Raw genomic sequence first — 56,302 nt, forward strand, 5'->3', positions numbered from 1 at the left:
ACTCGTCGGCGATCTGGTCGATTAGGGTGATCGGATCGCCGTCATTCTCGAACACGGTCTCGTGGATCGAGGTCGGCGGCTTGTTGGCTTCCTGAGCAAACACTATTTCTTCCGGTGTTACACCAAGTGCCTCCGCAACCTCGCCGATGGTCGGCAGGCGGTCCAGCGTTTTGGACATTTCGTCCTTCATCTTGCGCACCTTGTTGGCCATCTCCTTGAGCGAGCGGCTGACCTTGAGGGTCCCGTCATCGCGCAGGAAACGCTGGATCTCGCCGATGATCATCGGCACAGCATAGGTGGAGAATTTGACCTCATAGCTGAGGTCGAATTTATCAACGGACTTGAGCAGTCCGATACAACCGATTTGGAACAAATCATCAGGCTCATACCCGCGGTTCATAAACCGCTGCACCACCGACCAGACAAGGCGGATGTTGCAGCTTACGAGCGTGTCGCGGGCCAGATTATCTCCGGCCTGACTGAGCGCAATAAGACGTTTGACCTCCGCATCGTCCAAATAGGTCGGCGGAGCTTTTTTTGATTCTGCTTCCATGGCTCCAACCCCTAATTGTATAAAGCTTTTTTCGAAACGATCGTTTTCTTCATAGAAATGGAGGTACCGCGCCCCGGTTCACTGGTCACTTCGAATTCATCCATGAAATTCTCCATAATCGTAAAACCCATGCCCGACCGCTCCAGCTCCGGCTTGGACGTGTACAGAGGCTGCTGTGCCAGCTCCAGATCCTCAATGCCGTTCCCCTGATCCTCTATGGTCAGGTGCACGGTCTCATTGTCGATCGACGCCGAGATGCTGACAATCCCTTCTGGATTACTGTCATATCCGTGGATGATACAGTTGGTGACCGCCTCCGAGACAACAGTCTTTAGATCATTCAGTTCTTCCATGGTAGGATCGAGCCGGGAGACGAAGGCCGCTACCACCACACGCGCGAACGATTCGTTCTCCGAGAGGGCGGCAAACTGGACACTCATGAAGTTACCAGCTTCACTCTTTGTCATAACGCAACCTCCAAATCCGAGAGCGCAGAACTCTCGTCGTCATATAGGGACATGATTTTGAACAGGCCCGACATTTCCAGCAGCCGCTTCACTGGGGCGGTGGCATCGCAGACAGCCATTTTCCCGCCTTTACTGCGAATCAGCTTGTACCTTCCAAGAATGACGCCAAGGCCTGAGCTATCCATGAACTGCAGCTCTTTCAGGCTGAGAATCAGATGCTCCACCTGGCCCCGCATAATCGCTTCATCCATCTCCATACGAACATAATCGGCTGCGTGATGATCCAGCTCTCCCGATAAACGGACAACCAGCACACCCCGGTGATGCTCCATCTCCACATGAGAATTCATACTTGCCACTCTCCTCTTCGTTGCTTTCAAAACCGCCCTGTAACTTGGTGCATTCCCCTACAAGGACAAGGTTTTCTACATGGCAATTGAGGATTCCTGCTCCCCGACAAAACTAGAAGAAAACCCCTAAGAATCTACAGAGGACACAAGGGGAATCTACAAAATGCAAGAAATTAATCAACCGTGAACAGCGATCCCGTCGTGCGCTTGAACAGCTTCCACCAGCCTGCCTTCGGCACAGCTTCGCCCGCCTTGAGCTCATATTCTTTAATTACACTCGTGCCCTGGTAGACTACCAGCTTGCCAATGGTCTGATCTGCGGTGATTGGCGCTTTTACACTGTCCGGCAGTACCAGCTCGTTGCGGATACCTTCCTGGGTAATTCCCTTTTTGAGCAGGACGCTGTAGGTTTCCTTGGCGGTAATCGGCAGTACCTTTTTCACACCTTTTTCGATGTTCAGCGTACCGATGGTGTCACCAGCTTTATAGATCGTGTGCATTTTATATTGTGAAAAGAGATAATCGAACATGCCCGACACTTCACTGTTGCGCGTCTTCGTGTTCGGTTCACCCAGCACTACTGCAACGGCGCGGAGTCCGTCTCTGGCAGCAGTTGCCGAGAGGCAGAACTTGGCTTCCGATGTATAGCCGGTCTTCAGACCATCGGCTCCCGTATAAAAGCGCACCAGCTTGTTCGTGTTGACCAGCCAGAACGGTTTGGCCGAATCCTTGCGCAGATAGTCCTGATAGGAACCGGTATATTTAATAATCCGTTCATGCTTGAGCAGCTCCCTGCTGATGACGGCAATGTCATGGGCCGAGGAATAATGATTCGCAGCCGGCAGGCCGTTACAGTTGGCAAAATGCGTATCCTTCAGGCCAAGCGCCTCCGCTTTACTGTTCATCATATCGACAAAAGCACTCTCTGAGCCGGCGATTTTCTCCGCCATTGCAACAGAGGCATCATTACCGGAAGCCATAGCGATGCCTTTCAGCATCTCGTCCACCGTCATTTCTTCACCGGGCTCCAAAAAAATCTGCGAACCGCCCATCGATGCCGCATATTCGCTCGTCCGCACCTTGTCGGTCAATTGCAGTCTGCCTTCATCCAGCGCTTCAACGGTCAGCAGCATCGTCATAATTTTGGTAATACTGGCCGGCGGCAGCTTGTCATGGCTGTTCTTCTCATAAATAATGGTGCCGGTGCCCGCATCCATTAGAATGGCGGAACGCGCTCCCGGCGCGAGATCAACAGCAGCAGCGGTATTACCGGTACTTTTAGCCTTTTCCTCCGCAAATGCGCCTGGTGCCGCTCCCAGAACCGAAACAGCCATACATAGCACAAGCGTCATATAACGAATTTTTCTCAAAGTGGTTCCCCTCCTGAACATTAACCTTCATTTCACAGGTACTGTATTCCAGTTTGGTCAGAAAGGCAGGAAATTATTCCAATTCACGCAGAAAAAAAGAGCCTTCCCCTGCATCCTTAAGGATGCTACAGAGAAAGCCCCAGGCAACAACGGCAAATGATCCGTTATCTTGAGTTTCCACAATTATTTGATAGTTTGGCTAATTCACCAGTAGAGTCGTCACTCCTAAACTTAGAGCAATTCTCCCGCAAGCATAATTAACTTATCGTCGATATACACGTCAGGCTTCATTACCACTGCATCGATATGTACTCCTGCGGCTACTATACCTCCAAAGGTATTATTGCTGCCAAATGCCACATGGATAGTTCCGTATACCTTCTCGTCCTCCAGAACCACACCTGTAATTCTCGCCTTGTTGTTCGTTCCGATGCCAAATTCGCCAAGGAAGCGCCCGTCGCCTGCTCCAAGCATCTGCAGCAGCTTGTCCCCGCCTTCGCCTTCGGCTGCAGTTAGACGGCCCTGCTCCACGGTAAGCACCAGCGGACTTTTCAGCGCACCAATTCCTGCGATGGAGCCGTCCACCTTAATCTGTCCTGCCGCAGTACCTTCCATCGGTGCAATATACGCTTCGCCGGAAGGCAGGTTACCCGATTCTCCCGGATTGAGATATAAACCTGTGCTCAGCACACCGTCTCTGCTGTCAATCGAGAAGCTCAGACTCAGCCCGTCCTTCTCCACGCGTACTTCGCTACCTGCGGACAGCAGGGCGGCAACCTGTTCAGTCAGCTCTTTGACCTGCGCATAATCGGCAGTTATTGCTCCATTGCTGAACATATCATCCGTCATGCACGGCATGGTGGCGACACGGGTTCCCGCTGCTGCTGCCTGCTTGCGGGCAGCCGTATGTGTCATGGAATGTGTAGTAATACAGACGGCCACATCCGCTTTAGCCATAGCTTCGGCAACCGGAGCCGGCGGCTCCTCGCCCGATTTGCTCCGCGGCTGCATGATCAGCAGCATCGATTCAGCCTCTAGTCTCTTGCCTGCTTCATAGATAGATTCGGCAAGCTCACGCTTGTCATCATCAGCCACAACAGCCAGCAGTTCACCGCGGCTAAGCCCCAGACAATCCTTCAGTACATTCATGCTGATTAGTATCCTTGATTCACTCATGTTAACTTCCTCCCGATTACACCATTTCCGCTATCTATTCACCGGTTTAGGCGGTATGACAGCACGGCAGGCACTCCAGCAGAGGCCGCCCATTCTCTATGCTGCTCCACTTCACTCTTACAGTCAAGTATTATCACATCCTCTTTGCCGCGAGCTCTTATTCCATTAAAAGGGAAACGCTGCCCGCTGCCGAATATCTGAATAGACAAAAGTCACTACAAGAATGAGGGAGAATATATGAGGATTGAACAACTTCACCAAACGATTGCCAACACAGCCCAAAGCTCAGGGTTTTCAGGAACAGTGCTGGTATCCGGCCGCGAACACGAATTGATTCTGGAAGCCTACGGCCATGCGAACCTGGCGGATAACCGGCTGAATAAGCCCGACACACGTTTCGGCATCGCTTCAGGCTGCAAGCTGTTCACAGCTATTGCCATCTGCCAGCTGGTCGAACAGGGTAAGCTTTCTTTTGAGAGTAGAGCTCTGGAAGTGTTACAAGAAGGGGGACTTGCGTTCCCGCTGTTCAGTCCGGATATAACCGTGCATCAGCTGCTGACGCACAGCTCGGGCATCGGAGATTATTTTGACGAAGAGACAATGGATGATTTCGCAGAGTTGTGGAAGGCCATACCGATGTATACACTCAGGCGTCTTGAGGATTTCCTGCCGATGTTCCAGAACCTGCCGATGAAATTCAACCCCGGTGACAGATTTCACTATAACAACGCGGGTTATATCATGCTCGGTCTGCTCGTTGAGGCAGCAAGCGGGATGGCTTTCTCGGATTATGTGGAGCAGCATATTTTCCTGCCTTGCGGCATGCAGCATTCCGGTTATTTTGCGCTGGATAATCTACCGGCCAATACGGCCATGGGATATATAGAAGAGGAAGATGGAAGCTTGATCACCAATATCTACTCCATACCGGTAAAAGGGGGCGCAGACGGCGGAGCGTTCATAACTGCAACAGACATGCAGCTATTGTGGAACGGCCTGTTCAACCATCGGCTGCTGAACGAGGAAACGACTGCTCTGCTGCTAACGCCGCATATTCATCAAAATCAGGATAACTACTATGGCTATGGCGTGTGGATTACCAAGCTGAATGGAGAAGTGTACAAATATCATGTGATGGGCTCCGACCCCGGCGTCTCCTTTCGCTCGGCGTTCTATCCTGCAAGCGGTGTTACCTTCGCCGCCCTCTGCAACCGGAGCAAGGGCGCTTACCAGATCATGCGGACGGTGGAGAGCTGTTTGGCAGGTAGGGAAACTCCTGGGGATTAACGGATAGCAAGCAATTAGTGAACGTGCAAAAAAGCCGTACAGAACAGATTGTTCTATACGGCTTATAATTTAAGTGGAAAAGTTGGCTGTAATTCCCGCCATTTCCGGAATCACTGAGCGAATAGCGGGAATACCTCCACTTAATTGCCGGAAAAAGCACCTCTTTATCCAAAAGGTGGTTCATTAAATGGAGTATTTCCCGCTAATTCTTCCAAAAGCCTCGGTGGAGTCAAATTAGCAGGAGGATTTCCATTTAATCGATGACGCCTTCTTCTTAGCCCCCAAAAGAGTCCCGGAAGAAAGTACAATATTTTAGCGTCTTAGCCACTTGGTAACACAAATAAGTTCTTAGAGTTACTTAGCAGTTCTTAGTGTAACTAGCAGTACTAGCACAATCCCCGTTACCCGGCTTCACTTGGTGTGTTACTTAGTACCGTGTTACGCCATCCTTCGTTACAAGCGCGAATACCAGCGGCTGCGGCGGAACCGGCTGAGCGGAAATGCGGTAAGCTTCCAGCACCTTGGCTTCCGCTTCCTGCACTTTGCTCTCACTGGCATCGTTCACATGCAGGACGGCAAGCGTATCGCCTGCGGCAACGGCATCGCCGACCTTCAGCGACAGCTGAATACCGACACCCAGATCAATCAGCGACTCCTTGGTCTCACGGCCTGCACCCAGCAGCATGGCGGCCACGCCGATTTCCTCGGCCTGGATGCTCTCCACATATCCTGCGGACGCTGCCTTCACTTCGATGAAGCGGCTTGCTGACGGCAGGGTATCCGGTGCCTCGACCTGTGTAACATCGCCGCCCTGTGCAGCTACCATCTGTTTGAACTTATCAAAGGCGCTGCCGTCCTCAATATGGGACATCAGGATTGTCCGCGCTTCGGCTTCATCCTTCGCTTTGCCGCCGAGAACCAGCATCTGGCTGCCCAGAATGAGGCAGACCTCCTGCAGATCCTTTGGCCCGTGGCCCTTCAAGGTCTCGATGCCTTCCTTGACCTCCAGCGCATTGCCGATGCCGAAGCCCAGCGGCTGGTCCATATCACTGATGACCGCAACCGTGTTGCGGCCCAGATGTGTACCGATATCGACCATGGCCTGGGCCAGGGCGATCGAATCGTCGAGCGTCTTCATGAACGCGCCGCTGCCGGTTTTGACATCAAGTACGATGGCGTCTGCGCCGGCGGCGATTTTCTTGCTCATAACGGAGCTGGCAATCAGCGGAATGGATTCCACGGTTGCGGTCACGTCACGCAGCGCATACAGCTTCTTGTCGGCAGGGGTAATGTTGCCGGATTGCCCGATAACGGCAGCGCCGATCTCTCCGACCTGGGCGAAGAACTGCTCACGGCCCATCTCCACTGAGAAGCCGCTGATCGACTCCAGCTTATCAAGTGTGCCGCCAGTGTGTCCCAGCCCGCGGCCGGACATTTTGGCAACCGGAACTCCGGCGGAAGCCACCAGCGGTGCAAGTACCACCGTCGTTTTATCACCTACGCCGCCAGTGGAATGCTTGTCCACCTTAATTCCGGCGATAGGACTTAAATCTACCTGGTCGCCGGACATCGCCATTTCCAGTGTCAGATCGCCGGTTTCCCGCGCGTTCATTCCCCGGAAGTAGACGGCCATTGCCCAGGCTGAAATCTGGTAATCCGGAATTTCGCCTTTGCTGTAACCCTGGATCAGGTAGGCGATTTCCTCACGGCTTAGCTCGCCGCCGTCTCTTTTTTTCTGAATCAGATCAACCGCACGCATTATACCTGTACCTCACGCACAAATGCACGGACAAGTCCGATGAATTTCGGCTTGGTCAGGTTAGCTACTTTCACTACCTGCTCATGTGTCAGCGGCTCCAGCTCATCGCCAATCGCCATGTCGGTGATACAAGTGATGCCGAGCACGCGCAGCTTGCTGTGGCTGGCAACAATCACTTCCGGTACGGTGGACATGCCGACCGCGTCTCCGCCGAGGTAAGCGAGCATTTTCAGCTCAGCCGGTGTCTCATAAGTCGGGCCGCTGATGCCGGCATAAACGCCTTCCTGCAGCACAAGCGCTTCACCGTCAACACCTTTGACGTCAACCGCCAGCTTTTTGGCCAGCTCAATATATTCAGGGTCATAGGCACGGGACATATCCGGGAAACGTACACCCAGCTCCGGATCATTCGGTCCGATCAGCGGGTTGTCACCGGTCATATTGAGGTGGTCAGTGATCAGCATCAGGTCACCGGCTTTGAACGCCCGGTTCATGCCGCCCCCGGCATTGGTAATAACCAGCGTTCCTACGCCCAGCTTAGCCATTACATACACAGGCAGCACAACTTTGCGCATTTCATAGCCTTCATAATAGTGGAAACGGCCCTGCATGATGATTACATCCTTGCCTTCCAGCTTACCGATTACGAACCGGCCGGCATGACCTTCCACCGTGGAACGCGGGAAATGAGGAATTTCTTCGTAAGGCAGATAGACTGCGTCTTCAATCTGGTCGCCCAGATCACCAAGCCCCGAACCAAGAATCAGTCCGATGCTTGGGCTGTACTGTCCGAATTTGGACTTAATATATGCTGCCGCTTCTTTTACTTGGGTACCGTAAGCGATAGTTGTCTGTGTCATGAGATGAACCTCCCGGAATGAATAGTTTTGCGTACAATATAATTTTTCAACAGATGCCGCTCATAACAGCGCAGCCTACATCTTCGGAATAAACGCCAGAACCAGCTTCAAAAAGTGCTCGCGCACACGTTCAGCTGTCTCCATCACCTCAGCATGGTTCAGCGGCTGTTCCAGAATTCCGGCGGCCATATTAGTAATGCAGGAGATTCCCAGTACTTCAATGCCGGCATGGCGGGCCACGATTGTCTCAGATACGGTGGACATTCCTACGGCATCTGCACCCTGGCGGCGCAGCATGACGATTTCAGCCGGTGTTTCATAGTTCGGACCAAGCAGACCGGCATAAACGCCTTCCTTGAATTCAAAATTTTGCGCTGCCGCAGCTTCCTTCGCTACTGCAATCAGACGCGGGCTGTAGGCGGTCGACATATCCGGGAAACGTACGCCAAGCGCATTATCATTCGGTCCTGTCAGCGGATTGCGGCCGGTCAGATTCAAATGATCAGTGATCAGCATCAGGTCGCCCGGAGTGAAGTCTGTGTTCACACCGCCTGCGGCATTGGTAACGAGCAGGCTGTTTACGCCCAGCTCTTTCATGACACGCACCGGAAATGCAGTTGTCTCAGGGCCATAGCCTTCGTACATATGGAATCGGCCTTTCATCATGACAACCCGGCGGCCTTCGATCATGCCGATCAGCAGCTCGCCTTCATGCCCTTCTACAGTGGAGACAGGGAAATGCGGGATAGCATTGTAGGGAATTACGACTTCATCTGTAATCAGATCGGCCAGAATGCCCAGACCGGAGCCGAGAATCAAGCCGATTTCCGGAGCTACCGTACATTGATCTTTAATATAAGCTACTGCTTCTTGAATATGGTCTTGAGTCACTGCCATGGTTGTTGCCTCCTTGAGGTTATGCCTGTATCATGCAGGCTTCTTTATTATTTGAGTTCTGCCAAAAAGCTTGTCCCGTACTGCGGCGCTTTTGCCCCGAAATTATCTGCAATCGTTGCCGCAACATCAGAGAAGGTCTGGCGGATGCCGAGGCTGCCCGGCGTCTTGAATCTTGGGCTGTAAATGAGCAGCGGCACATACTCGCGCGTATGATCCGTTCCGCTATGGATCGGGTCATTCCCATGGTCGGCCGAAATAATCAGCAGATCATCTTCGCTTAGTGTTGATAGCAGTTCCGGCAGGGCTTCGTCAAAAACCTCCAGTGCACGTCCGTAGCCTTCCGGATCACGGCGGTGGCCGTACAGGGAATCAAAGTCTACCAGATTGGTGAACAGGAAGCCGTCAAACGGCTTGCGAAGCTCGTCAATCGTGATCTGAATGCCATGCTCATTGCTCTTGGTCGGGTAAGAGGCTGTAACCCCTTCACCGGTAAAGATGTCGTTGATCTTACCAACAGCAATAACATCTTTGCCGATGTCTTCCAAAGCGTTCATAACCGTCGGTTCCGGAGGCTTCACGGCATAATCATGACGGTTAGGGGTACGTTTGAAGTCTCCCGGTTCGCCGACATATGGACGGGCAATGACGCGGCCTACTGAGAATTCAGGTGCCATCGTCAGCTCGCGGGCGATTTTGCAGGCACTGTACAGCTCTTCCAGCGGAATAATCTCCTCATGTGCTGCAAGCTGGAACACGCTGTCCGCCGAAGTGTAGACAATCCAGGCTCCGGTCTTCATCTGCTCTTCACCGTACTCCACCAGAATCTCTGTGCCTGAAGCCGGTTTGTTCCCGATGACTTTACGTCCCGTTGCTGCTTCGAACTTCTCGATCAGTTCAGCGGGGAAGCCGTCCGGATACACATTGAACGGTACTTCAATCTTCAGCCCCATCAGTTCCCAATGGCCGGTCATCGTATCTTTACCTACAGATACCTCCTGCATTTTGCCGTAATATCCGGTTGGCGCATCTACAGGTTCAAGCGGCGGCAGCGGCGCAATATTCGCCAGGCCTAATCTTTGCAGGTTCGGCAGCTTGAGGCCCGGCACCCGCTCCAGAATATGTCCCAGTGTATGGGAACCTTTATCTCCGAAACTTTCGGCATCCGGCGCTTCACCGATACCCACACTATCCAGCACAATAAATCCGATCCGTTTAAATGAGGACATTCATTCATTCACTCCTTCGAAGTTTGCATTTCCTGAGGTCTTGATCCAAACAAGAAGAAACGGCTCTACCTTCTTCCGCAGGGGGCACTCCCCTGGAAAGCCCGCGGGCAATAGCCCGCATGTTAGGTACCCGTTTTCTTGCGAAAGAACCTTCCGGCTGTACCGACGATCCGGCCATTCTTTCAGTATGATTCCATCATAACTATCTTACTCACAAAAAGCATCTTTTTAGCACGTTAATGTACCGGGCAAAGACTGGCCAGCCTCTGAAGACTGTTTACTTGGCCCGCGGATGATGGCTCTCGTAGACTTCCTTCATATTTTTGCGGGCGATTCCACTGTACACCTGTGTAGTAGAGATGTCGGCATGTCCGAGCATCTGCTGAACCGAGCGGAGATCCGCACCGCCTTCCAGTAAATGGGCGGCAAAGGAATGCCTCAAGGTATGCGGTGTAATATCCTGTTCAATATGGGCTTCACGCGCGTATTTTTTAATGATTTTCCAGAATCCCTGACGGGTCAGCCGTCCGCCGAGACTATTCAGAAACAAAGCAGGCTCCTCCTGATTCCCCCGCAGCAGCTTGTCCCGCATCCCGGCCGTATAGGCAGCAACGCTGTCTGCAGCAATGGTACCGATCGGCACCACCCGCTCTTTGCCGGATGCCGCACTGCAGCGGGCAAATTTCAGCTCCGTCTGCACGTCCTCTATATTCAGCGAGATCAGTTCAGAGACGCGGATGCCGGTTGCGTACAGCAGCTCCAGCATTGCCTTATCCCGCATGCCCTGCGGACTGGTCTCATCAGGTGCAGCCAGCAGCCGCTCAATTTCAACAATACTCAGTATCATCGGCGGCTTCTTGCTGGGTTTGATCATTTCCATATCAAGGGTAGGGTCCTGCTCAACCAGCCGTGTCTTAAGCAAATAGTGAAAAAACGCGCGCAGCGATACCGTGTTCCGGTTAACCGTGGCCGTTGCCCGCCCGGCACCGCGGAGTCCGGCGAGATACTGAATGAGATGCGATCTTCTGATCTCCCCCGGCGATACGATCCCCCGCTCCCCGGCGAATTCCAAAAACTGCGAGATATCGCGTCCATAAGATTCCAGCGTACTCGAAGACAGACCTTTATCAACGGACAGATATTGCATAAAAGGCTGCAAATGTGACTTCATTCTACTCACTCTCCCGTCTGCTCAGGCTGCTCTTCGCGGCTATGCAGCATTTAGGCATATGAGTCTGACAGCCGGCCTGTAACAGCAAACCGGGCAAACTCACCTTAGCTACATTCGACAGACTTCTAGCTTTTTCCTGCTTTTGGCCGCAGCTTCACTCGCCGTACCAGTAGTACAGCCGCAGGCGCTGCCCGGCATTCAGCTCTTCCTCGGGGTGCGGGGAATCCTGAAACGCCCGGACAGCCGAGCCTTCCGGGATTTCATAATGATCTACCGGACTGATCCAGGCGCCGATCCAGTTCAGCGCATAATAAAAAAGGCAGCTCAGGGCAACCAGCATAGTCATAAAATACAACCGGCGCACCGTTTTGGGCACAGAGATAATCATTTAAGATACCTCCTAAAAGTTTAGTAACGATGAAACGCTTTGTACATAACAGTCTACGGAAATATAGTTACCACTCGCGTTAACTCGTCCTACACTGTATGCGCCGGATATTGATAGTATGTATTTCTTCTGGAAAAATCATTTAAAAAGCCCCCTCCGGCAGATACCGGGGAGAGCTTGTGCGGTAATTCCTCATCTATAAGCTTATTCGGGAGCGTTGCCGTCCGCAGCATTCTTCTCATTACAACGGTGGCAAATCCCGTGAAAATCAAGTCTATGATCAAGCACCGTAAAATTATAATCTTTCTCAAGCCGCTCTTCCAGCGGTCCCAGCCAGTCCTCGCGAATCTCGTCCATCGAGCCGCATTGCACACAGATCAAATGATGATGATGATGTTTAGCTGTATCCGTCCGCAGATCATAGCGGGCAACACCGTCTCCGAAATTAATCTTCTCCACGACATGAAGTTCGCTGAGCAGTTCCAGGGTACGATATACGGTGGCGAGACCGATCTCGGGAGCCTTCTCTTTTACAAGCATAAACACATCTTCAGCGCTTAGATGATCTTCTTCATTCTCCAGCAGCACTCTTAAGGTCGCTTCCCGTTGGGGCGTAAGCTTATATCCTTGGGATTGTAGCTGTTGTTTTATCTTGTCTATCCGGGCTTCCACCTATCTCCCTCCCCCTTGGAAAATTACCGCACCGGGCACAAAACCACTTCTTACATTATAGGGGGAGTCGCTTTGAGAAGTCAAACGCTTTTAGAACAGGTTCAAGGGCAGGACGCGCGGCATGTATCCACAAAAAAAGGGACCCCGCCGGCGTCCGGCAGGGCCAAGTTCTATTATAAGGGGGTCATGTGACTACTATAAGCCCGGAAGCTTAAAATAGAATGAATGAAAGATAAAGGTTTGATGAAACGGTGCGTTAAAATGCTTGAATCCGGCAGAAACCTGCAAGATAATGGAAGTATGTTGGGATTAGCGATTGTACTTGGAGTAAAGTGGTGATTTTTATCAGAACGCAGGTAATCAAAAAATCCGTTAAGGCTATACTTATGTTCTTAGCCATCCTTAAAATGCTGCACTACATCCTCAAAGAAGTTATATTCGGAAACGCCGCCTCGATAGGAGTAGCCGCTAGCTTTTCTGAAAGGACAGGCCTCTGGGTTATCATTCTGTTGAGCTTGATTTTGACGGTATGAGTGCTTAATGAGCGAAATTGACTTAAATCATGAGATCTGTAATAGACTAAATGGAATGAATCCACTTACATTATAGATTGCAGAGACAATAATGAATTTTAAGGGAAAATGTCCATCTAATTTATCCTCTTTTAAGCAAATGTCTACTTTTCGCTCAATGTAAGTGGATTCATTCCACTTACATGTTGACTACAGGGAAAACCTGCTGAATTAGTAGGTGTTTTTCCACTTAGTATCCTGCTAATGTGCTATATTGTGCTTTTTACATTTTGCTGTCAGGATGCTTCATATTCGATGACATGCTTGCCGGGAATGGCTGTTTCATTAATGCATGCAAGTCTGTCCGGCGGTCTGGAAGAACTGGATTTACAGCCTTAACAAGACTAAACAAACAATAAAATAAATAACCTGTCAGGCTATGGCCCGGCAGGTTATTTTTATGCACATAGAAGTGGCTTCACACACTCTGACCTATCAGCATCGGTGTCACCCATCTCATCATCTCCGGTGTCACCCAGGCTTCGAACCCGGAAATCCCCAGCACGAGCACGGCCATCCCGAGGGAGAGCAGCGTATACATGGCAAAAGGTCTGGTCACCGGCGTACGCCGCTGGCCAAGCACGCGGCTGCGGATCATCAGCAGGGAAAAGGCGATAGCCGCCGCACTGCTGACAAGCAGTACCGGAATCAGCACCAGATTGTGCGGAGCCACAGAGACAAGCGCGAACAGCATCCCGTGCCAAGAATACTCGCTGACCAGGCAGCCGACCGTAAAGCCGATCAGCACCCCTTTGAGAAAATCAAGGATCAGAATCCCCGGCAGTCCGATCACCGACAAGCCCAGAATCCAGATCAGGCCGACCCACTTCAGATTCAGCGCGGCAATGCTCCAGTAGGAATCAGGAGCGGCGGGCAGTCCCTGCTGATCCACCGTGACAAAGAAATTACCCAGGTAATCACCCAGCTCCTGCTGCTGATCAAGTGTCAGCGCACTTACAATAAGTGCCCCAAAAACGACCCCAACCAGAAATAATACCGCAACAAAAATATAAAGAGGCGTCTGTTCCTTGATCATCAGCCGCATACTGCGCATAGGGACGTTCTCCTTTCAGGTCACATGTTACACCATATGAGGAAACGTCCCGCTGTATGACTTGTCCTTTGGATATATGAGCCGTTCCGGAGCAAGAGCCCGCTATCTCTCGGTGCTCTTCACTTTACCGTAAGTCCCGCCGCCTCCGGAGGTCAGCTCAAGCCGGCCCGTACGCGCCAGAACGATCTGTGCCGCTAATTGGGATCCCGCTATTTGAGCAAGCTCCGCCTCGCCGGCACGGTGCAGGATATTCATCTCCGTGCCAAAAGCCGCCAGCAGCGCGTTCATTTTGGCCTTGCCCAGGCCCGGGATAAACTCGAGCGGAACCTGGTAGTGATAAGGCGGACGATGTGCCGGAACATGCGGCTGCTCACGGTCAGCGATATGCAATATCCGGTCAAACACCCCTTGCACCAGCTTAAGGCTGCCGCAATAAGGGCAGCGTTCCGAGGTGGCATACGCCTCGTCGATAATGCTGCCACATCCGGCGCAGTAGCTCCGGTGATATTTGCCAAGCCGCGGATTCAGGCCGAAATTGGCACTGACCCTCCGGCCCCCACGACGCTCAAGCGCAAGGCGCAGCTCGCTGAACGAAGGCTTCGTAAGTTCTATTACATTGTACTCGCGGCCGATTTTGCCGAGAGAATGCGCGTCGGAATTGGTCAGGAAGGTATAGCTGTCCAGCTCGGAAATATATCCCGCCATTTCCGAATCCGCGCTGAGGCCAAGCTCAACCGCCGCAATCCGTTCCAGATCAAACAGCTCCGCCATCCGCTCCGCCGCACAGCCATACAGCCCTTTATGCGGCGTGAAAATGTGCGCGGGAATCAGTATTCCTCCCCGTCCGCAGATTTCATCCTGCAGGTCTCTGGAGGAGGCATACAGCCGCTGCGAGCTGAGGTTGATGTTGCGCATATACCGGCTCATCCAGCCGCTGAAATCCTCCATGGCAGCAAGGTCCGGCAGGAAAGCCAGTACATGACATTCCTTACGGCCGGGCTCACGGATTTCGATTTCGCTCCCCAGAAGGAGTGTCGTTCCCCGGTAAGCAATTCCCCCGCCTTCTGCCGCGGTCATCTCACCAGACTCAAGAGAATCACGGATATCCTGCAGCACGCCCGGCGAATGGCTGTCAATGATGCCGATCAGCTCTATCCCCTTGCGTTCCGCCGCTTCTATGGCGATGTTTGCAAAGGTGAGATTCCGGCTTCCGCTGATTTTGACTGCCTGTCCGGCGGAGGTCCGGCCGATATGAACATGGAGATCGCAGTAAAAGCTGCGCAGTTCCGGTTCTAGTGCCATTGACCTGTCAGCGTGTAGAGATGCCATGCGTACACTGCCATCATGGTTTTGGCATCGGCAATCCGCCCGTCCGCAATGTACTGATACGCTTCCTCCAGTGTCAGCTCAGAGACCTCTAAGAATTCATCCTCGTCCAGCGCCATATCCCCCGGCTGGGCATTGTCCGTCACATACAGATGGATGATTTCATCCGCAAAGCCGGGTGAGGTATAGAAGGATTTCAGCAACTTCAGCTCCCCGCTGTGAAAGCCGGTTTCCTCCTGCAGCTCACGTCCTGCGGCTGCCAGCGGGTCCTCGCCTTTATCCAGCTTGCCTGCAGGAATCTCTACCTCCGTGCGGTGCATCGGCTGGCGGTACTGCTCTACCACAAGCATTTTATTGTTGTTCAATGCCAGCACCGCGACAGCACCAGGATGCTTCACCACCTCACGGGTAGCGGTATTGCCGTCCGGCAGCTTCACGGTATCTACCTGAAGGGTAATGATTTTGCCTTCAAAAATCGGCTGCGTGGACAATGTCTCTTCGTCTAAGGCCGGGTTGCGGTTCAATTCTTCTTTTTTCATAGTTTCATGGTCTCCTTTAACTGGGCTCTGCATAAGGTGTATTATAGCAAACTTAAGGGGAAAGAAGGAATGCAGGCATGAAGGACATTCTTATCCGTACAAGCACATCAGCAGTTACAATCGCAGGCAAGCCTGAGCAGATTAAAGCGGTCATTGCAGGCTGGGCGGAAAAGTACGGACGTGATATGCCCCTGGCCTACGTTCTGCGGCTGCAGGCAGAGTCCCGGATTCATCCGCCAAAAGCCGGCTGAATATTACATTTGCCACCTTCACCCGCCGGCTAAACATAAGGAGCTGTTCCCGGTTTTTCCCGGAAACAGCTCCTTCATTTCATTTATTCTCCTTGCAGGCAGCTCATTCTATTAGGCTTTAGCACTTTCTTTTACGATGGCTACAACCAGTTCAGCAGTTTTGACGATATCCTCAGCTTTGATCCGTTCCTTGGTCGTATGAATATGCTCATAGCCAATTGCCAGATTCACCGTCGGAACCTTCAGTCCGTTGAATACGTTAGCGTCGCTTCCGCCGCCCGAAGGGAACAGGCGGGTCTTCAACCCCAGTGAATTAATAGCCCGGTCGGCAAGCTGAACTACAGGATCATGTTCATTGAAGCTGAACGCGGGATAGATAATCTCACTGCGGAACTCGCACTCTGCACCATATTCCCGCACTGTAGTTTCCAGCGCTTCACGCATGGAAGCGATCTGCAGCTCGACCTTCTCCTGTACAATACTGCGCGCTTCTGCGTCCAGCTGTACATGGTCGCAGACGACATTCGTCGGACCGCCGCCTGCGAACTTACCGATGTTAGCGGTTGTTTCTTTATCGATGCGTCCCAGCTTCATCGCTGAAATAGCCTTGCTGGCAACCTGGATGGCGCTGATACCGTCCTCTGGATTAACACCTGCATGCGCTGATTTCCCGAAAATCTGCATCGTAATTCTCGCCTGTGCCGGCGCGGCTACAGCAATCCCGCCAACCTCACCGTTGGAATCAAGGGCGAAGCCCATATCCGCATCCAGATGGCTCGGGTCCATCGCCCGTGCGCCAAGCAGTCCGGATTCTTCACCCGCTGTAATCACGAACTGTATCTGCCCGTGCGGAATCTTCTGCTCTTGAATGACGCGGATCGCTTCGAACAGGGCAGCAAGTCCCGCTTTGTCATCGGAGCCGAGGATTGTAGTGCCGTCGCTGGTAATCCAGCCGTTTTCCCCGAGGATCGGTTTGATATTTTGTCCCGGAACCACGGTATCCATATGACAGGTGAACAGCAGCTTAGGTGCTGCCGCACCGCTGACGGCTGCCCAGGTTACGAACAGATTGCCCGCTCCATGTCCGGTACGCTCCTGGGAGTTATCCTCGATGGCTGTTAGACCCAGAGCACTGAATTTTCCTTTTAGCACATCGGCTATCTGCCGTTCATTTCCGGTTTCGCTGTCCACACGGACAAGCTCCATGAACTCCTGAATCAATCGGTCTTGTACTATCACTTAGGCTTCCCTCTCTTTCACAGATACGTTACAATAGTGGTAATGCTTATTTTCATGTACGCTTTTAACTTAAACTAATCCCAAAGGAGTCACACATGAATCGTCAAAAATGGTTTCGTGTCGTCATTTATGTCATGCTGATCGCCATGGTCGCCTCAACCGTGCTGCTGGTAATCGAGCCCTTTATGGCCGGTTAACGGACAAGCCTTGACACATTAATAACAGCGTCCGGTTTCCGGGCGCTGTTTGGCCTGCCGCAGCTGCCGCTTAATCTGCCGGAACCGGGCTTTCCGCTCGAACCGCTTCATAAGGAAAATGGCGCAGAAAATAAGGAATCAATGCCTCCGCCACCTGTTCCAGTTCAAAAGAACGGCCGCTGCATTCCTCCAGTGACGTGATTCCATAACTCGAAATGCCGCAAGGAATAATCCCCTGAAATCCGCGCCGTCCGATTCCCTCCGAGATATTGAAGGCAAACCCGTGGCTGGTGATAAAGCCTCTGCGTGATCTGCTTTTGTTGAACTTGACACCAATCGCACAGATTTTCTCATCCCCGACCCATACACCGGTATATTCCGGCTTGCGTGTCCCCTCTATTCCCTGGGCTGCCAAATAATCAATAATAACAGACTCCAGGCGGCGCAGATAACCGCGTAAATCCACCTTGCCCTCTTCCCCGAGCTTTAGCAGCGGATAGCCGACAAGCTGGCCCGGCCCATGATATGTAATGTCTCCTCCGCGGTCGATTTCAAACAAGGCAATACCTTGCTCCTCCAGCTGTTCCTTGCTTAAGAGCAGATGCTCCGGATGATTCTGTGAACCGATGGTGTAGGTAGGCGGATGCTGCAAAAGAATCAGCTGTTCATTAGCCTCTCCGGCATCGATCGCCAGTACGGATTTCTTTTGCAGCTCCCAGGCCGTTCCATACTCCATCAGGGGGTGATATGAAAGCTCCAGCTTACCAGGTTCCGGTTGATTCATCACTTCAGCTCCCCGCTTGGATTTCAGTCTTCCGAATTAGGATTCATATATAAACTAATACAATTTGGTGTCGGGCGTATAGCTTTCCAGATTATCTTTTACACGTTGCAGGAAACGGCCGCAAATGACGCCGTCCAGAATCCGGTGATCCAGGGACAGACAGATATTGGCCATGGAGCGCACGGCAATCATGTCATTGATAACAACAGGCCTTTTGACAATGGATTCGAATGTCAGAATCGCCGCCTGCGGGTAGTTGATGATCGGATAGGACAGAATAGAACCGAAGGAACCGGTGTTGTTGACGGTAAAGGTACCGCCCTGCATATCATCCAGGCGCAGCTTACCCTCGCGGGTTTTCTGGGCCAGTTCATCGATCTCGCGGGCCAGTCCGGCTATATTCTTCTGGTCGGCCTTTTTGATAACCGGCGTCATGACGGAATCCTCTGTACCGACAGCAAGCGCGATATTGATATCACGTTTGACGATGATTTTATCAACGGCCCAAACCGAGTTCATAATCGGGTAATCCTTGATCGCACTGACCACAGCCTTCATCATAAAGGCGAGATAAGTCAGATTGATCCCTTCCTTGCGTTTGAACTCATCCTTTATTTTGTTGCGCAGCACGACCAGATTGGTTACATCCACTTCAATCATCGTCCAGGCATGCGGAATTTCCGATACACTCTGGCGCATTCTTGTCGCGATTGTGTTGCGGATCGGTGTAACGTCGATCAGATACTCCGAGCTGCTGCCAAGTCCGCCTTCCACCTCAATCGTTGGAATACGCGGGGACTCGCTCAGGTGAAGACCGGAATGACGGACCGGCTCCAGCTTCTCCTGTACCTCCGCCTGAATGGCCTGCAGCGCAGGCTGCTGGGAGGCTTCAGGTACAGTCCGGGCTTCAGGCGCTGCGCCCGGCTGCGGGGTCGCAGCTTGAGCGGCAGCAGCGCCGCCGTTCTCCAGGAACATCAGCACATCCTTGCGTGTGATGCGTCCGCCGAGTCCGGTGCCCGGCACGGCGCCTAGGTCTATGCGGTGCTCAGCGGCAAGCGTCTGCACCGCCGGCGAGTAGCGGGAGCGCATCGGCGCGTCCGCTGCTGAAGGAGCCAGCGCAGCCGGTCTGCCCGGTGCGGCAGGCGTGCTCGGGGCAGATGCTGCTGAAGCCGCCGGTGCGGAGCTTCCGGCAGGCGCAGCAACGGCGATGCGGGCGATGATCTCGCCCACGCTGACCGTCTGGCCTTCCTCGGCCAGCAGCTCTACCAGCGTACCTTCCACGGTGGAAGGGAGCTCGGCATTCACTTTATCGGTAATGAGGTCACAGAGCGGTTCATATTGCTCTACCAGATCCCCCGGCTTCTTCAGCCACTTGCCAATCGTAGCTGACACCAGCGATTCCGCAAGCTGCGGCATAATCACATCAGTCAGCTTTGTATTGTCAGACATGTTGTCACTCCTTAAAAGTTTTGTAAGCAGATGCTTCCTGGGATTACTTCGTACAAAACTCACTTCGAAAGCATACGCTTAAAGTTTTGTAAGCAGATGCTTCCTGGATTAACTTCGTACAAAACCCGCTTCGGAAGCATGTTAATTAGTACTGTGCCAGCCGGAGCATTTCCGCCTTCACTTTATCCTTGCTCAGCATGAAGAACTTCTCCATCGGCGGGCTAATCGGCATCGCCGGCACATCAGGGCCGCACAGCCGGAAGATCGGCGCGTCCAGCTCGAACAGGCAGTGTTCAGCGATAATCGCTGCCACCTCTCCGCCGATGCCCCCGGTTTTGTTGTCCTCGTGGACAATCAGCACCTTGCCGGTCTGGCGGGCCGCCGCAATAATCGCGTCACGGTCAAGCGGCTGCAGGGTGCGCAGATCAAGAATATGCGCGGTAATCCCTTCCTCGCGCTCCAGTTCCTCTGCTGCCTGCATCGCAAAATGCAGCGGCAGACTGTACCCGATAACCGTGATATCACTGCCTTCACGCAGCAGGTTCGCTTCGCCGATCGGCACGGTGTAATCACCTTCAGGCACATCTTCCTTAATCAGCTTGTAGCATTTCTTATTCTCAAAGAACAGCACCGGATCAGGGTCCCGTACTGCTGATTTCAGCAGTCCCTTGGCATCGGCTGCCGAATAAGGCGCTACAATCTTCAGTCCGGGCGTACCGAAGAAGATTGATTCCGGGCACTGGGAATGGTACAGTCCGCCGAAGATCCCTCCGCCGATCGGCGCACGGATCACAATCGGACAGCTCCAGTCGTTATTGGAACGGTAGCGGATTTTGGCCGCTTCACTGATAATCTGGTTGGTGGCCGGGAGCATAAAGTCAGAGTACTGCATTTCCGCAATCGGCTTCATGCCGTACATTGCTGCCCCGATGGCAACACCTGCAATCGCCGATTCGGCCAGCGGTGTATCCATTACACGCTCTTCCCCGAATTGCTCCTGCAATCCCTTAGTGGTGGTGAACACACCGCCCTTAAGGCCAACATCCTCGCCGAGCACAAATACCGAATCATCGCGTTCCATTTCTTCCTTCATCGCCAAACGGATGGCATCGATATATTCCATCATCGCCATGAGTTATGCTCCTCCTTTGAGGCCGGAATCATCGTACACATGCAGCAGCGTGTCTTCCGGTTTCGGAAACGGTGCATTTTCCGCGTATGCGATAGCCTCTTTAAGTTCCAAATTATATTCAGCGGCAAGATCACGCTCCTGCTCGTCACTCCACAGTCCTAGTCCGGTCAGATAGGTGCGGAACGCGGCAATGCCGTCTTTTTTCCAGTTCTCGTCGACCTCTTCCTTGGTCCGGTAAGCCAGATCATTATCAGAGGTGGAATGCGGCGACAAACGGTACATCATCGCTTCAATCAGTGTCGGCCCTTCCCCGGCAATCGCGCGCTCCCGCGCCTCCTTAACCACGCGGTACACTTCAAGCGGATCATTACCGTCAACGCGCACGCCCGGGAAGCCGTAGCCCAGCGCACGGTCACTGATTTTGCCGCCAAGCTGCTTGTGGACCGGAACAGAAATGGCATACTGGTTGTTCTGGCAAAAAATAATGACCGGCAGCTTATTCACACCCGCAAAATTGCAGGCTTCATGGAAATCCCCCTGGTTGCTGGAGCCTTCTCCGAAGGTGACAAAGGACACGAATTTCTTCTTCTTCATCTTAGCTGCCAGAGCGAAGCCAACCGCATGCGGAACCTGGGTTGTCACAGGACTTGAGCCCGTCACGATGCGCAGGCGCTTGCTGCCGAAATGGCCCGGCATCTGCCGGCCGCCGCTGTTGGGGTCCTCCGCCTTAGCGAATACGGACAGCATCAGCTCACGCGTAGTCATGCCCACCGACAATACAAAGGCGTAATCACGGTAATACGGTAAAAAATAATCATTCTGCCGGTCCAGCGCAAACGCTGCTGCAACCTGCGCCGCCTCCTGGCCGATACCGGAGACATGAAAGTTAATCTTGCCGGCACGCTGCAGCAGCAAACTGCGCTCATCGTATTTGCGCCCGAGCTGCATATATCTGTACATATCAATGACCTGGCCGTCTGTGAGTCCAAGCTGTGAATGTCTGTTAACCGTTCCTACAGTAGTACCTTGGGATTCCATACAGAGGTACCTCCTAAATATTTTGATAGCTATACTGCCTGCTGCTTCGTACAACTCCATCTATTATGCCCTGATCTTATAACCAGGTACTAAACCTAACTCAAGATCATTATAAGCCCTTTACAGTCAAAAAGAAAAGAGAGGAAAAGCCGGAATAGCGCTATTTTACGGTCATCTGACGTAATTAGCTCTCTTTCGGCTTCCTTTTATTACCCGCATCGTTTCCTAGAATCCTATTGCTCTGCCATCCACAGCCAGCATTGCTTCTCCAATAATCTCGGACAAGGTCGGATGGGCATGGATCGCTTCCCCGATCTCCCAAGGTGTGGCATCCAGCAGCTGCGCCAGCGCAGCTTCCCCGATCAGGTCGGTCACATGAGGACCGATCATCTGCACCCCAAGAATATCCCCGCTGGTGCGGTCAGCTACAACCTTGACGAAGCCATCCTTCATCCCATACACAATCGCCTTACCGATGGCCGAGAACGGGAATTTCCCGGTGACCACATCATGACCCAGGCTCTGGGCTTCCTTCTCTGTATAACCGACACTGGCTACTTCCGGCCTAGTATAGACACAGCGAGGGACAAGGTGGGCATGATACGGATGAAGCTTCTCCCCGGCCAGATGATTGACGGCACGAATACCTTCATGGCTCGCGGCATGGGCCAGCTGCAATCCCCCGATACAGTCGCCGATCGCATAGATATGGGGCTCGCCTGTCTGCATGTTGTCATTGACCTCGATAACCCCTTTATCAAAGCGGATATCGGTATTTTCCAGCCCGATATTCTCAACATTGGCTACTCTGCCTACAGAGACCAGCAGCTTTCCGGCGGACAGGGTCTGGCTCTGCTCCCCTTTGCGGGCTTCGATGGTAATACCGTCCTCCGTCACCACGCAGGTCTCCGCATCGACAGTGGTTCCGGTCAGAACCTTCACTCCGCGTTTTTTGAGCAGGCGCATGAGCTCCCTGGCAATCTCCGCATCCTCCAGCGGCAGCAGCTGGTCTGCTGCTTCCACAACCGTAACCTGGACACCAAAATCCGCCAGCATTGAAGCCCATTCCACTCCGATCACTCCGCCGCCTACGATAATGATCGAAGAAGGCAGCTCTTCCAGCGTCAGCGCTTCCTCACTGCTGAGAATAACTTGGCCGTCCGGCTTAAGGCCGGGCAGTACACGCGGACGGGAGCCCGTCGCGATAATCAGATGGGTAGAGACCACCGTCTCCATTTCGCCATCCTCCAGCTCCACTGCCACCGCACCGCTGCGCGGGGAGAAGATTGAAGGGCCGATAATCCGTCCCTTGCCCTTCAGCACCTGAATTTTATTTTTGCGCATCAGAAACTGTACGCCCTGGTGCAGCTGCTCGACAACAGCTTCCTTGCGGCTCTGTACTTTCGGAAATACCAGCTTTACGCCGGCAGTTTCGATGCCGTAGCTCTCGCTCTCTTGTATTTCAGCATATACCTCTGCACTGCGCAGCAGCGACTTGCTCGGAATGCAGCCGCGGTGCAGGCAGGTTCCGCCCAGTTTGTCCATTTCGATGACGACGACAGACTTGCCCAGCTGGGCCGCGCGGATCGCTGCCACATATCCGCCGGTTCCTCCGCCCAGAATAGCCACGTCACAGGAAATTGTCATTATATGTATCCTCCAGTCATTACTCATAAGTTCTGCATAACTCCCTACATTGTACTCCCTTTTAAGCCTAATACAAAACTTATAAACGTCATGTAAACATGGACTTTTACCGGTTGAAGCGTTATCATATGGGTGAATCCAAAGGCCTGCAAGGGAGATGAATCCTAAATGAAACTGCTCATTTCACGCTTCATTGCTATTCTCATTCTCGTTCTTCCGGGTCTGATGGCGATGAAGGGCTTCCTGATGATGAAGGATGATATTTTCAACTACGTCTCCATGCACGGCGATGATACTGTAACCCCCGTATTCGCCTGGCTGCATTTTGGCGGCGGACTGCTTCTGTTCCTGGCAGGAATGAGCTTCCTCGGCGGCTGGATTCTGACCAGAGACCGCAAGAAGAACTACGTGGGACCCCGATTCCGGGAAAAGCAAAAAGCCCAGCAGCCGGCCTCACCGGATACAACGGTTTAAACATACCGCATTCTAAGGTTCCACACTATCCCCTTTAGTTTAGTCTTCAATTTCGATCTTATATAAATACAAAAGGCAGCTCCGGCAAACCCGGAACTGCTTTTTGTATTGCTTTATTCCGCCCTTGAAGCTGCTGAAGCCCCCCGCACCAGCTCACTGTACAGTCCGCCCTGCCGCAACAGCTCCTCATGGGAACCCTGCTGCTGCAACCGTCCGTTCTTGAGCACCAGAATGCGGTCTGCAGCGCGGATCGTACCCAGCCTGTGGGCAATGACAAAGCTGGTCCGGCCCTTCATCAGCGCCTGCAGACCCTCCTGAATCTTGATTTCGGTCACGGTATCAATGCTGCTTGTTGCTTCGTCCAGCACGAGCATCGACGGGTTAGCCAGAATCGCCCGCGAAATCGCCAGCAGCTGCTTCTGCCCCTGGCTGATCCCGTTTCCATCCACCGACAGCATCCGGTCATACCCGCCGCGCATCCGCATAATAAAAGCATGGGCACCAGCAAGCTTCGCCGCCTGCTCCACTTCCTCATCCGTAGCCTCCAGCCTGCCGTAGCGGATGTTGTCGCGGATCGTCCCCTTGAACAGAAAGGAATCCTGCAGCACAAAAGCCATATGGCTGCGCAGACTTTCCCGCCGGATGGAGGACAAGTCCTGGCCGTCGAGGGTAATGCTGCCTTTGTCCGGATCATAAAAACGCGACAGCAGCCCGATCAGCGTTGTTTTACCTGCACCCGTAGGCCCGACCAGTGCGATCATCTCACCAGGCTTCGCTTCAAAGCTGATATCCTGCAGAATATCAGCCCCTTCGTCATAGGAGAAGGATACCCCCGAAAACTTCACCGCACCTTCCACATGCTCCAGCAGATGTGCAGCGCCTTCATCCCTCGCTTCCTTCTCCTCGTCCATCACTTCGAACACCCGCTCCGCTCCGGCAATCGCCGACAAAAGGGTGTTCCACTGATTAGCCAAGTCATTCAGCGGCCGCGTGAACTGGCGTGTATATTCCACAAAAGCGATAATCACTCCGACAGTGACCAGGCCGCGGATGGCCAGCAGACCGCCGACCCCTGCAACGATAGCAAAGCTAAGATTGTTAAGCCCGTTCATCAATTTGGGAATAAAGCCGGAAATCGACTGTGCCCAGTACCCGGACAGCATAATACGCCCGTTCCGCTCGCGGAAACCGTTGATTACCCGTTCCTCCTGGGAGAAGGCCTTTATAATCCGCTGGCCGGATAAGGTCTCCTCAATGAATCCGTTAAGCTCGCCCAGATTGCGCTGGCGCTCCTTAAATAGCGGGCCTGTACGCCGCGTAATCCAGCGCATGCCAAATGTCATCAGCGGCACGACAATGAACGTCAGCAGAGTCAGCAGCGGACTCAGCCACAGCATCACTCCAACCGTCCCCAGTAAGGTCAAGACACTCGAGAAAATTTGGATTGCCGAGCTGTTAAGCGTCGAGCTGATATTCTCGATATCATTCGTCAGGCGGCTCATAATCTCACCCTGCTGCCTGCGGTTAAAGAAGGAGATCGGCAGACGGTGTAAATGTGCGAACAGATCCGTACGGATCCGGTATACCGTCTCCTGGGCAATTTCGATCATCCAGATATTCTGCAGCCACGACGTAAGAGAATTTAACACATAGACCGAGGCCAGCGTGATTAAAAAAACGATCCAGGTGCTGCCCCCGTCTCCCTCCAGGTAATGATCCACCGCTCTGCTGATCAGATAAGGCCCCAGCAGGGCAAGCCCGGAGCTGAGCAGCACCATTACCAGCACCAGGATCAGCTTTGCCTTGCGTGCAGCCAGATAAGCCCAGATCCGTTTCAGTGTAGCTGATGAATTTTTCGCCCTGGCTTTCGGCTTCCGTCCGGCGGGGGATCCGAAGCTCTTCCCCTCACCCAGCCCCAGTTCCAGCTTCGGATGGCGGAAAGGCTCAAGTAGTGCTTTGAACATGCTGCGCCGCCTCCTCATTCTGTGATTCATTAATTTTGCGGTAAAGGGCTGAATCCTTCATCAGCTCCCCGTGTGTTCCCCCGGCGATCAGCCTGCCCTCATCAAGCAGCAGAATCAAATCAGCAGAGACAGTAGAGCTAATCTTCTGGGTAATGAGGAAGGTGGTGCAGGACATTTTTTTGAGTTCTTTCAGCAGCAGCCCCTCGGTTACCGCATCAAGGGCACTGGTGCTGTCATCCAGAATCAGAATTGCCGGCTTCCTTACGAGTGCCCTGGCAATGGTCATCCGCTGTTTCTGGCCTCCGGACAGATTGACCCCGCGCTGGCCCAGCATCGTCTCATAGCCTTGAGGCAGACCAGTGATCGTCTCGTGGATCTGGGCTGCCGCAGCCGCCTGTTCAATCTCCTCTGCCGTAGCATGCTCATTTCCCCAGGCAATATTTTCACGCACCGAACCGGAGAACAGCATGATCTCCTGCGGAACATAACCAATAGACCTGCGCAGCCTGCTAACCTCCATCTCAGAGCTGTTCTCTCCATCAATCCTGATGATCCCGCTGTCAGGCTCGTATAGACGGGGAATCAGGCTTACCAGCGATGACTTTCCGGAGCCGGTTGCACCCATGATGGCTACACGCTCACCAGGCTGAACCGCAAATGAGATTTGCTCCAGCACAGCTATATCGCTTCCCGGGTAACTGAAGCTTACATCAATGAATTCCACTCTGCCTTCGATGGATGCCTCTTCATGGGTTTGTTTCACCAGATTTTCCCCTGCCGCATGTGACCCGCTTACCTGTACATCTGCCGATCCGATTTCTCCCCGGTCCTCAGGCGAAGACATTACTTCTGAAATACGCTGCTCCGAAGCAACAGCCCGGGAGAAAGTCGCCATAATCCAGGAAAGGGCCGACATCGCCCCAATGGTACGCAAGGAGTAGTTAATAACCGCGACAGTCTCCCCCAGTGTAGCTTGCCCGGCAGAAATTTCGATTCTCCCAAACCACAGCACAGCTACAATTCCCGCGTTGACAATCAGCATAATGAGCGGTCCCATCGTTTCGGTTAACCTTAACGCAGCAACAGTGGATTTCATCAGACTCCCGCTGTACGAAGCAAAGCGGCCGATCTCATGACCCATACGCACAAATACCCGGATGAGCCGGATACCAGTAAGATTCTCCTGAATGACACCGTTTACACCGTCAACTCTGCTCTGCACAATCTTGAACAAGGCCGAAGACCTGCGCATCACCCAAGTCAGGACCACAATCAGCAGCGGCAGCGTGACGGCCAGCAACAGGCCCAGCTTCACATGCACGACCAGCGCCATGATTACACTGCCCAGCACAACCAGCGGTACACGGGTCATAAAACGCAGTGCCATAAATACCGTATCCTGCAGCTGCGTTACATCCCCGGTCAGCCGCGTGATCAGCGAAGAAGTCTGAAAACGGCTGAACACTTCATAAGTGAAGGACTGCACCTTTTCGTACAGCTTATCCCTAAGATCATAAGCAAAGCCCTGGCTGGCATGTGAGGCAAAAAATGAACTCAAAATGCCTGCCGCAAACGCTATTACAGCGCTAAAGGTAAGCACTCCGCCCCACAGCCAGACCACTGTCATATCCTTTTCCCTGATTCCGTTATCGATAATCTTCGCGATCAGCAAGGGCTGTGAAAGCTCCACTGTAAGCTCAATTCCCATCATTACCAGTGCGGCAATAGCAGCTACCCTGTATTTTTTGAGATATAAGAAAATTAGGTTCATCGGCGTTATCCTCTTGTTCTATTCGTAAAGTGCATCCCGCAAACGGGTAGACATTGCTGAGCCTTGTCCGCTCTTCAAAATAACCCTTCGCAGTGCCTTGTTGCTGCGTTGTAGTTCTGCCAGCTCGTCCATCATTTCCGACATTAGGCTTTGCGCCTCTGCAGACAGCCCCCCGTTTTCCATCACCCCAGCCAGTCTTTCTTGGAACTGCTCCAATTTATCCGTCACCTGCCATACTTCCTTCCTAATAAAAGTTCTCCAGCTGAAAACACAAGTGCGTACATTATAACACATCTGCAGAAATGATCCTTTACCTCAGGTGCGCCCGCAGACTGAAAGTTTAGGGGTTCAACATGTTTTCACTAGCTAGCTCGGCTGCTCATATGATACTCTAATAAAGTCGCATTTTTAGGAATACTATACTTCAGGTTATAGAGCGAAAGGATAGATGGACGTGGCACAGTTGTTTTTCAAGTATGGGGCAATGAACAGCGGTAAATCCATTGAGATTCTCAAGGTAGCCCATAATTACGAGGAGCAGGGCAAGTCGGTGCTCATTTTCACTCCATCCCTGGACGATCGGGACGAGGTCGGGTATATTTCCTCCCGCATCGGACTGCGCAAGCAGGCCATACCTGTCGACGAGAATACAGATATTTTCAGCATTGTAAGCCGTAATCTGCCGAAGCCCCACTGCGTGCTGATTGATGAATGCCAGTTCCTCAGCAAAGACTGCATCCTCCAGCTTGTGCGGATCGTGGATGAATTGAACATTCCGGTCATGGCCTTCGGCCTGAAAAATGATTTCCAGAACAATCTTTTCGAAGGCAGCAAGTATATGCTGATTTACGCCGATAAAATTGAAGAGATGAAGACCATCTGCTGGTTCTGCGAACGGAAAGCCACGATGGCGCTGCGGGTTGAGAACGGCAAGCCCGTCTACAGCGGCAAACAAATCCAAATCGGCGGCAATGAAGCTTATTACCCGGTCTGCCGCAAATGTCACAAGAATCCTCCTTTGTAAAAACGCAAAAAGCATTCCGGTACCGCTCTTTTTACGGCCGGAATGCTTTTTTTTTGACGCAAATCTTAGGATTGAATGACCTTGAGTGCCTCATATTCATCTTCTTTGCTTACGAACAGCTCATGTCTAGACGCCATATTTCCGCCATAGTGGTTACGGCTTGATATGACACGCATGCCTCCGTTAATTTTAGAACGGTGCCGGATACCTGCAGCACTAAGCCGGTTCTTGATTAGGAAATATTGCCGCTGGTCAAAAGTCGTAAACAACAGTGTTCTTTCCTGCGGTAAAAAGAAATGCAGTATGCTTTTGGCTAAGCTCATACGCTTCTCCTCCTGTAATTCACCGCTTATTGTCCCGCCGGTCACGCCTGCTTCAAATAACGCTCCTGCAATACATTCATATGATGCCGTTCATGTCCGATGATCACGCAGGCCTGGGCTCTGACTGTCATAGGTACCGAGAAGAACTGGCCAGCCTTGGTCCACGAATCAGCCGGCAGGCTTTCCAGAAGTGCAAGTGTAGACTCACGCACGATCCGGTAATGAAGCAGCATTTCCTTTAAGCTGAACCGGTCGAAATCCCCTGCCGCTACATAATCATTCTCCTCATATCCGGGCAGCGGCGCCTGCTCACCTCTGGCAAAACAAAGCAGGCGGTAAGACATGATCCTGTCGTTATCCGTCAAATGGCCAATCATCTGCTTGATGCTCCACTTTCCCGGGGCGTACCTGTAGCTTCCCTGCTCTTCGGTGAGACCCTCCAGCAGCGCAAAGATTTCTTTTGACTGCTCGCGGAGAATAGTTGCCAAATCTCCCTCAGATGGTACTAAAGAGATGTACGCTGTCTGATACTCCAAATATTCGCTTTTTTCCGGACGCTGATTCATATAAACGGCCCCTTCCACTCCCAATTTTATGAAAAACTAGTCCAAGAGCATAAAATGTTATTGTTGTATTTTAGTATATTATGTATAATCTTTGCAAGATTAAGGAAAAGTTAATCTATTCATCGGGAGTGTAGGCATGCTGGATTTTTTTTTATTCATTTTGTTTTCGGTACTTGAAAGTACCGCGTTATTTTATCTGGCATTCAAGATATTCAAGATTGACCTCTATCCGAAAGAAATTGTTTTTGCAGGTCTAATTATGGCCTTCTTCTCCTATGAAGTACGAATTGAGAGTGGCATGGCAGAAATCGATGTTTTTACCCAGTACCTGCTAGTCTTTTGTTTTATATGGATGCTGTTTCGGATTCATGTTTTTTATGCCGCTATCATGACAGGTATGGTCTACCAGTTCTATATGCTTATCCAATCTTTATTATATTTATTGATGAAACCTATAGGTGTCATCGGCTTAGAGTTCCACTCAGTGACGATAGGAGTATATTTAATGCAAACCCTGTCTGCCTTGACAGCCTTCAGTATAGGACGCTTTATCGGGAAAAGAAGAAAAGGATTTGATTTTATCCCGGACAAGCCTGAAGTGAAATTAGTTATTAACAGTCATAAAAAGATTCTTTTTGCATTAAGCCTCCCTTCTATTCTTATAATCTTCTTAATGATATATCTTTCTGAGAATTTCTCGCAGTTTTTCATTATCATTCCTATTTGTTATGCTGTACTCTTATTCGGATATTTGAATTTCTCATTCAAAACGAACCGCGGTGATGACTTCTGAACAGCCTTGCTATAAAAATTTCAGTCGCCCTGAAGCGGGCCAATCCAGAGGAAACCTGCTCTGTTGAAATCATGCAATATGCCCTGAACATCATCCTAAATACCCTGCTAACCATCACAGCTTCCCTTGCCCTTGGCTGGCTGTTTAATAATTTCACTCAAACATTAATCTTTTACTTCTGTTTTTCTGTACTGCGTCTATGTTCAGGAGGCTTTCATCTTAAAACAGCAGCAGCCTGCAACGTTGTTACCACTTTAATTTGTGTAGCCCCCCCCTTATTAATAAATATCACTGGGACCTCGCTTTGGATAATAAATGCTTTATCCTTTTTCATTATGCTTTTATTTGCCCCCAACCCGGATAAAAATGCACAAATTCCGTTCAGATATTATCCAGGGTTGAAGCTGGCTTCCATAGTATTGGTAGGGTTGAACTTTTTTATTGGCTCGTCTGTCATTGGATTGGCTTATCTCGTGCAATCCTTAACAGTAATTCCATGGAAAGGGAGGTTAAAAGTATGAAATCATTCATTGCTAAGCAAACTTCTTCAATGCTTGAAGCATCCGCCCGATTCTTCGCTACTGTTATGAAGATTGGTCTGCACAGCCCGGAAGCACCTAAAGAATTGCGTAAGTAATCAAACAAGGATGGGGAAAACATGCGTGTCTTACAAAACGACGGCTCCTCCCTGGATATTAGGGAAGAAGATATATTGTATTTCTCAAGTTTTAAGAATGCAATATTCGTCCATACGAAAGAAGGCGAGTTTGTTCTCCCCACTACTCTTTCCGATCTGTTGATTGCTTACAAGGGTAAAGGATTCGAACGCCTTGACCGTAACAATGTTGTCAGTCTTGACAAGGTTGACAAGTACGACGCCGAGCGGAAAATCGTTCATTTTTCCCAAGCCGAACAATTTGCGACTGTCTCGGAGTCTAACGAACCTCGCATCAAAAGATTTCTGGCTTCCCGCATAAAAGAATCCGCAGACTGAGCGTCTGCGGATTTTTAGTTCTCTATTAATCCCAGCGTCTAGCAGACACCGGGATTATTTTCAATTCAATATTAGCAATAATAAACCAAATATTATTACATATTCATCCTGTTTTGTAAAGGGTGATTCGCAGGGTGAATGCCAGGAGACGGATAACCTTCCAAATGGTACCATTTAAATAGATTAGCTACAATTTAAATCATTATACTATTTGATGGAGGAATCTAATGGATTATTATTTTCATCCTTCTCCGCGACCCTCATCACTTGAATTATTATCTGACGAGCAGTTGTTGAATATCTATGAATTAGCGGTGGAGGCAAAAGCTTCGCCTGATTTTATTGAAATCATAGTAAGTGTTCTATCTGGAAGAAAATCTGCAGCCTCGAAGATTCAGGATGTGTGAGCACACTATTCCGGCCCACTTCTACATAATTCTTTTCAATAACCATATCTAAAGAAGCCATCCCTCACTTCCGTGAAGAGGATGGCTTCTTTGCATGCGGACCGGAACACATCGAGATACTCGTCCGGCTACTCGATAAATTCAGTTTTGAACACATTATCCAATTTCCCGCCAAGTCTTTTTTTGAGCGGCACCTTAATATCACGGCCAAGTTCCTTGAAGAAGGTATCCACATCACATTTCACATTCTGTGCCATAGCAATAACCGTTCCGTCACCTACGATGTTCTGGTTTACTTCAAGAGGCACATCGACTTCGATGTCGTATTTCTTGGTTAGGGTTTTGATGTACCGGGCGAAAATCTCCAGTAGCTCTTCATTGTTGAAATTTTCGATTGCGGCTTTTCCCTTGGTGGTAAATTTCATGTTAATTCTCATTAATAGATATCCCCTTTTCTGTCGAACCATTTTTTGTTGGTTTATGGATCAAGATGAATAGATGGCTGCAAGAAAGGGCAACATTATTCATTTTTGAAAACTGGTTGTACCGGCTCACAGCTATTTAAAAGCCCCTTTAACCTGCTGCGCCTTAAACTGGGTAAATTCCTTCAAAGCCTGAATAATCTCGTCCTGCTCCTCTTCCTTGAGCTCGTAGATATACTCCCTCAGCCACTCCCCGAACAGATAGGCTTGCCGGCCTTTGCGGGGCTGCTTCCGCAGTGAATCCAGATTTCCTTCAAACTTGTCATTGAGTACATCCGTAAGATTATATTTCTCAATTTTTTCTATTACCATTCCTGCCCCATATTCCGTTTCATAAACGATCACTTCGTCTGAATCAAACGAAACATAAGACGTCTCCTTACCTTCCTTAGCCCGAAACGCCTTCAGCTTATTAAAAGCTGTCTCATATCTGTAATCCTGTGACTGCTTGTATCCCTGCTTCAACGTCTTAATATATTCAATATCAGGCATGTAATCGGCCAGGTGGTACATCCGGTTCTTGAGATCACTTCCGAGCGCTTCGATTATTTTGTCCAGGTTGTCTTTTAGAGGAATGCTTTCTCCCCGTTCAATCTTGCTGAGCTGTGAGTAGCTGATGCCGCTCTTCTCTTCCAGACCCCTTAAGGTCAAACCTCGCGCTTTCCTGAAGTGCCGGATAAAGTCTCCGAGCTCATCGGGATAATGATCGAAATCGTTCATGGGGTCACCTCTACCTCTATCATAACACAAGATAACACTTTGTGTTTCAATATAACAATTAATACCTGATTATTTACTCACCATTCTTGCCTAATGTCCTTCGATTTAGAAGGATACATTGTATATAACGCTACCGCTAAAGCCGGAAGAATAAGCGCAGAAACAGCTAAAGCAATCTGATAATTATTTCCGCCAAAAACAAATAAATTAATAATCATTAAAAAGAAAAGTATAAAATATTTAAAAAAGTTCTTAATAATTTCTAATGGAATCCCCAAAATTAGCCAAACAATCTTTAGCTTCAAGCCCTCTTGGAATCCCTGAATATAATCTGCCCATACACTTTTCAAGCCAGACCAAATGATTTTTCCCGTCAAGGCTACCCCATTTTGTATTCCGTGTAATACCGTAAGATCAGTATTAATGGATGTATATATATGGGGGAATTCTCCCGTAAAATTCATATTGAATACTTTAATCTCCAGCGAAGCCCCGCTAGGGATAAAAATTTCAGTCGCCCCGCCGTATACAAGTAACCCCAAAATGATAAATAAAATTAACGTGCTCCACACTTTATTTTGATTATCAAACATATGATTGCTCCTCATAACTATATTGCTCAATAATACGATAACTGGTCATAATAAAACACTCCTTCATTGGATTCTGATACCCAATAAAGGAGTGAAATTTATACATATACTGAGAAGAAATAGATCGGCTTAAAAACCTCACGTATCCTGCTCCTTACCCTTTCAAGACACCTTATGCTCAATCCGCAGCTTGTCGGCTACCATGGCAATAAATTCCGAGTTAGTCGGCTTAGATTTGGAGATATTAATGGTATAGCCGAACAGGTGGGAGATGCTGTCGATGTTGCCACGGGTCCAGGCGACCTCAATTGCATGGCGAATGGCCCGTTCTACGCGGGATGGAGTGGTCTTGAACTTCTCCGCAATGGCTGGGTAGAGCGTTTTGGTAATGGCTCCGAGAATTTCAATATTGTTATAGACCATCGTAATCGCTTCACGCAGATACTGATAGCCTTTGATATGTGCGGGTACACCGATTTCGTGGATGATCGAAGTAATATTGGCATCCAGATTCTTGCCCTTGGAGAGCGGCACAACATTGTTATTGGAAGATGCTCTTGAACCGGAATAATTGGACATGTTCGGGGAACTGCTCATACTGCCCTGTGCACCGACCAGCTGACGCACACGGTTGGCCAGCACTTCCATATCGAACGGCTTCAAAATATAGTAAGAGGCGCCAAGCTGCACAGCCCGTTGAGTGATGTTCTCCTGGCCGAATGCAGTCAGCATAATAATCTTTGGTTGAGGATTAAGATCCATATCACGCAGGCGTTCCAGAACGCCGAGTCCGTCCAAATGCGGCATGATAATATCGAGGATTAGTACATCGGGAATTTTTCTTGCCCCGCTAAGCATTTGAAGCACTTCTTCACCATTGTAGGCGATGCCCGTAACGGTCATATCTTCCTGTTCCGTAATGTATTCGGCAAGCAAGTTTGTAAATTCCCTATTATCATCGGCCAACAACACTTCAATATTCTGCACTGGCTGCTTCCTCCTTATTCATCTCTGCGATTTCTAAGTAACATTTATCTGTCCTCCCTTACATTTTCGACATGCACTCTAAATATCCTTCTGTCGAAAATTATTTTTCTTTATTTTTTTTCGGCGTTGGATTATAATTAATTATTTTATTTCATCTTTCGATGTTTATCGCTGAGCTTCGACAAAAAAATCTTAAGGCTATACCGCCTTAAGATTGTAGGGAGAACCTTCTATTTGCTCTGCTACACCGGAGTCTTTGAGCATCCATTCGATGAAGCAGCCATACCCCGATTTGGGATCATTGACGAATACATGGGTTACCGCTCCGATTAAACGTCCGTCCTGCACAATAGGGCTGCCGCTCATGCCTTGCACAATGCCGCCGGTCTTCTCAATCAAGCGCGGGTCGGTAATGCGCAGCACCAGCCCTTTGGTTGCCGGCGTCTGCTGATGCGCTACATGGATGATCTCCACATCAAACCGCTCCACCTGCTGCCCGTCAACCACGGTTAGAATCTGCGCCGGACCTTCCTTCACTTCATTGCTCATTGCAACCGGAATCGGCTGTTTATAAAGACTGTGCTCGGGGTTCCTGGTCATTTTGCCGAAAATTCCGAAATCCGTATTGCTCTGCACATTCCCCAGCACCTGGCTCTCCTTGAGAAAAACAGCACGCTTCTCTCCGGGATCACCATCCTGGCTCTTGGAGATCGAGGTTACAGTGGATTGCACGATATGACCGCTGCCCACCACAATCGGAGTACCGGTGTTCATGTCCGTAATGACATGGCCCAGAGCGCCATAAACTCCCTGCTCCGGAGCATAAAAGGTTAAGGTGCCGACACCCGCCGCGGAATCACGGATATAAAGCCCCAGTCTCCATACCTTGTCATTACGGTCATAAGCGGGAGTAAGCCTGGCTGTATGCTCTTTACCGCCGCGTTTGTACACGATGGTCAGAGTGTCTCCTGCTTTGCCTGCACGCTCCACCAGCTTCGCTACCTTGGATACCTCGTCCAGCTTCACCCCGTCAATGGAGACCATCAGGTCACCCGGAACAAGCCCGCTGTTCTCTCCGGGGGAAAGCTTGGACTGCTCAGACACTTCAATCAAATGATGGCCAACAACAAGTACACCTGCAGATTTTACTTTCACGCCAATCGTCTGACCTCCCGGAATAACCTTAAGCTCCTGGTCAGTTCCTTGCACCTGCTTGTTCAGTTGATCAAGCGGTGCAGCATAGCTCTGAAGAGGTCCCGTTATGCCTGATAAGCTTAGAAAGAAGGCAAATAAAAGACCGGGCATTAACTTCCTGAGGTTCGGCTTCAATGGCTGTCACGCTCCCTTTTGCTTCTTTCGCTTGACGAAAAAGGTGGTCGCCAATTGCGTACCTATAAGATAACCTTGCCCCCAGGCTTTTATTACTGTCAATCATTGTCCCGCTTACCCTATGGCTGCTTTGCTGGCCTCGGCCAGACCGAGCATTTCCTGTGCGTGATGCAATGTTTTTTCGGTAATTTCCACGCCGCCCAGCATGCGGGCAAGCTCCATGACTCTGCCTTCTGCTGTGAGGGAGTCCACTTCGGTCATTGTGCGCCCGTCCTCGACTTTTTTGCGGATCAGATATTGATGGTCGGCCATACAGGCCACTTGCGGCAGATGCGTAATGGAGAACACCTGGCACGTGGAGGACAGCTTGTACAATTTATCGGCAATGGATTGGGCTGCACGTCCGCTGACCCCGGTATCCACTTCATCAAAAATCAGCACAGGTATAGCATCCGTCCGGGCAAAAATACTCTTCATCGCCAGCATAATCCGTGACAGCTCCCCGCCTGAGGCGATTTTGCCTAGCGGTCTAAGCGGCTCCCCCGGGTTCGGGGAGATCATAAATTCGGCGCTGTCGATTCCTTGCCGGGTCAGCCGGTAACGGCGGTCCTGATATTCTACGCCCCGCGGATCCTCCAGCGTATCCAGCTTTACCTGGAGCGACGTCCGCTCCATCTGCAGATCCTTGAGCTCGCCTTCAACCTGAGTAGAGAGGTCTGCCGCACACTGACTTCGTGCCCTGCTAAGTGCCCGTGCTGCTTCCATTAAGGTGCTGAGCAGTCCATCCCGCTTCACAGTCAGCTTCTCGATGTATTCATCCTTATTCTCCAGCAGATCCGTCTCCCGGTGAATCTGTTCGTAATAGGCCAGAATCTGCTCGACACTGTCCCCGTATTTACGGCGCAGGCCGGTGATCAGATCAAGGCGGTTCTCGATCTCCTCCAGCCGGGCCGGATTGAACTCGATATCCTCCCGGTAGTCCCGCAGCTGAAAAGCGGCATCCTCCAGCTGATAATAGGACGACTGCAGCTGATCCAGTACCGAGCGCAGCCCCTTCTCATCGTAACGGACCGCATCCTCCAGCCGGGAGATGACGTTACCGATGGACTCCAGGCCCTGCCTGTCATACAACAGCTCGTATGCGCCGGATACCGAATCCATCATTTTCTCGCTGTGGGATAGTTTGACCCGTTCTTCGGCAAGTAATTCATCTTCTCCCGGTTTTAATCGCGCAGAAGAAATTTCCTCCAGCTGAAAACGGTACAAATCCAGCATTTGATACGCTTTTTGGCTGGATTCCTGAAGTTCCCGCAGTTCTTTTTCCACCTTGGCAAACGCGGAATATTTCTCTTGATAATCGGCTTTGAGCGGTCCGATTATGGCTTCGCCATATGTATCCAGCAGCCCGAGATGACGCTCCGCCTTAAGCAGATTCTGGTGTTCATGCTGGCCGTGGATATTTACCAGCTGCTCACCGATTTCACGCAGCATGCTGAGATTAACCATCTGCCCGTTAACGCGCGAGGTGCTTTTGCCAAGGGAGGTGATTTCTCGGCGGATGACCAGATGCTCTTCACGATGACCCCCGATGCCCAGACGCTCCAGCGTTTCCCACACCGGATGGCCGGCGGGCAGACTGAACAGCGCCTCCATCTCTGCCTTTTCGCAGCCGTAGCGGATGGAATCCGCGGAACCGCGGCCGCCGGCAATGAGGCCCAGCGCATCGATAATGATCGATTTCCCGGCACCGGTCTCCCCTGTAAGTACATGAAAACCAGGATAAAAATGCACATCTACCGCTTCAACAACGGCTAGATTGCGGATCGACAAGGTCTCTAACACGAATACTGCACCTCCGGAAAGATGTTTCCCATGAATGTATTGAACTTGTTTAAATTGAAATTAGGAGATATATCCCATTATTTGCGCAATTACGTTCTTGCTGTCTTCCGGCTGCCGGCAAATAATCAGAATGGTATCGTCACCGGAAATGGTGCCCATAATCTGCGGCCAGTCAATATTGTCAATCAGCGCCGCCACCGAGTTAGCCGTTCCCGGAAGACATTTCATAACCACAAGGTTGCCGGAGTAATCAATCTGGACAAAATTATCCACCAGCACTCTTTTTAGCTTCTGTGTCGGATTATAGCGCTGGTCGGTCGGAAGCGAATATTTATATCTTCCGTCATCCATCGGCACCTTGATCAGCAGCAGCTCCTTGATGTCCCTGGATACTGTTGCCTGGGTAACCTGGAAGCCCGCTTCACGCAGTGAATCCACCAACTCATCCTGTGTTTCAATGTCTTTCTGTGTAATGATCTCACGGATCTTGATATGCCTGTGTCCCTTCATTATTGCCTCCTGTATTTAAAAGATGAACATTAATTGGATTCCCCGTCATCCCTGCCGAGCGAAATCACATGTATGGCAGACGATACGGTATTGACATACAGCACGCCGCTGCAGTCAGGGTAAATCAGTAAATACGGCAGAAGTGCATCCCGGAGCGCGCTGCCGGTGAATTCCAGCTCCTTACGGGGACGGGATAAAATCACCAGGTAAAAGGAATCCTCTTCTTTGCTGGCCACATAGTCGATAAACAGCCTGCTGTACATTGAAGATCCGTCAACATTAAAAGCAAGCGGGATTTTCAGTTTGCCGCCAATCACCTCGTACCCTGCTGCTTCGAGCCACTCAATGGAAGGATGCGGCGTAATCACACTGTTGATCGGCACCCGGTCCTTCAGGAAGGACCGCGGTGAACTCTGCAGCCATATATAGATCCGGTAAACCAGAAATATCGCAACCGCCAGTCCAATGAGCACCATAACGGTTTTATCAGAGCTTGCCAACACAATCACCTCGGTGATTTATTCGCTTGAGCAGCGCTGAAATCCTGCTTTTGGGATGCAGACTTCTCCATTCAAGCAAAAGAAACTCATCGTTTTTTCGATGAGTTTCCGTTGGTGTTCGCAGTAAAGGTTGCTGTGGCTTCCTTGATAACATCATCAGCCAACGCTGCGAAATTGTCATTAGGGCTGAGGGGAGCAGCCGCTGCTTCCAGCTGCGCTTCACCTGCGGCATCCTCTGCTTCAGGCAGCAGCTTCCAATGCGCCAGGAACTCAATGTTGCCTTCCCCGCCGGTAATCGGCGAGAACGTCAGGCCCTCCAGCCGGTAACCAAGCCCTGCAGCCATAGTCAGCACATTCACCAGCACTTCCTTATGAACCGCCGGATCACGCACCACGCCGGATTTGCCAACCTTCTCACGTCCTGCCTCGAACTGCGGTTTAATCAGTGCGGCAATGTCCGCCGGACGGTTCAGCAGTGCCTTGAGCGGAGGAAGGATAATTTTGAGCGAGATGAAGGATACATCAATGCTCGCGAAGTCCGGAACCGGACCCTGCAGGTCAGGAGGCGTCATATAACGGAAATTGGTCCGTTCCATCACGCTGACCCGCTCATCATTGCGCAGGCTCCAGTCCAGCTGGTTATAACCGACATCAATGGCATAGACGTAGCTTGCCCCGTTCTGCAGCGCACAATCAGTAAACCCGCCGGTGGAAGCCCCAATATCGAGCATAATCCGTCCATTCAGGCCGATCTCAAACTTGCGTAAAGCCTTCTCCAGCTTGAGGCCGCCGCGGCTGACATAAGGATGCACGGCGCCCTTCACTTTCAGGGTGGAGCTGCGGGGCACCTTCATGCCGGCTTTCTCGATCCGTTCTTCATCCGCCAGAACAAGACCGGCCATAATCGCAGCCTTAGCCTTCTCCCGGCTTTCATAAAAGCCTTGCTCCACTAACAATACATCTATCCGTTCTTTAGGGTGTTCCATGTTCATCTCCCGATCATTCTTGGGCTAACGAGTTTCTCTTCCGGACTTTAGGAAGTAGAAGTCGTCTTGTAGGTATATTTGCTGAGCGCCTTCATCGCTTTAATGCGTGCACACAGCGCTTCAACGGTAAGTCCGGTCTGCTGGCGCTGCTCCTTGACGGAACCGTGCTCGATAAAGATATCCGGAACGCCCATTAAATGGACACGGGCATCATAAATTTCTTGTTCCGAAAAGAATTCCAGCACTGCGCTGCCAAGGCTTCCCGCCTGGCTGGCTTCCTCCATCACTACCATAGAGGTTCCGGCATGGGCCAGTTCCAGCAGCATGGTATTGTCGAGCGGTTTCAGGAATCGTGCATTCACTACACCCACCTGAATGCCTTCTCGCTTAAGCACCTCTGCTGCTTCTTCCGCCACCTGAACCATCGGGCCGCAGGCCAGCACCGCATAATCGTCACCAGGCCGCAGCCGCTCCCAGGAACCGATCGGCAGAACGCGCAGTTCGGGATCCAGTGCCACACCGGTTCCGTCAATACGGGGATACCGGTAGGCAATCGGCCCGTCGTTATATTCCAGCGCTGTCTTCATCATATGGCGAAGCTCGTTCTCATCCTTCGGCATCATCATGACCATATTCGGAATATGACGCATAAAGGCAATATCGTATACCCCTTGATGGGTCTCGCCGTCAGCACCGACAAAGCCTGCCCGGTCAATCGCGAACATGACATTGGCGTTATGGCGGCAAATGTCATGGACGATCTGATCGTAGGCCCGCTGCATAAAGGTGGAGTAGACGGCGTACACCGGCTTCATCCCCTCCATGGCGAGTGCTGCGCAGAGCGTCGCGGCATGCTGCTCGGCAATACCGACATCGATCATCCGGTCAGGGAATTCCTTGGCAAACGGAAACAGTCCTGATCCGCCCGGCATTGCCGGAGTCACAGCAATGAGCCGTTTGTCCTCATGGCCCAGTTCAATCAGCGTCTGGCCGAACACTTCCGTGTACATCGGATTGCCGACAGCCTTAAGGGACTGGCCGGACTCGATTTTGTAAGGAGAAATCGCATGTGATTTGTAGAAATCGGTTTCAGCCGGTTTGTACCCTTTGCCCTTGGTAGTGAGCACATGCACCAGAACAGGTCCTGATACATTGTCCGCCTGATGGAAGGTTTCGATCATTTTCTCAATATCATGGCCGTCCACCGGACCCAGGTAAGTGAAGCCCAGTTCTTCAAAGAGTACACCCGGAACCATCATATATTTAAGGCTGTCTTTCAGCTTCTCAGCAGTCTTGGCCAGCTTCCCACCAATTGCCGGAATTCTTCTCAGCAGTCCTTCAACCTCATCTTTCGCACGCAGATAATGACGGTCCGAACGGATTTTGCTCAAATAATTGTGCATTGCCCCTACATTAGGAGCGATGGACATTTCATTATCATTCAGAATAACCATCAGCTTGCGGCGTTCATGGCCAATATGATTCAATGCTTCAAAGGCCATCCCGCCGGTCAGGGCACCATCGCCGATTACAGCGATAACTTTGTTGTCCTCGCCCTTAAGGTCACGTGCCATCGCCATTCCCATGGCTGCAGACAAGGAGGTGCTGCTGTGTCCGGCCTCCCAGACATCATGCTCGCTCTCCGAACGTTTCACAAAGCCGCAAAGTCCGTCTTTCTTGCGAAGGGTGTCAAAGCGGTCCTGGCGGCCGGTCAGAATTTTGTGGACATAAGCCTGGTGTCCTACGTCATATATCATTTTGTCCCGGGGACTGTCATAGCAGTAATGCAGGGCCAGTGTTAGCTCCACTACCCCCAGGTTGGATCCGAGGTGCCCGCCGGTTACAGTAAGCTTCTCAATCAGAAACCTACGGATCTCCTCTGCCAGAGTGTCCAGCTCAGGCACCGACAATGTTTTCAGTTGCTTCGGATCATTTATATTTGGAAGCAGCACGAGTCTTCCCCGCTTTCCTAGATGTTGTAAAATATAAACCCCATTATAACACAAACGAAACGGCTGTCGAAACACAGCCGCTTCCGAATTTTCCCTAATGATCTCTGGACATTAGATATGAGGCAATTTCCAGCAGGCGCGAATTGTCCGGAAAACCGCCTTCAAGCACCGCGCTGCGGGCCGCTTCCGTCAACTTCTTCACCTCAGCCCGCGAGGCTTCCAGTCCGATAAAATACGGGTAGGTAACCTTCTGCTGCTTGATGTCGCTGCCTGTCTTCTTGCCGAGCTTGCCTTCATCTCCAACCAGATCCAGAATATCATCCTGCACCTGGAAGGCTAAGCCAATCTGTGTACCGAATTCGCGCAGCGCTTCCAGCTGCCCGGCATCTGCTCCGGCAATCCTGCCGCCGGCAAGCAGCGAGAACACGATCAGATCCCCGGTCTTATGACGATGGATATATTGCAGCTGCTCCAGATCGGTAAGGCCCTGCTCACCCTCCATATCGGCCACCTGCCCGCCGACCATGCCGCGGGGACCGGCCATTTCCGCCAGATCCTCTACGATGGAGAGCGCCTGCTCTGCAGGTACACCGTGTCGGCGGGAAGCCTGCACAACACTATAAAAAGCATGTGTCAGCAGTGCATCTCCGGCCAGGATGGCGGTTGCTTCGCCGAATACCTTATGACTCGTGAGCTTGCCACGCCGGTAATCATCATTATCCATGGCCGGCAGATCATCATGAATCAGCGAGTAGGTATGCACCATCTCAATCGCTGCTGCCACCGGCAAGGCCGCCTCCCGGCTGCCCCCGAGCGCTTCACAGGCAGCTATAACCAGCAGCGGGCGAAGTCGCTTGCCTCCGGCCTGCAGGGAATAATCCATCGCTTCTTTTAAGTGGCCGGGCACATTCCAGTCTGCCGGAAGCGTTGTCTCCAGTTCCTGCATGACAGCCGAAGTAACTCCGGTAATATAATCCGCGAGCGTCTGGCGCGCGCCTTCTGCAGCGTTCATCTCCAGATTATGCTCAGACCGGCTCATCGCTGTCCCCTTCCAGCCGCGCGCCAAAAGGCTTCTTGCGCAGCTCCCCGTCCATCTCAGTGATCATTTCAATCTTGCGTTCTACCTGCTCCAGCTTGCTGCCGCAGAGCTGCGACAGCTTCATTCCCTGCTGAAACAAGTCGATGGCCTTTTCCAGGGGAACGTCGCCGTGCTCAAGCTCACGTACGATTTCCTCCAGCCGCCCCATTGCACCTTCAAAATCTAGCTCCGCTTCCTTCGTCATCGTCTTAGCCATCCTCCTTCATTCCCCAGACCTGGCAGCTTAGCTGTCCGTCATTCAGCTTTATGTTGACCACATCGCCGAGCTCTACTTCCTTCAGCGATTTGATTAAATGCTCTTCCTTCTCGTCGTACACGAGGCTGTAGCCCCGTGACATCACCTTCAGCGGGCTGAGCGCATCCAAATGGCGCAACTCGGCCACATAGCGCGAGCGCTTGTCCTGCAGGCGCGCCTGCATCGCACCCGCCAGCTGACGGGTGATGCCCTCCGTGCGCTGCCTGGCCGCATTAACACTGGCCTGCGGGTGAAACCGCTGCAGGCTGTGCCTGAGCACCGCCTGGCGCTCCTGCGCCCGGCGGTGCCGGCTCTCGGCTGCGCGGCTAAGCGCCGTGCGCAGCATGTCCAGCCGCTGCGCGTGCTGGGCCAGCTGGCGGCGAGGGCCGACCAGCGCCAGCGAGCGCTGCAGCGAAGCCAGGCGCTCGCCGCCGCGCTGGGAGCGGCGCAGCAGGCCCTGGCGCAGCCGCTGCTCAGCTGTGCGCAGCTGAGCAGCAAGCTCGGCGGCATGCGGCACTGCCAGCTCCGCCGCCGCCGTAGGGGTTGCCGCCCGGAGATCGGCGGCGAAATCGGCGATCGTGAAGTCGGTCTCATGACCGACGGCCGAGATCACCGGGATCTCTGAGCCGGCAATCGCCCGCGCGACGGCTTCTTCGTTGAAGGCCCACAGCTCCTCCAGTGAACCGCCGCCACGGCCGACGATCAGCACGTCGGCCTCGCCCATGGCGTTCATGTTCTGAATCGCCTTCACAATGGACGGGCCGGCCCCTTTGCCCTGCACCAGCACGGGATAGAGCACAACCGCCACCTGCGGAAAACGCCGCTGCAGGGTGATAATGATATCCCGTACAGCTGCGCCCGTCGGTGAAGTTATGACCCCGACACAACGCGGAAAGCGCGGCAGCGGCCGCTTGCGCTCCGCTGCAAACAGCCCTTCCTGCTCCAGCTTGCGCTTGAGCTGCTCGTAGGCCATATACAGGCTGCCGATTCCGTCAGGCTGCATATGGGTCGCATAGAACTGATACTGCCCGTCCCGTTCATATACCGTCACATTGCCTCTGGCGATGACCTTGGTGCCTTCCTTGGGAACAAAGGGCAGCCGCTGGTTATGCGAGGCGAACATAATCGCTTTGATCCGGCTGCTCTCATCCTTCAGCGTAAAATACATATGGCCGCTGCCATGATGGGTGAAATTAGAGATCTCACCGCGAATCCATACATCCGAGAGCAAAACGTCCGAATCCAGCTTCATGCGGATATAACGGTTAAGGTCTTTGATCGAGTAGACTTGCCGTTCTGCCGCCATAAGCAGCCTATTCCAAGCCGTGGCGGCGTTTGGCCGCAATCAGCGTATTACTCATCAGCATTGTAATGGTCATTGGGCCTACGCCGCCCGGCACTGGCGTAATATAGCCGGCCACTTCCTTGGCGCTTTCATAATCCACATCTCCGGCAAGCTTGCCGTTATCCAGACGGTTCATCCCCACATCGATCACAACTGCTCCCGGTTTCACATATGAGCCGTCAATGAAATTGGCGCGGCCGATCGCCACTACCAGGATATCTGCCTGGCGGCTGAGTTCAGCCATATTAGCTGTGCGGGAATGGCACATTGTCACTGTAGCATTCTCACGCTGCAGCAGCAGGGAAACCGGCTTGCCGACAATATTGCTGCGCCCGATCACTACGGCATGTTTACCGGATAGCCCCGTGCCCGTACGCTTGATCAACTCAATAACACCAGCAGGTGTACAAGGCAGCAGGCTATCATCCCCGATCATCAGATTGCCCACGTTCACCGGATGGAAGCCGTCAACATCCTTCTCAACAGCGATAGCATCAATGACCGCTTTCTCCTCAATATGCTTAGGAAGCGGCAGCTGGACAAGAATTCCGTCAATGTTGTCACGGCTGTTCAGCTCTGCCACAAGCGTGAGCAGCTCGTCCTGGGTAGTCGAAGCAGCCAGTCTGTGCACTTCGGAATGGAAGCCCAGTTCTATGCAAGACTTCTCTTTATTGCGGACATAGACCTGAGAAGCCGGATCTTCACCGACAAGCACGACAGCAAGACCGGGCTTCACGCCGCGTTCGGCCAGTTGTTTAACCTGCTGGGCAATGTCAATACGAATTTCGTCTGATACTTGTTTACCGCTGATGATTGCTGCTGTCATGTAAGTCTCTCCCCTTTTATCTACTGTAGATGGATGTTAAACCTTTAATGCCTTATCGTACGGTTTACAGATCGCCTTTTAGCGTGTCAACCTCTTGAATCATTTTCCCCAGTACACCGTTCACGAATTTTCCGGAGTCTTCCGTACCGAAATGCTTGGCCAGATCAATCGCTTCATTGACGGCAACCTTAGCCGGCACATCATCTGCAAAGACCATTTCAAAGGTGGCCAGACGCAGAATTTGGCGGTCAACGCGCGACAGGCGGCTCATCTGCCAGCCCTTTAAGTAATGCTCCAGCATGTCGTCAATTGCGACCTTATGCTCCCACACGCCGTTCACATGCTGCACAACATACGCCTTCAGCTCAATCTCATCCGTAATTACATGTTCCGTCTCATTCTCATCTGCAGCCTCGGCAATCAGCATCTCTACTGCTTCCGCGCTGTCTACATCGTTCATTTCCATCTGGTATAGGCTCTGGACAATAATCTCTCTTGCTAAACGTCTCTTCATGTGTTCCTCCTACAATCTTATCTCGCATACTTTTATATTGGTATTCCATTGTTTCTTGCTGTTTATAAAATAAATAATTGTATTTCATGCAGCTATTTTGAGCTAATATCAGCAAATTCTATCCCTAATTGTATTTCGTACAATTAAAAATCAGAAAAAGGGCTATTTCTGCGTTCGTTCCTGGATTTAATTGTACGAAATACAGTTAAACCAACATTGAGGTGTCTTAACAGCTTTTAGTTGCACAAAATACAATTACACTACTCTCTTCGTAACTTATCTTCACAAGAAGACATAGTTTTCTTAGCTCAGCAACAGATAGATTCTTCTCATCAAAAAAACCGCATAGCCTTTCCTCCGGCAAGCCAGGCAACTCAAAGGGACGGGTTCCATGCTCCGGGAGAAAGACTATCGCGGTTCATTTGAAGGGACGCCAGCGTCCGGATAGCCGCTGAGCCAGCTCCTGCCACTGAAACAGCGGGGGCTGTGCGGTATCCTTTCTTTTGCCGAGCGTATATCCGATGAACACTACCAGTGCAAAGAACAGCATATCCCAAAAACCGCTAATCAAATAAATCAATCCAAGAATAATACCGAAGGTTACTCCGGTAATTCTACCCCCGTGACTTTCCCATACTTCTCTCCAGGGCATAAGGGAAACTCACCTCTATTCCACTCGACTTTTGAAGCTTGGAGACTGTGTGAGGTTGGCAATATAGACCGACACGTCTGCAACCGGAATTCCGGTTGTTTCCTGCACGAAATCGTGCACCTGACGCTGGACCTCCGTCGTAAGCAGCGGCAGCGAATGCTCGCCGTCCACCACTGCGCGGATCATAATCTCAAGCCCGGCCTGCGAAACGCGTATGCGCGACTTCAGATCCCGGATGCCTTTGACTTTGCCGGCTGCTTTCAGGCTCAGGTTCTCAATCGTTTCCATGGAAATCTGTATGTCCCCGTATTCCGTACGCTGGTCTACCGAAGGCTGTGAAGCCCGGTCGCGGCGCAGAGAAATGTAGAAGAACCGGATGCTGAGCAGGAACAGAATGACAGCCACCGCAATTGCAGCAATATAGGCGGCCGGACCATCCTGTATTTCCAAGGTATCGGGAATTGCGCCGCTTAGAAGGAGGATGGCAATTACAGATAATATTCCGATGCTTAAGCTGTACAGAAACAGCAGAAGCCTGTCCAAAATTTTTGCCACGAGTCTCATAACCTCCTTAAATTAGAGTAAACCCTCGACGGTGCTGTCGGGGGTTTATGGATAAACGATGGCCCTTATTTCACGCGGAGAACCGCTTCTGTATCTTCGTTCTTATCTACATTGCTGGTCGTTTTGAACTGCACATCATGAATATGCACATTCACTTCGACTACGGTCAAACCGGTCATTGTCTCGATGGAACGTTTAACGTTGCGCTGAATTTCACCGGCTACTTCCGGAAGACGGTTGCCATATTCAATAATGACGGACACATCTACTGCAGCCTCACGCTGTCCAACCTCTACTTTGACTCCTTTGGACAGGTTTTTGCGTCCGAGAAGCTCGACAATTCCTCCCGCAAATCCGCCGCTCATGCCAGCCACGCCTTTAACTTCTACGGTTGCCAAACCAGCGATAACCTCGATCACTTCTGGAGCGATCTGGATTTCGCCGATTTCCGTACGTTCGTATTCCGTCGGCAATGTACTCATTTTGGACTTCAACCCTTTCAATAAAAAAGTTGTTCAACATTTCTAGCGGAGAGCACGTCTCTTATTAAACATACTATATCATTTGCCGAACTTTATGACAAACAATGTGAAGCCATCCTAAATTTCATATTCTTCAAGGAACTTGATATCGAAATTTCCGTCCAAAAACACAGGATGCTCCAGCAGCTTCTGATGGAATGGGATCGTGGTATGTATGCCTTCTACAGCAAATTCAGCGAGTGCCCGTTTCATCTTCGCAACCGCCTCCTGGCGCGTTGGCGCCCAGACGATCAGCTTGGCAATCATCGAGTCATAAAATGGCGAGATTGTATAGCCGGGATAAGCCGCACTGTCAACCCGTACTCCCAGTCCGCCCGGAGGCAGGTAAAAGCCGATTTTGCCCGGCGAAGGCATGAAGTTACGTTCCGGATCCTCCGCATTGATACGGCATTCGATCGACCAGCCGTTGATCACGATGTCTTCCTGCGTGAAGGAAAGCGGATTGCCTTCCGCCACCGAAATCATCTCCTTGATCAAATCAACGCCAGTCACCATCTCAGTTACCGGGTGTTCCACCTGAATTCTTGTGTTCATCTCCATGAAGTAGAACTGCCCGTCCGGTCCCAGCAGGAACTCAAGGGTACCTGCTCCGGAGTAATTCACGGCGAGTGCCGCACGTACAGCAGCCTGGCCCATCGCTTCGCGGATATCCGGTGTCAGCACGGAGCAAGGCGCTTCCTCCACCAGCTTCTGGCGGCGGCGCTGCACGGAGCAGTCGCGTTCGCCCAGGTGAACCACATTCCCGTGATTGTCGGCAATGATCTGAATCTCCACATGCTTCATGCCGGTAAGGAATTTCTCCAGGTATACTCCGGCATTGCCGAAGGCCTTCTGCGCTTCCTGCTGGGCAGCTGTAATCTGCTTCACCAGGGATTCCTCATCCTCGGCAATGCGGATACCTTTGCCTCCGCCGCCTGCGGTAGCCTTAACAATGATCGGATAGCCGATATCGCGGCCCAGCATAACTGCTTCCTCAACATCCCCTACCAGCCCGTCAGAGCCGGGAATGATGGGAACACCGGCAAGCTTCATCGTTTCCTTGGCCACAGCCTTGTCGCCCATACGGGTAATGGCATCCGGTGAAGGCCCGATAAAGGTGATATTGCAGGATTCGCAGATTTCTGCGAAATCGGCGTTCTCAGCCAAAAATCCGTAACCCGGATGGATAGCATCGCACTCGGTTAGAGTAGCCACACTCATAATATTGGTAAAGTTCAGATAACTATCCTTGGACGGCATCGGGCCGATGCAGTAAGCTTCATCCGCCAGCCGGACATGCAGTGAATCCCGGTCAGGCTCTGAATAGACCGCGACGGTGGAAATGCCCAGTTCACGGCAAGCTCTAATGATGCGGACCGCGATTTCACCGCGGTTGGCGATCAGCACTTTTTGAATGTTCATGCGTTTCCTCCCAAAGTTTAACGAGGCCTGCTAGCTCCTCTAGTTCTGCGGCGTTTACTCCGGTTTTACCAGAAACAGCGGCTGGCCGTATTCTACAAGCTGGCCGTTCTCGGCAAGCACGGACACGATTTCGCCCTTAACTTCCGCTTCCAGCTCATTCATCAGCTTCATCGCTTCAATGATACAGACCGTTGTTTTCTCATTCACCCGGTCACCTACACTTACAAAGGACGGGTTTTCCGGAGAAGCTGCACTATAGAAGGTTCCTACCATCGGAGAAACAATTTTATGTAATGCTCCTTCGGCAGAAGAGACCTGCGGCTGCACAGCAGCTGGAATCTCACTTGAAACCGTAGGTGCTACATGCTGCGGGCTCTGAGGCTGCGGTGCCGGCGTAAAGGGATAGACATAAGGAGCCGCCTGAATTGCGTTTCCATCAGCTTCAGGGCGATCCGGTTTACGTATAGCCAGCTTCATGCCTTCGCTTTCAATCTCCAGCTCATGTACAGAGGAGGTCTGGTCCAGCAATTTAATCAATTCCTTAATCTCACTTAACTTGAACATTTAATAGTTCACTCCTTCAGCTTTCTCTCGAAGCCACTTTTCTGGTGCGGACAAGAAGAAACGACCATGCCATCCATATAGGGACGGTATCCGTTTCTGCGGGAAAGAGAAGGATCATTTATTGCGTAAAGCAAATAAATTCTTATCTTTCAAGCAAAAAACGGCTACGCCGTTTCGCTATTCCTTGCATAGCTTCAGTTGTTTGCGCAATCCTGGGGTCGCTTTCATCAAGATAACTTTATGTATTATATCACAAACGCTAGAAATGGAAAGAGCCCGGGACAACCCGAGCTCTTTCGGCATTTTTTGCTGTATTCTTCAGTAAATTATTGCTCTGAAACATATTGGACTCTGATCTTGTCCTGGGTGACGCTCAGTTCCTTCATAACGAGATCAACAATGCCAACCGCCTCTTTCACATCCAGCTTATCGCTCTGCACAACCACTGTGTAGCTCTCGCCTGTTTCTTCTTTGACGATGGCTTCACCGTATTTTTGCTGTAATTTGGTTTCAATATCGTTGATTTTCGATTCTTTTTCTTCGAGCTTGCTGAGCTGCTCCTGGGCAACCGCGTTTTCGGCAGGCGTCTTCTCCATGTCATTGATCTGAGCAATCAGGTCATTGTAGTTCTTAAGATTCTGCTGCTCGCGTTCAAAAAGATAATTGTTGAACAAGCTGCTTGCGGAGGAGCTTTGGGCGGCAACCTCTTTCAGAATTTCATCATCGCCCTTAGCCGGTGTGTTGCCGGTTGAAGCACTCGCGGTGTCTTTATCTGCTGCAGCATCCGAATCTGCTGCGGCCGTCTTATCTGAATCCCCGCTTGTTGCAGCAACAGGTTTATCTTTAGTAGTCTCAGCGGCTTTGGTGTCCTCTGAAGCTGTAGTCGCTTTGCTGTCTTCTGTAATAGCAGCAGGGTCTGTAACAGCTGCCGGATCTGTAACAGCTGCTGTGCTGCTGTCATCGCCTGCTGTTGCATCCTTTGAATCAGCATCAGCTGCAAGCGCACCCTGTGTATCCACTTCATTGACAACCAGGCCGTTATCAAGCACCGTGGAGTCCGTTCCGCCTGTTCCGTTATCCGCGCTGTCTACCTGGATAGTTCCCGCCGTTTCCTTGGGGATAGAAGCACCTGTGTCTTCCGTAAATAAATAGTATGCCGAGAGCACCACCATCAAGCTAAGCATGGAAACCAACCAAATTGTTTGTCTTTTGCCCTTCATTCTTATTCCTCCTAAAAATTATTGATAGCATTTACTTCTTAGTAATCGCTTCGCAAACTCTCTTCACAGCCTAGAATCTATTCCTGCTTCCGCGGCACGACAGAGATGCGGTAGCTCGGCACATTCAGGCCTTTCTGGATCGCCTCTTCGATCAGTCCACGGACGACTTTATTCTCTGCGCCTTTGGCGACGACAAGGACGCCGCGCACCTGTGGTTTGATCCGTTTGGTGATAATCGGGGTTTCGTCTCCCGACTGGCTGTAGGTGACAATCTCACCGTCTCTTGTGTATTGAGTCGTATGGCGTTTGCCGCCGCTGGCATCGGTCTCTTCACTCTGCTGCTGCGAATCATTCATATTCCGCTGCACCACGATTTCCTCTGTAGAATCTACCGTTACCATGATGTCCACGGTTCCGACACCGACGATTTTCTCCAGAATTTCCTTGGTCCGCTCCTCCATCGCCTGTTCAATACCATCGAAAGAATTCGGAGAGCCCATATCCCCCTGCTGCAGGGTGGCCTGTGACGTTTCGCTGACCGGCGGCTCCCGCCCCGTGTTCTCACTGTCCAGCTTCTTCACATTCACGAAGGAATTGAACAGCATGATCGCCGCGCCCAGCAGTCCCAAAATGATCAGCCAGCGGAAGGTATGACTCCTTTTCGGACTGCCGGAGCCGCCGCCTGCCCATTGCTCCAGCTTCTTTAACCAATTGCCCACTTCTATCCCCCCTCGCAGGTTTCACATCGCTTTTCATGATTTCCCTGTATCCGCCCCGCTGCCTACTACCTGAATCAATTCACGCTCTAGATTCCAGTTCGCTTCCAGCAGCTTGATGATTGCTTCTGTATCGTTGTTAGCCGCTTTTCCGGCAGTACCATCAGCACCAGCTAGGTCTGCCTGTGAAGCAGCTGCCTCAGCGGCTGAAATGCCTAAATCCGCATTTTCTCCGTCAATTTCCACCTGCACAGGAGCTACCGGCTCGATTTCAATCGGCTCTGTTCCTGCTGCGATATCTGTATCTCCACCCGTGCTGCCGCTCTGTGCCGGTCCCGCCGCTGCCGGCAGGGAGACTGTTACCGAAGAAATTACTGGAACCTCATCACCGCCTAGACCGGCGGAGGATTTGCCCATCCCCAGCTTCACTGTAACTGTGGCTCCCTTCACGCCTGTACTGCCCGCAATCTGCTCCCGCATCTGTCCGGCCACTTCCTCTGCGGCCAGCTGGAGGCTCTGCTCCTTGGCTCCGGCTGCCAGCCTCCGCCCGTCCGCCAAAATTTTCTCCAGCGAACCTGCCCCTTTTCCCGCACCGGATAGAAGCCCGCCACCCTGCTCCTGCTGGACAATGGCGACGCTCAGCTCTTTCGCGGCATCCCCTTTCAGCAGGGAGACAATCGGGCTCAGCATCGTCAGCAGGACCAGCAGGCTGAGCACCAGCCTGGCGTAACGCTCCATCGACTTGCTTGGAAGCAGCATTTCCACAAAGGCAGCCATCAGAACCACCAGAATGAGCTCCCGCAGCCACCCGCCTAACCAGGTCATTGAGTACCTCCTAAAAGTTTGTGAGCATCCGCTTCATGAATCCTGCTTCGCAAACTGGCACCGGAAGCATCTGCTTAAGTTTTGTTGAGATTCCTTCTTCGAACTACTTCGTACAAAACTCACTTCGAAAGCATCTGCTTAGTTTGTGAGCATCCGGCTTCTTTACCTCATCATGACGGTGACATTGCCGGCGGTCAGCATGATTGTGACAGCCAGGAAGAACATCAGGGAGACCGCAGCCAGCGCCGCGAATACATAGATCATGCTTTTGCCGATGGTCTGCAGGCAGGATACGATCGGTGTATCACCCAGCGGCTGCATGACAGCGGCGGCTACATTGTAGATCAGCGCCAGAACCAATATTTTGATTGCCGGAAATGCGCAAAGGAACAGGATAATAATGACGCCTGAGAGCCCGATTGCATTTTTCACAAGCAGTGAAGCCGAGATCACCGTGTCCGTGGCGTCCGCGAACATTTTGCCGATGACCGGCACGAAATTACCTGTAATGTACTTGGCGGCCCGTATCGTTACACCGTCAGTCACCGAACTTGTGATGCCTCTGACCGAGATCACTCCGAGAAATACCGTCAGCAGCACGCCCAGCAGTCCGGCACCGATATTGCGCAGCAGATTAGCGAGCTGGGTCAGCTTGTATTTGTCCGACATGGCGCTCACCAGGTGCAGTACCGCCGAGAAAAACAGCAGTGGAAACACAATGGTGTGGATGAGCGTGCCTACGGTATGAATCATGAATACAATCAGCGGATGGGTGACCGACACGGTCACGATATTGCCCATGGACGCCAGCAGTGCGAACAGCAGCGGGATCATGGCCATCATGAAGTCGATCATCCGGTCAATCGCATCCTTTGCATACCCGATGGCGATATTGAAGCTGTTAACGGCGATGACGAGCACTACCATATAACAGAGCATATAGGCGATTTTACTGACGGATTTCCGTTCAAAAGCGGTCTGCAGCGTCTCCAGAATCATGCTCAGCACGCTGACCATCACGATCGTGACCAGCAGCTTGCCGTTATACAGCACTTCATGCCACATGAACCGGGTGAGCCCAGACAGGACACTTTTGAAGCTCAGCCCGTCCTCACCAGGAAGCAGCATATCCATCAGCGACGGCGTTTTACCGTCCGGAAAAAATCCCCCGTATTCCTTCATCAGCTGATCCCAGTATGATTCAACCCCGTCCATCGGCAGGTTCTCCACCTGACCCTTGACCCATCCGTCAACGGGTGAGGACGAACCACCTGAAGCTTGCGGAGCACTGGTGGCCCAGGCGGTGTCCGCATACCAGAGAAACAGCAGGCAGGGCAGGAGGAGCAGCAGCATTTTTAATTTCGGAGGCCGGAACACACTGCGCTCACACATGGGCTTACCACCGCCTTTCTCTGGTTTATTCTGGGCTTCAGCACGGTTCAGGCGGGCAGGAGCTTCATTACCGATTCGATAATAATGCTGATGATCGGCACCGCCAGTACCATGATCAGGACCTTGCCGGCCAGCTCAATTTTGGAGGCGATCGATTCCTGCCCGGCATCACGCACAATCTGCGCCCCGAACTCCGCGATATAGGAAATTCCGATAATTTTGAACACGGTTTTGATGTAGATCATTTCCATTCCCGAGGACTCCGCCACCCGCTCCAGCGTCCCCAGAATCGTGCCGATCTTGCCGATCAGGAACAGGAAAATCAGTATGCCTGCCGCCGTAGTCAGCAGAAAGGCGAACATCGGCTTTTGTTCCTTCAGCACAAGGATCAGCACCGTCGACAAGAGTCCTATTCCCACTACTTGAATAATTTCCATATCGCCTGCCTATTGAAAAAGAAAAATCGTTTTAATTTCCTGAAGCAGTCCGTCCAGCATGCGGATCACCATAAACAGCACGATGATAAATCCGACAATGGTCACCCAGTGGGCGATATCCTCTTTCCCCATCTGCTTAAGCACCGTGTGAATCATGGCGATGATGATGCCGATGCCGGCGATTTGAAAGATCGCGTTGACTTCAATATTCATTCCTGGCACCTCGCTAAAAGATCAAAATGACGATCAATGCTCCAAGCAGCAGACCCAGGCTTTTGCTCATTTTTTCATATTTGCCCTGATCTTCTCTGGCTACTGTCTCCTCCTGCTTCAATTGCTGCAGAGCCAGCGCAATATGCGTGCTCTGATTCGATCTGTCGCTTGTGCCCAGGGTGCAGCTCAGCTGCCGGATAATTTCCTTCTCCGTCCCCTTCAGGGCGGCGGATTTGAAGTGAAGCTCCATCGCCCGCTGAATGGCCTCCTCGGCACTGCGGTTCTGCGGCGGGCTCATCTCATCCGCCGCTGCGGTAAAAAAAGTCCGCAGCGGCTCTTTCGACTGCTGCCCGATTCGGTGCAGAGCCTCCGGCAGCGGGGTGTACCCGTACAGGATTTCGGTCTCCAGCCGCTGCAGGGCGGCGATGAGGGCTCTGATGTTCCTTGGCCTGTCTGCATACTGGGCAGCCCGCTTGAACCCGGCCAGCGTGCCGGCCAGCACGATCAGCACAGCTCCGAGCAGCTTAAGCATGGCGCTCACCGCCCAGCCGCTCCTCCGGCGAGATCAGCAGCAGCGCCCGCTTCTGCCCGTCCAGAATGCGGAAGGTAAGTCCCGCCTCTGTGCGGTGCAGAATGACGTACCGCTCGAACATCCGGTGCTCCAATAGTCCGCCAAGGCCGGGACGGCGGGCCAGCTCGGCCACTTCCTTGCCGTGTGCCGAGGCCACCACCGAGATGCCGGCATGCAGCGCTTCAGTGACGGCTTCGGCATCCTCCAGCCGCCCGATCTCATCGGCAATCAGCACATCCGGCGAGAGGGAGCGGATCATCATCATCATGCCTTCCGCTTTGGGACAGCCGTCGAGGATGTCTGTACGCGGCCCGACGTCAAAGGCGGGGATGCCGCGGCGGCTGCCGGCGATCTCCGAACGCTCATCGACGATGCCGACCTTCAGGCCCGCCCGGCTGCCCTCACGGCCTTCCCGGCTCCCCGCCGAGATCTGCCTGGCAAGGTCCCGGAGCAGCGTAGTCTTGCCGTGCTGCGGCGGTGAGAGGATCAGCGTATGCATGATCCGCTGCCGTCCCCGCTCCAGCAAGTACGGCAGCACGCTGTCGGCGATGCCCGGAATCTCGCGGGCAATCCGGACATTGAATCCGGTGATGTCCCGCAGATGCTCCACACCGCCGCCGCTAAGCACTGTCCGGCCTGAAAGGCCGATCCGGTGCCCTCCCGGAATGGTGATGAAGCCCTTGCGCAGCTCTTCTTCCATCGTATACAGTGAATGATTGCTGATCAGGTCGAGCAGCCGGTGCGTGTCCTCACGGCTTGGCTTGTACGCTTCGCCAGGATTTTGCGTCAGGCTGCCGCTCCCGGTAAGGAAATGATAGTGGCCGGAATAGTTGATCTCCAGCGGACGCCCTTCACGCACCCTGATTTCTTCTACTTTCGCGAGCAGCGGGAGCGGGAGTCCGTTCAGCAGCACCCTTACTTTTTCAGGAAACAATAAAAGCCAGTCATTTGCCATACAGAGTACCCCCAAGTTGTCCTCTACTTTTATAGCTTTATTCCATATTTATGCTTGTACCTGTGCTTTATGACTATCATCTATCATTTTTTCAAAATACCGATTAAGAGAAAGGCTACTCCGCAGCCAATCCAGCCCAGCTTGCCCCATGACAGCTCCTGAGCCATCCCTGAAAGGCCGACAGCCGTCGTCAGAATCAGTATGGTCGGTCCAACCAGGGCCAGCCCGGAATTGACCGCCAGCGCCTTATCTACCTGATTCAGCTTCAGCATGATTAGGGCAGCCGTTATTTCCACACTGCCGGAGAGCAGCCTAAGCACCGCCATCCAGCTTACATACTTGTCCAATCCGCTCCACTCCTTTTTCCAAATCTATTGCTAGAACTATTCTTTAGCTGTTTTAAAACAAGCTGTATTCCATGGATATGCGGAAGCATCCCACTTTAGACAGACAACCGAAAATCGGCAGGGCAGGGAAGCGGAATGTGAAAGAAATCATAGTGAAAGTAATCATAAAAAAATATCATCAGTGTGATAAAATAAATTTGTTATTTAGAGTTAAGCCTAATTGAAAATAGAAGTGCATGCGGTTGGTTAGACTAAGACATCCT

At 51.7% G+C, this 56,302-nt stretch carries 65 protein-coding genes (1 of these 65 running past the window's edge); 10 read left to right on the plus strand and 55 right to left on the minus strand.

Going from position 1 to position 56,302, the window contains the following annotated elements; translation table 11 throughout:
- The 5 genes from sigF to QU597_RS19270 all read right to left on the minus strand — a co-directional run.
- On the minus strand, nt 1-553 hold the 5' portion of the coding sequence (gene sigF / locus QU597_RS19250; RefSeq protein WP_039875115.1) for an RNA polymerase sporulation sigma factor SigF. The gene continues 203 nt to the left of window position 1, outside the view; only the first 553 of its 756 coding nucleotides appear in the window; its start codon is at nt 551-553; its stop codon lies beyond the left edge, outside the window.
- Between the two features lie 11 nt (nt 554-564).
- Complete coding sequence (gene spoIIAB, locus QU597_RS19255) at nt 565-1,020, minus strand: anti-sigma F factor (RefSeq protein WP_054941452.1); 456 nt, start codon at nt 1,018-1,020, stop codon at nt 565-567.
- Nucleotides 1,017-1,370, minus strand: a complete 354-nt coding sequence (spoIIAA, locus tag QU597_RS19260; protein ID WP_054941453.1) for an anti-sigma F factor antagonist — start codon at nt 1,368-1,370, stop codon at nt 1,017-1,019. The genes spoIIAB and spoIIAA overlap by 4 nt, the downstream gene beginning before the upstream one ends.
- 173 nt (nt 1,371-1,543) lie before the next feature.
- On the minus strand, nt 1,544-2,761 hold the full coding sequence (locus tag QU597_RS19265; protein ID WP_370656197.1) for a D-alanyl-D-alanine carboxypeptidase family protein: 1,218 nt from the start codon (nt 2,759-2,761) through the stop codon (nt 1,544-1,546).
- A 210-nt stretch (nt 2,762-2,971) separates the two neighbouring features.
- The gene (locus QU597_RS19270; protein WP_310829416.1) at nt 2,972-3,916 is read right to left on the minus strand and encodes an aminopeptidase; all 945 of its coding nucleotides are present in this window, start codon (nt 3,914-3,916) and stop codon (nt 2,972-2,974) included.
- A gap of 237 nt (nt 3,917-4,153) precedes the next feature.
- Between QU597_RS19270 and QU597_RS19275 the strand changes: the two genes are divergently transcribed.
- Complete coding sequence (locus QU597_RS19275) at nt 4,154-5,203, plus strand: serine hydrolase domain-containing protein (protein ID WP_310829417.1); 1,050 nt, start codon at nt 4,154-4,156, stop codon at nt 5,201-5,203.
- A gap of 427 nt (nt 5,204-5,630) precedes the next feature.
- On the opposite strand, the gene QU597_RS19280 is transcribed toward QU597_RS19275, so the two are convergent.
- The 10 genes from QU597_RS19280 to QU597_RS19325 all read right to left on the minus strand — a co-directional run bounded on the left by QU597_RS19280 (nt 5,631) and on the right by QU597_RS19325 (nt 15,667).
- Nucleotides 5,631-6,962, minus strand: a complete 1,332-nt coding sequence (locus QU597_RS19280; RefSeq protein WP_310829418.1) for a pyrimidine-nucleoside phosphorylase — start codon at nt 6,960-6,962, stop codon at nt 5,631-5,633.
- Complete coding sequence (locus QU597_RS19285; RefSeq protein WP_206101210.1) at nt 6,962-7,822, minus strand: purine-nucleoside phosphorylase; 861 nt, start codon at nt 7,820-7,822, stop codon at nt 6,962-6,964. The genes QU597_RS19280 and QU597_RS19285 overlap by 1 nt, the downstream gene beginning before the upstream one ends.
- 75 nt (nt 7,823-7,897) lie before the next feature.
- Nucleotides 7,898-8,719 carry a purine-nucleoside phosphorylase gene (locus QU597_RS19290; protein ID WP_236331856.1) on the minus strand — a complete coding sequence of 274 codons (822 nt, stop codon included), beginning with the start codon at nt 8,717-8,719 and terminating at the stop codon, nt 7,898-7,900.
- Between the two features lie 47 nt (nt 8,720-8,766).
- On the minus strand, nt 8,767-9,945 hold the full coding sequence (gene deoB / locus QU597_RS19295; protein ID WP_310829419.1) for a phosphopentomutase: 1,179 nt from the start codon (nt 9,943-9,945) through the stop codon (nt 8,767-8,769).
- A gap of 277 nt (nt 9,946-10,222) precedes the next feature.
- Nucleotides 10,223-11,116 (minus strand): site-specific tyrosine recombinase XerD, encoded by an 894-nt coding sequence (xerD, locus tag QU597_RS19300; protein ID WP_310829420.1) that lies wholly within the window; start codon nt 11,114-11,116, stop codon nt 10,223-10,225.
- Nucleotides 11,117-11,270: 154 nt separating this feature from the next.
- Nucleotides 11,271-11,504 (minus strand): DUF4227 family protein, encoded by a 234-nt coding sequence (locus tag QU597_RS19305; RefSeq protein ID WP_310829421.1) that lies wholly within the window; start codon nt 11,502-11,504, stop codon nt 11,271-11,273.
- A 204-nt stretch (nt 11,505-11,708) separates the two neighbouring features.
- Nucleotides 11,709-12,176, minus strand: a complete 468-nt coding sequence (gene fur / locus QU597_RS19310) for a ferric iron uptake transcriptional regulator (RefSeq protein WP_310829422.1) — start codon at nt 12,174-12,176, stop codon at nt 11,709-11,711.
- 990 nt (nt 12,177-13,166) lie between these two features.
- Entirely contained in the window at nt 13,167-13,802 is a 636-nt protein-coding gene (gene spoIIM / locus QU597_RS19315) for a stage II sporulation protein M (protein WP_310829423.1), read from the minus strand.
- Between the two features lie 102 nt (nt 13,803-13,904).
- Entirely contained in the window at nt 13,905-15,104 is a 1,200-nt protein-coding gene (locus QU597_RS19320; RefSeq protein ID WP_310829424.1) for an endonuclease Q family protein, read from the minus strand.
- Nucleotides 15,095-15,667, minus strand: coding sequence for an NUDIX hydrolase (locus QU597_RS19325; RefSeq protein WP_054941466.1), 573 nt, complete (start codon nt 15,665-15,667; stop codon nt 15,095-15,097). The genes QU597_RS19320 and QU597_RS19325 overlap by 10 nt, the downstream gene beginning before the upstream one ends.
- A 77-nt stretch (nt 15,668-15,744) precedes the next feature.
- On the opposite strand from QU597_RS19325, the gene QU597_RS19330 reads away from it, so the two are divergent.
- The gene (locus tag QU597_RS19330) at nt 15,745-15,918 is read left to right on the plus strand and encodes a hypothetical protein (RefSeq protein ID WP_310829425.1); all 174 of its coding nucleotides are present in this window, start codon (nt 15,745-15,747) and stop codon (nt 15,916-15,918) included.
- Nucleotides 15,919-16,029: 111 nt separating this feature from the next.
- Here QU597_RS19330 and QU597_RS19335 read toward each other — a convergent pair whose 3' ends face one another.
- Nucleotides 16,030-17,157 (minus strand): M20/M25/M40 family metallo-hydrolase, encoded by a 1,128-nt coding sequence (locus tag QU597_RS19335; protein WP_310829426.1) that lies wholly within the window; start codon nt 17,155-17,157, stop codon nt 16,030-16,032.
- A 95-nt stretch (nt 17,158-17,252) separates the two neighbouring features.
- Here QU597_RS19335 and prli42 point away from each other — a divergent pair, with 95 nt between their 5' ends.
- A complete protein-coding gene (gene prli42 / locus QU597_RS19340; protein ID WP_108722016.1) occupies nt 17,253-17,354 on the plus strand; it encodes a stressosome-associated protein Prli42 in 102 nt (33 codons plus the stop codon).
- A 70-nt stretch (nt 17,355-17,424) separates the two neighbouring features.
- Here the strand turns inward: prli42 and lipB are convergent, their stop codons facing one another.
- The 5 genes from lipB to lpdA form a co-directional block, all read right to left on the minus strand.
- Nucleotides 17,425-18,138: a lipoyl(octanoyl) transferase LipB gene (gene lipB / locus QU597_RS19345; protein ID WP_310829427.1), complete on the minus strand. Its 714-nt coding sequence runs from the start codon at nt 18,136-18,138 to the stop codon at nt 17,425-17,427.
- Between the two features lie 54 nt (nt 18,139-18,192).
- Nucleotides 18,193-19,587: a dihydrolipoamide acetyltransferase family protein gene (locus QU597_RS19350; protein WP_310829428.1), complete on the minus strand. Its 1,395-nt coding sequence runs from the start codon at nt 19,585-19,587 to the stop codon at nt 18,193-18,195.
- A 145-nt stretch (nt 19,588-19,732) separates the two neighbouring features.
- A complete protein-coding gene (locus tag QU597_RS19355) occupies nt 19,733-20,719 on the minus strand; it encodes an alpha-ketoacid dehydrogenase subunit beta (RefSeq protein ID WP_206101221.1) in 987 nt (328 codons plus the stop codon).
- Nucleotides 20,720-20,722: 3 nt separating this feature from the next.
- On the minus strand, nt 20,723-21,757 hold the full coding sequence (locus QU597_RS19360) for a thiamine pyrophosphate-dependent dehydrogenase E1 component subunit alpha (RefSeq protein ID WP_206101222.1): 1,035 nt from the start codon (nt 21,755-21,757) through the stop codon (nt 20,723-20,725).
- Nucleotides 21,758-21,982: 225 nt separating this feature from the next.
- On the minus strand, nt 21,983-23,404 hold the full coding sequence (gene lpdA / locus QU597_RS19365) for a dihydrolipoyl dehydrogenase (protein ID WP_310829429.1): 1,422 nt from the start codon (nt 23,402-23,404) through the stop codon (nt 21,983-21,985).
- 168 nt (nt 23,405-23,572) lie between these two features.
- Here lpdA and QU597_RS19370 point away from each other — a divergent pair, with 168 nt between their 5' ends.
- Nucleotides 23,573-23,878, plus strand: a complete 306-nt coding sequence (locus QU597_RS19370) for a DUF2627 domain-containing protein (protein ID WP_236331882.1) — start codon at nt 23,573-23,575, stop codon at nt 23,876-23,878.
- Between the two features lie 113 nt (nt 23,879-23,991).
- Here the strand turns inward: QU597_RS19370 and QU597_RS19375 are convergent, their stop codons facing one another.
- Genes QU597_RS19375 through QU597_RS19385 form a run of 3 tightly spaced genes read right to left on the minus strand, consistent with a single transcriptional unit; the run spans nt 23,992 to nt 27,841 of the window.
- Nucleotides 23,992-25,842 (minus strand): ABC transporter ATP-binding protein, encoded by a 1,851-nt coding sequence (locus QU597_RS19375; protein ID WP_310829430.1) that lies wholly within the window; start codon nt 25,840-25,842, stop codon nt 23,992-23,994.
- Nucleotides 25,823-27,613, minus strand: a complete 1,791-nt coding sequence (locus QU597_RS19380; RefSeq protein ID WP_310829431.1) for an ABC transporter ATP-binding protein — start codon at nt 27,611-27,613, stop codon at nt 25,823-25,825. The genes QU597_RS19375 and QU597_RS19380 overlap by 20 nt, the downstream gene beginning before the upstream one ends.
- A gap of 18 nt (nt 27,614-27,631) precedes the next feature.
- Entirely contained in the window at nt 27,632-27,841 is a 210-nt protein-coding gene (locus QU597_RS19385; RefSeq protein WP_206101227.1) for a hypothetical protein, read from the minus strand.
- Between the two features lie 226 nt (nt 27,842-28,067).
- On the opposite strand from QU597_RS19385, the gene QU597_RS19390 reads away from it, so the two are divergent.
- Nucleotides 28,068-28,637 (plus strand): thymidine kinase, encoded by a 570-nt coding sequence (locus tag QU597_RS19390; RefSeq protein WP_206101228.1) that lies wholly within the window; start codon nt 28,068-28,070, stop codon nt 28,635-28,637.
- A gap of 65 nt (nt 28,638-28,702) precedes the next feature.
- On the opposite strand, the gene QU597_RS19395 is transcribed toward QU597_RS19390, so the two are convergent.
- Both QU597_RS19395 and QU597_RS19400 read right to left on the minus strand, forming a co-directional pair.
- Entirely contained in the window at nt 28,703-28,960 is a 258-nt protein-coding gene (locus QU597_RS19395) for a putative signal transducing protein (protein WP_206101229.1), read from the minus strand.
- A gap of 41 nt (nt 28,961-29,001) precedes the next feature.
- On the minus strand, nt 29,002-29,526 hold the full coding sequence (locus tag QU597_RS19400; protein ID WP_206101230.1) for a DinB family protein: 525 nt from the start codon (nt 29,524-29,526) through the stop codon (nt 29,002-29,004).
- Between the two features lie 136 nt (nt 29,527-29,662).
- On the opposite strand from QU597_RS19400, the gene QU597_RS19405 reads away from it, so the two are divergent.
- The 5 genes from QU597_RS19405 (at nt 29,663) to sda (ending at nt 31,720) form a co-directional block, all read left to right on the plus strand.
- Nucleotides 29,663-30,319 (plus strand): hypothetical protein, encoded by a 657-nt coding sequence (locus tag QU597_RS19405; RefSeq protein ID WP_310829432.1) that lies wholly within the window; start codon nt 29,663-29,665, stop codon nt 30,317-30,319.
- A gap of 29 nt (nt 30,320-30,348) precedes the next feature.
- Nucleotides 30,349-30,840 carry an accessory gene regulator ArgB-like protein gene (locus tag QU597_RS28785; RefSeq protein WP_332461408.1) on the plus strand — a complete coding sequence of 164 codons (492 nt, stop codon included), beginning with the start codon at nt 30,349-30,351 and terminating at the stop codon, nt 30,838-30,840.
- Entirely contained in the window at nt 30,837-30,956 is a 120-nt protein-coding gene (locus QU597_RS19410) for a cyclic lactone autoinducer peptide (protein WP_206101232.1), read from the plus strand. The genes QU597_RS28785 and QU597_RS19410 overlap by 4 nt, the downstream gene beginning before the upstream one ends.
- Before the next feature lie 21 nt (nt 30,957-30,977).
- Nucleotides 30,978-31,313 (plus strand): LytTR family transcriptional regulator DNA-binding domain-containing protein, encoded by a 336-nt coding sequence (locus QU597_RS19415; protein ID WP_310829433.1) that lies wholly within the window; start codon nt 30,978-30,980, stop codon nt 31,311-31,313.
- A 227-nt stretch (nt 31,314-31,540) separates the two neighbouring features.
- Entirely contained in the window at nt 31,541-31,720 is a 180-nt protein-coding gene (sda, locus tag QU597_RS19420; RefSeq protein WP_310829434.1) for a sporulation histidine kinase inhibitor Sda, read from the plus strand.
- Between the two features lie 128 nt (nt 31,721-31,848).
- Here sda and QU597_RS19425 read toward each other — a convergent pair whose 3' ends face one another.
- The 29 genes from QU597_RS19425 to QU597_RS19565 all read right to left on the minus strand — a co-directional run bounded on the left by QU597_RS19425 (nt 31,849) and on the right by QU597_RS19565 (nt 56,039).
- Entirely contained in the window at nt 31,849-32,157 is a 309-nt protein-coding gene (locus QU597_RS19425) for a hypothetical protein (protein WP_054941481.1), read from the minus strand.
- 120 nt (nt 32,158-32,277) lie between these two features.
- A complete protein-coding gene (locus QU597_RS19430) occupies nt 32,278-32,922 on the minus strand; it encodes a helix-turn-helix domain-containing protein (RefSeq protein WP_310829435.1) in 645 nt (214 codons plus the stop codon).
- 77 nt (nt 32,923-32,999) lie between these two features.
- Entirely contained in the window at nt 33,000-33,515 is a 516-nt protein-coding gene (locus QU597_RS19435) for a hypothetical protein (RefSeq protein ID WP_206101236.1), read from the minus strand.
- 162 nt (nt 33,516-33,677) lie between these two features.
- Complete coding sequence (gene spo0A, locus QU597_RS19440) at nt 33,678-34,502, minus strand: sporulation transcription factor Spo0A (protein WP_236331999.1); 825 nt, start codon at nt 34,500-34,502, stop codon at nt 33,678-33,680.
- A 198-nt stretch (nt 34,503-34,700) separates the two neighbouring features.
- Nucleotides 34,701-35,807, minus strand: coding sequence for a SpoIVB peptidase (gene spoIVB, locus QU597_RS19445; RefSeq protein ID WP_310829436.1), 1,107 nt, complete (start codon nt 35,805-35,807; stop codon nt 34,701-34,703).
- A 138-nt stretch (nt 35,808-35,945) separates the two neighbouring features.
- Nucleotides 35,946-37,673, minus strand: a complete 1,728-nt coding sequence (gene recN / locus QU597_RS19450) for a DNA repair protein RecN (protein WP_310829437.1) — start codon at nt 37,671-37,673, stop codon at nt 35,946-35,948.
- Between the two features lie 60 nt (nt 37,674-37,733).
- A complete protein-coding gene (gene ahrC, locus QU597_RS19455) occupies nt 37,734-38,183 on the minus strand; it encodes a transcriptional regulator AhrC/ArgR (protein WP_310829438.1) in 450 nt (149 codons plus the stop codon).
- A gap of 29 nt (nt 38,184-38,212) precedes the next feature.
- A complete protein-coding gene (locus QU597_RS19460) occupies nt 38,213-38,683 on the minus strand; it encodes a hypothetical protein (RefSeq protein ID WP_310829439.1) in 471 nt (156 codons plus the stop codon).
- 86 nt (nt 38,684-38,769) lie between these two features.
- A complete protein-coding gene (locus tag QU597_RS19465; protein WP_310829440.1) occupies nt 38,770-39,669 on the minus strand; it encodes a TlyA family RNA methyltransferase in 900 nt (299 codons plus the stop codon).
- Between the two features lie 47 nt (nt 39,670-39,716).
- Nucleotides 39,717-41,621, minus strand: coding sequence for a 1-deoxy-D-xylulose-5-phosphate synthase (dxs, locus tag QU597_RS19470; RefSeq protein ID WP_310829441.1), 1,905 nt, complete (start codon nt 41,619-41,621; stop codon nt 39,717-39,719).
- Nucleotides 41,622-41,715: 94 nt separating this feature from the next.
- Nucleotides 41,716-42,567: a polyprenyl synthetase family protein gene (locus QU597_RS19475; RefSeq protein ID WP_310833360.1), complete on the minus strand. Its 852-nt coding sequence runs from the start codon at nt 42,565-42,567 to the stop codon at nt 41,716-41,718.
- A 79-nt stretch (nt 42,568-42,646) separates the two neighbouring features.
- The gene (gene xseB / locus QU597_RS19480) at nt 42,647-42,904 is read right to left on the minus strand and encodes an exodeoxyribonuclease VII small subunit (RefSeq protein WP_236332012.1); all 258 of its coding nucleotides are present in this window, start codon (nt 42,902-42,904) and stop codon (nt 42,647-42,649) included.
- A 4-nt stretch (nt 42,905-42,908) separates the two neighbouring features.
- Entirely contained in the window at nt 42,909-44,261 is a 1,353-nt protein-coding gene (xseA, locus tag QU597_RS19485; RefSeq protein ID WP_310829442.1) for an exodeoxyribonuclease VII large subunit, read from the minus strand.
- A gap of 7 nt (nt 44,262-44,268) precedes the next feature.
- Complete coding sequence (folD, locus tag QU597_RS19490; RefSeq protein ID WP_310829443.1) at nt 44,269-45,126, minus strand: bifunctional methylenetetrahydrofolate dehydrogenase/methenyltetrahydrofolate cyclohydrolase FolD; 858 nt, start codon at nt 45,124-45,126, stop codon at nt 44,269-44,271.
- 64 nt (nt 45,127-45,190) lie between these two features.
- Nucleotides 45,191-45,640, minus strand: coding sequence for a transcription antitermination factor NusB (gene nusB, locus QU597_RS19495; RefSeq protein WP_236332017.1), 450 nt, complete (start codon nt 45,638-45,640; stop codon nt 45,191-45,193).
- 418 nt (nt 45,641-46,058) lie between these two features.
- Entirely contained in the window at nt 46,059-46,292 is a 234-nt protein-coding gene (locus QU597_RS19500) for a DUF2273 domain-containing protein (protein WP_310829444.1), read from the minus strand.
- Nucleotides 46,293-46,307: 15 nt separating this feature from the next.
- Nucleotides 46,308-46,847 (minus strand): alkaline shock response membrane anchor protein AmaP, encoded by a 540-nt coding sequence (gene amaP, locus QU597_RS19505; RefSeq protein WP_054941494.1) that lies wholly within the window; start codon nt 46,845-46,847, stop codon nt 46,308-46,310.
- A gap of 74 nt (nt 46,848-46,921) precedes the next feature.
- A complete protein-coding gene (locus QU597_RS19510) occupies nt 46,922-47,338 on the minus strand; it encodes an Asp23/Gls24 family envelope stress response protein (RefSeq protein WP_310829445.1) in 417 nt (138 codons plus the stop codon).
- Between the two features lie 117 nt (nt 47,339-47,455).
- Nucleotides 47,456-48,799, minus strand: coding sequence for an acetyl-CoA carboxylase biotin carboxylase subunit (gene accC, locus QU597_RS19515; protein WP_310829446.1), 1,344 nt, complete (start codon nt 48,797-48,799; stop codon nt 47,456-47,458).
- Between the two features lie 54 nt (nt 48,800-48,853).
- Nucleotides 48,854-49,363 (minus strand): acetyl-CoA carboxylase biotin carboxyl carrier protein, encoded by a 510-nt coding sequence (gene accB / locus QU597_RS19520; protein WP_054941497.1) that lies wholly within the window; start codon nt 49,361-49,363, stop codon nt 48,854-48,856.
- Nucleotides 49,364-49,689: 326 nt separating this feature from the next.
- Nucleotides 49,690-50,583: a SpoIIIAH-like family protein gene (locus QU597_RS19525; protein ID WP_310829447.1), complete on the minus strand. Its 894-nt coding sequence runs from the start codon at nt 50,581-50,583 to the stop codon at nt 49,690-49,692.
- 77 nt (nt 50,584-50,660) lie between these two features.
- Nucleotides 50,661-51,302 (minus strand): stage III sporulation protein AG, encoded by a 642-nt coding sequence (gene spoIIIAG, locus QU597_RS19530; protein ID WP_310829448.1) that lies wholly within the window; start codon nt 51,300-51,302, stop codon nt 50,661-50,663.
- Between the two features lie 33 nt (nt 51,303-51,335).
- Nucleotides 51,336-52,124 (minus strand): stage III sporulation protein AF, encoded by a 789-nt coding sequence (spoIIIAF, locus tag QU597_RS19535; RefSeq protein ID WP_310829449.1) that lies wholly within the window; start codon nt 52,122-52,124, stop codon nt 51,336-51,338.
- 162 nt (nt 52,125-52,286) lie between these two features.
- A complete protein-coding gene (gene spoIIIAE, locus QU597_RS19540; RefSeq protein WP_054941501.1) occupies nt 52,287-53,516 on the minus strand; it encodes a stage III sporulation protein AE in 1,230 nt (409 codons plus the stop codon).
- 47 nt (nt 53,517-53,563) lie between these two features.
- The gene (spoIIIAD, locus tag QU597_RS19545; protein ID WP_310829450.1) at nt 53,564-53,953 is read right to left on the minus strand and encodes a stage III sporulation protein AD; all 390 of its coding nucleotides are present in this window, start codon (nt 53,951-53,953) and stop codon (nt 53,564-53,566) included.
- Nucleotides 53,954-53,962: 9 nt separating this feature from the next.
- Nucleotides 53,963-54,166, minus strand: coding sequence for a stage III sporulation protein AC (gene spoIIIAC / locus QU597_RS19550; RefSeq protein WP_020426549.1), 204 nt, complete (start codon nt 54,164-54,166; stop codon nt 53,963-53,965).
- A 13-nt stretch (nt 54,167-54,179) separates the two neighbouring features.
- Nucleotides 54,180-54,698 (minus strand): stage III sporulation protein SpoIIIAB, encoded by a 519-nt coding sequence (gene spoIIIAB, locus QU597_RS19555; protein ID WP_236333210.1) that lies wholly within the window; start codon nt 54,696-54,698, stop codon nt 54,180-54,182.
- Nucleotides 54,691-55,692, minus strand: a complete 1,002-nt coding sequence (gene spoIIIAA, locus QU597_RS19560; protein ID WP_310829451.1) for a stage III sporulation protein AA — start codon at nt 55,690-55,692, stop codon at nt 54,691-54,693. The genes spoIIIAB and spoIIIAA overlap by 8 nt, the downstream gene beginning before the upstream one ends.
- 83 nt (nt 55,693-55,775) lie before the next feature.
- A complete protein-coding gene (locus QU597_RS19565; RefSeq protein WP_423802782.1) occupies nt 55,776-56,039 on the minus strand; it encodes a YqhV family protein in 264 nt (87 codons plus the stop codon).
- Nucleotides 56,040-56,302: the final 263 nt, after the last annotated feature.

The sequence above is a fragment of the Paenibacillus pedocola genome, from assembly GCF_031599675.1.
Classification (GTDB): domain Bacteria; phylum Bacillota; class Bacilli; order Paenibacillales; family Paenibacillaceae; genus Paenibacillus_AQ; species Paenibacillus_AQ pedocola.

Coding starts and splice junctions, on each gene's coding strand:
- QU597_RS19375 (WP_310829430.1), bottom strand. CDS start 25,842: ATGTTCAAAGCACTACTTGAGCCTTTCCGCCATCCGAAGCTGGAACTG.
- spoIIAA (WP_054941453.1), bottom strand. CDS start 1,370: ATGAATTCTCATGTGGAGATGGAGCATCACCGGGGTGTGCTGGTTGTC.
- xseB (WP_236332012.1), bottom strand. CDS start 42,904: ATGACGAAGGAAGCGGAGCTAGATTTTGAAGGTGCAATGGGGCGGCTG.
- QU597_RS19265 (WP_370656197.1), bottom strand. CDS start 2,761: ATGTTCAGGAGGGGAACCACTTTGAGAAAAATTCGTTATATGACGCTT.
- QU597_RS19465 (WP_310829440.1), bottom strand. CDS start 39,669: ATGGAACACCCTAAAGAACGGATAGATGTATTGTTAGTGGAGCAAGGC.
- accC (WP_310829446.1), bottom strand. CDS start 48,799: ATGAACATTCAAAAAGTGCTGATCGCCAACCGCGGTGAAATCGCGGTC.
- QU597_RS19325 (WP_054941466.1), bottom strand. CDS start 15,667: ATGAAAAAAGAAGAATTGAACCGCAACCCGGCCTTAGACGAAGAGACA.
- QU597_RS19360 (WP_206101222.1), bottom strand. CDS start 21,757: ATGGAATCCCAAGGTACTACTGTAGGAACGGTTAACAGACATTCACAG.
- QU597_RS19350 (WP_310829428.1), bottom strand. CDS start 19,587: ATGTCTGACAATACAAAGCTGACTGATGTGATTATGCCGCAGCTTGCG.
- QU597_RS19330 (WP_310829425.1), top strand. CDS start 15,745: ATGAAGGACATTCTTATCCGTACAAGCACATCAGCAGTTACAATCGCA.
- spoIIM (WP_310829423.1), bottom strand. CDS start 13,802: ATGCGCAGTATGCGGCTGATGATCAAGGAACAGACGCCTCTTTATATT.
- QU597_RS19275 (WP_310829417.1), top strand. CDS start 4,154: ATGAGGATTGAACAACTTCACCAAACGATTGCCAACACAGCCCAAAGC.
- QU597_RS19405 (WP_310829432.1), top strand. CDS start 29,663: ATGCTGGATTTTTTTTTATTCATTTTGTTTTCGGTACTTGAAAGTACC.
- QU597_RS19525 (WP_310829447.1), bottom strand. CDS start 50,583: ATGAAGGGCAAAAGACAAACAATTTGGTTGGTTTCCATGCTTAGCTTG.
- spoIIIAD (WP_310829450.1), bottom strand. CDS start 53,953: ATGGAAATTATTCAAGTAGTGGGAATAGGACTCTTGTCGACGGTGCTG.
- nusB (WP_236332017.1), bottom strand. CDS start 45,640: ATGAAGAGACGTTTAGCAAGAGAGATTATTGTCCAGAGCCTATACCAG.
- QU597_RS19285 (WP_206101210.1), bottom strand. CDS start 7,822: ATGACACAGACAACTATCGCTTACGGTACCCAAGTAAAAGAAGCGGCA.
- sda (WP_310829434.1), top strand. CDS start 31,541: ATGGATTATTATTTTCATCCTTCTCCGCGACCCTCATCACTTGAATTA.
- QU597_RS19370 (WP_236331882.1), top strand. CDS start 23,573: ATGAAACTGCTCATTTCACGCTTCATTGCTATTCTCATTCTCGTTCTT.
- QU597_RS19400 (WP_206101230.1), bottom strand. CDS start 29,526: ATGAATCAGCGTCCGGAAAAAAGCGAATATTTGGAGTATCAGACAGCG.
- accB (WP_054941497.1), bottom strand. CDS start 49,363: ATGTTCAAGTTAAGTGAGATTAAGGAATTGATTAAATTGCTGGACCAG.
- spoIIIAE (WP_054941501.1), bottom strand. CDS start 53,516: ATGTGTGAGCGCAGTGTGTTCCGGCCTCCGAAATTAAAAATGCTGCTG.
- lpdA (WP_310829429.1), bottom strand. CDS start 23,404: ATGACAATTTCCTGTGACGTGGCTATTCTGGGCGGAGGAACCGGCGGA.
- xseA (WP_310829442.1), bottom strand. CDS start 44,261: ATGGCGGCAGAACGGCAAGTCTACTCGATCAAAGACCTTAACCGTTAT.
- QU597_RS19410 (WP_206101232.1), top strand. CDS start 30,837: ATGAAATCATTCATTGCTAAGCAAACTTCTTCAATGCTTGAAGCATCC.
- xerD (WP_310829420.1), bottom strand. CDS start 11,116: ATGAAGTCACATTTGCAGCCTTTTATGCAATATCTGTCCGTTGATAAA.
- QU597_RS19475 (WP_310833360.1), bottom strand. CDS start 42,567: ATGCAGGAACTGGAGACAACGCTTCCGGCAGACTGGAATGTGCCCGGC.
- QU597_RS19430 (WP_310829435.1), bottom strand. CDS start 32,922: ATGAACGATTTCGATCATTATCCCGATGAGCTCGGAGACTTTATCCGG.
- QU597_RS19270 (WP_310829416.1), bottom strand. CDS start 3,916: ATGAGTGAATCAAGGATACTAATCAGCATGAATGTACTGAAGGATTGT.
- QU597_RS19280 (WP_310829418.1), bottom strand. CDS start 6,962: ATGCGTGCGGTTGATCTGATTCAGAAAAAAAGAGACGGCGGCGAGCTA.
- spoIIIAB (WP_236333210.1), bottom strand. CDS start 54,698: ATGCTTAAGCTGCTCGGAGCTGTGCTGATCGTGCTGGCCGGCACGCTG.
- QU597_RS19305 (WP_310829421.1), bottom strand. CDS start 11,504: ATGATTATCTCTGTGCCCAAAACGGTGCGCCGGTTGTATTTTATGACT.
- QU597_RS19380 (WP_310829431.1), bottom strand. CDS start 27,613: ATGAACCTAATTTTCTTATATCTCAAAAAATACAGGGTAGCTGCTATT.
- ahrC (WP_310829438.1), bottom strand. CDS start 38,183: ATGAAGGGACACAGGCATATCAAGATCCGTGAGATCATTACACAGAAA.
- spoIVB (WP_310829436.1), bottom strand. CDS start 35,807: ATGCCCGGTCTTTTATTTGCCTTCTTTCTAAGCTTATCAGGCATAACG.
- QU597_RS19425 (WP_054941481.1), bottom strand. CDS start 32,157: ATGAGAATTAACATGAAATTTACCACCAAGGGAAAAGCCGCAATCGAA.
- QU597_RS19510 (WP_310829445.1), bottom strand. CDS start 47,338: ATGAGTACATTGCCGACGGAATACGAACGTACGGAAATCGGCGAAATC.
- prli42 (WP_108722016.1), top strand. CDS start 17,253: ATGAATCGTCAAAAATGGTTTCGTGTCGTCATTTATGTCATGCTGATC.
- QU597_RS19435 (WP_206101236.1), bottom strand. CDS start 33,515: ATGTTTGATAATCAAAATAAAGTGTGGAGCACGTTAATTTTATTTATC.
- QU597_RS19320 (WP_310829424.1), bottom strand. CDS start 15,104: ATGGCACTAGAACCGGAACTGCGCAGCTTTTACTGCGATCTCCATGTT.
- spoIIIAC (WP_020426549.1), bottom strand. CDS start 54,166: ATGAATATTGAAGTCAACGCGATCTTTCAAATCGCCGGCATCGGCATC.
- spoIIAB (WP_054941452.1), bottom strand. CDS start 1,020: ATGACAAAGAGTGAAGCTGGTAACTTCATGAGTGTCCAGTTTGCCGCC.
- lipB (WP_310829427.1), bottom strand. CDS start 18,138: ATGAATCAACCGGAACCTGGTAAGCTGGAGCTTTCATATCACCCCCTG.
- folD (WP_310829443.1), bottom strand. CDS start 45,126: ATGACAGCAGCAATCATCAGCGGTAAACAAGTATCAGACGAAATTCGT.
- spoIIIAF (WP_310829449.1), bottom strand. CDS start 52,124: ATGACCTGGTTAGGCGGGTGGCTGCGGGAGCTCATTCTGGTGGTTCTG.
- QU597_RS19500 (WP_310829444.1), bottom strand. CDS start 46,292: ATGCCCTGGAGAGAAGTATGGGAAAGTCACGGGGGTAGAATTACCGGA.
- spoIIIAA (WP_310829451.1), bottom strand. CDS start 55,692: ATGGCAAATGACTGGCTTTTATTGTTTCCTGAAAAAGTAAGGGTGCTG.
- QU597_RS19290 (WP_236331856.1), bottom strand. CDS start 8,719: ATGGCAGTGACTCAAGACCATATTCAAGAAGCAGTAGCTTATATTAAA.
- QU597_RS19355 (WP_206101221.1), bottom strand. CDS start 20,719: ATGGCGATGATGGAATATATCGATGCCATCCGTTTGGCGATGAAGGAA.
- deoB (WP_310829419.1), bottom strand. CDS start 9,945: ATGTCCTCATTTAAACGGATCGGATTTATTGTGCTGGATAGTGTGGGT.
- QU597_RS19415 (WP_310829433.1), top strand. CDS start 30,978: ATGCGTGTCTTACAAAACGACGGCTCCTCCCTGGATATTAGGGAAGAA.
- QU597_RS19395 (WP_206101229.1), bottom strand. CDS start 28,960: ATGAGCTTAGCCAAAAGCATACTGCATTTCTTTTTACCGCAGGAAAGA.